The organism is Micromonospora sp. NPDC049230, assembly GCF_040647875.1.
Classification (GTDB): Bacteria; Actinomycetota; Actinomycetes; order Mycobacteriales; family Micromonosporaceae; genus Micromonospora.
In genome coordinates this window covers 156,002-213,290 of sequence record NZ_JBEZCZ010000002.1, presented here as the reverse complement: position 1 = coordinate 213,290, position 57,289 = coordinate 156,002, and the positions used below count along the sequence as shown (strand labels likewise).

At 72.2% G+C, this 57,289-nt stretch carries 52 protein-coding genes and 2 pseudogenes (1 of these 54 only partly in view); 40 read left to right on the top strand and 14 right to left on the bottom strand.

Features of this window, described 5'->3' with window-relative positions; translation table 11 throughout:
• The 6 genes and pseudogenes from AB0A95_RS02670 to AB0A95_RS02645 form a co-directional block, all read left to right on the top strand.
• A protein-coding gene (locus AB0A95_RS02670; RefSeq protein ID WP_110562455.1) for a YceD family protein crosses the window boundary here: on the top strand, positions 1-202 show its end. The gene continues 362 nt to the left of window position 1, outside the view; 202 of the gene's 564 nt are visible here — the last part of the coding sequence; its start codon lies off the left edge, out of view; the stop codon is at positions 200-202.
• A 5-nt stretch (positions 203-207) separates the two neighbouring features.
• A complete protein-coding gene (rpmF, locus tag AB0A95_RS02665; RefSeq protein WP_252416735.1) occupies positions 208-381 on the top strand; it encodes a 50S ribosomal protein L32 in 174 nt (57 codons plus the stop codon).
• A gap of 114 nt (positions 382-495) precedes the next feature.
• The gene (locus AB0A95_RS02660; protein WP_357553826.1) at positions 496-1,482 is read left to right on the top strand and encodes a phosphate acyltransferase PlsX; all 987 of its coding nucleotides are present in this window, start codon (positions 496-498) and stop codon (positions 1,480-1,482) included.
• A pseudogene (gene rnc, locus AB0A95_RS02655) lies at positions 1,479-2,186 on the top strand (ribonuclease III); the annotation flags it as partial. The gene AB0A95_RS02660 and the pseudogene rnc, both read left to right, overlap by 4 nt.
• Positions 2,187-2,466: 280 nt before the next feature.
• The gene (mutM, locus tag AB0A95_RS02650) at positions 2,467-3,324 is read left to right on the top strand and encodes a bifunctional DNA-formamidopyrimidine glycosylase/DNA-(apurinic or apyrimidinic site) lyase (protein WP_357553825.1); all 858 of its coding nucleotides are present in this window, start codon (positions 2,467-2,469) and stop codon (positions 3,322-3,324) included.
• 222 nt (positions 3,325-3,546) lie between these two features.
• Positions 3,547-5,766 carry an MMPL family transporter gene (locus tag AB0A95_RS02645; protein WP_357553824.1) on the top strand — a complete coding sequence of 740 codons (2,220 nt, stop codon included), beginning with the start codon at positions 3,547-3,549 and terminating at the stop codon, positions 5,764-5,766.
• Between the two features lie 323 nt (positions 5,767-6,089).
• On the opposite strand, the gene AB0A95_RS02640 is transcribed toward AB0A95_RS02645, so the two are convergent.
• Together AB0A95_RS02640 and AB0A95_RS02635 are read right to left on the bottom strand one after the other, a co-directional pair.
• The gene (locus AB0A95_RS02640; RefSeq protein WP_357553823.1) at positions 6,090-6,932 is read right to left on the bottom strand and encodes an endo alpha-1,4 polygalactosaminidase; all 843 of its coding nucleotides are present in this window, start codon (positions 6,930-6,932) and stop codon (positions 6,090-6,092) included.
• A 116-nt stretch (positions 6,933-7,048) separates the two neighbouring features.
• Positions 7,049-8,263: a CAP domain-containing protein gene (locus AB0A95_RS02635; protein WP_357553822.1), complete on the bottom strand. Its 1,215-nt coding sequence runs from the start codon at positions 8,261-8,263 to the stop codon at positions 7,049-7,051.
• A gap of 373 nt (positions 8,264-8,636) precedes the next feature.
• On the opposite strand from AB0A95_RS02635, the gene AB0A95_RS02630 reads away from it, so the two are divergent.
• The 3 genes from AB0A95_RS02630 to AB0A95_RS02620 all read left to right on the top strand — a co-directional run bounded on the left by AB0A95_RS02630 (position 8,637) and on the right by AB0A95_RS02620 (position 13,411).
• Complete coding sequence (locus AB0A95_RS02630) at positions 8,637-8,831, top strand: hypothetical protein (RefSeq protein WP_013284566.1); 195 nt, start codon at positions 8,637-8,639, stop codon at positions 8,829-8,831.
• Positions 8,832-9,176: 345 nt separating this feature from the next.
• Positions 9,177-12,791 carry a chromosome segregation protein SMC gene (smc, locus tag AB0A95_RS02625; RefSeq protein WP_357553821.1) on the top strand — a complete coding sequence of 1,205 codons (3,615 nt, stop codon included), beginning with the start codon at positions 9,177-9,179 and terminating at the stop codon, positions 12,789-12,791.
• Positions 12,791-13,411, top strand: coding sequence for an HAD-IA family hydrolase (locus tag AB0A95_RS02620; RefSeq protein WP_357553820.1), 621 nt, complete (start codon positions 12,791-12,793; stop codon positions 13,409-13,411). The genes smc and AB0A95_RS02620 overlap by 1 nt, the downstream gene beginning before the upstream one ends.
• A gap of 7 nt (positions 13,412-13,418) precedes the next feature.
• Here AB0A95_RS02620 and AB0A95_RS02615 read toward each other — a convergent pair whose 3' ends face one another.
• From AB0A95_RS02615 to AB0A95_RS02595, 5 genes are all read right to left on the bottom strand, one after another.
• Positions 13,419-13,949, bottom strand: coding sequence for a DinB family protein (locus AB0A95_RS02615; RefSeq protein ID WP_357553819.1), 531 nt, complete (start codon positions 13,947-13,949; stop codon positions 13,419-13,421).
• A 42-nt stretch (positions 13,950-13,991) separates the two neighbouring features.
• Complete coding sequence (locus tag AB0A95_RS02610) at positions 13,992-14,486, bottom strand: universal stress protein (RefSeq protein ID WP_357553818.1); 495 nt, start codon at positions 14,484-14,486, stop codon at positions 13,992-13,994.
• Between the two features lie 9 nt (positions 14,487-14,495).
• On the bottom strand, positions 14,496-16,115 hold the full coding sequence (locus AB0A95_RS02605; RefSeq protein WP_357553817.1) for an MDR family MFS transporter: 1,620 nt from the start codon (positions 16,113-16,115) through the stop codon (positions 14,496-14,498).
• Between the two features lie 180 nt (positions 16,116-16,295).
• The gene (locus AB0A95_RS02600) at positions 16,296-16,736 is read right to left on the bottom strand and encodes a MarR family transcriptional regulator (RefSeq protein WP_357553816.1); all 441 of its coding nucleotides are present in this window, start codon (positions 16,734-16,736) and stop codon (positions 16,296-16,298) included.
• A 10-nt stretch (positions 16,737-16,746) separates the two neighbouring features.
• Positions 16,747-18,474: an alkaline phosphatase D family protein gene (locus tag AB0A95_RS02595; protein WP_357553815.1), complete on the bottom strand. Its 1,728-nt coding sequence runs from the start codon at positions 18,472-18,474 to the stop codon at positions 16,747-16,749.
• A gap of 149 nt (positions 18,475-18,623) precedes the next feature.
• On the opposite strand from AB0A95_RS02595, the gene ftsY reads away from it, so the two are divergent.
• The 22 genes from ftsY to AB0A95_RS02485 all read left to right on the top strand — a co-directional run bounded on the left by ftsY (position 18,624) and on the right by AB0A95_RS02485 (position 39,156).
• Positions 18,624-19,811: a signal recognition particle-docking protein FtsY gene (gene ftsY, locus AB0A95_RS02590; RefSeq protein WP_357553814.1), complete on the top strand. Its 1,188-nt coding sequence runs from the start codon at positions 18,624-18,626 to the stop codon at positions 19,809-19,811.
• Positions 19,812-19,817: 6 nt separating this feature from the next.
• Positions 19,818-20,681, top strand: coding sequence for an aminoglycoside phosphotransferase family protein (locus tag AB0A95_RS02585; protein WP_357077819.1), 864 nt, complete (start codon positions 19,818-19,820; stop codon positions 20,679-20,681).
• Positions 20,682-20,956: 275 nt separating this feature from the next.
• Positions 20,957-22,369 carry an ammonium transporter gene (locus tag AB0A95_RS02580; protein ID WP_357553813.1) on the top strand — a complete coding sequence of 471 codons (1,413 nt, stop codon included), beginning with the start codon at positions 20,957-20,959 and terminating at the stop codon, positions 22,367-22,369.
• Between the two features lie 25 nt (positions 22,370-22,394).
• Positions 22,395-22,733: a P-II family nitrogen regulator gene (locus AB0A95_RS02575; RefSeq protein ID WP_172862163.1), complete on the top strand. Its 339-nt coding sequence runs from the start codon at positions 22,395-22,397 to the stop codon at positions 22,731-22,733.
• A gap of 19 nt (positions 22,734-22,752) precedes the next feature.
• Complete coding sequence (locus AB0A95_RS02570; protein ID WP_357553812.1) at positions 22,753-25,137, top strand: [protein-PII] uridylyltransferase; 2,385 nt, start codon at positions 22,753-22,755, stop codon at positions 25,135-25,137.
• A gap of 381 nt (positions 25,138-25,518) precedes the next feature.
• Entirely contained in the window at positions 25,519-26,667 is a 1,149-nt protein-coding gene (locus AB0A95_RS02565; RefSeq protein WP_357553811.1) for a sensor histidine kinase, read from the top strand.
• Positions 26,664-27,320 (top strand): response regulator transcription factor, encoded by a 657-nt coding sequence (locus AB0A95_RS02560; RefSeq protein ID WP_357553810.1) that lies wholly within the window; start codon positions 26,664-26,666, stop codon positions 27,318-27,320. The genes AB0A95_RS02565 and AB0A95_RS02560 overlap by 4 nt, the downstream gene beginning before the upstream one ends.
• 123 nt (positions 27,321-27,443) lie before the next feature.
• Positions 27,444-29,018: a signal recognition particle protein gene (gene ffh, locus AB0A95_RS02555; RefSeq protein WP_357553809.1), complete on the top strand. Its 1,575-nt coding sequence runs from the start codon at positions 27,444-27,446 to the stop codon at positions 29,016-29,018.
• A gap of 68 nt (positions 29,019-29,086) precedes the next feature.
• The gene (locus tag AB0A95_RS02550; RefSeq protein ID WP_357553808.1) at positions 29,087-29,665 is read left to right on the top strand and encodes a Uma2 family endonuclease; all 579 of its coding nucleotides are present in this window, start codon (positions 29,087-29,089) and stop codon (positions 29,663-29,665) included.
• Positions 29,666-29,683: 18 nt separating this feature from the next.
• Positions 29,684-30,763 (top strand): amidohydrolase family protein, encoded by a 1,080-nt coding sequence (locus AB0A95_RS02545; RefSeq protein ID WP_357553807.1) that lies wholly within the window; start codon positions 29,684-29,686, stop codon positions 30,761-30,763.
• A gap of 175 nt (positions 30,764-30,938) precedes the next feature.
• Complete coding sequence (proS, locus tag AB0A95_RS02540; protein ID WP_357553806.1) at positions 30,939-32,345, top strand: proline--tRNA ligase; 1,407 nt, start codon at positions 30,939-30,941, stop codon at positions 32,343-32,345.
• 1 nt (position 32,346) lies between these two features.
• Positions 32,347-33,003: a DUF402 domain-containing protein gene (locus AB0A95_RS02535; protein ID WP_357553805.1), complete on the top strand. Its 657-nt coding sequence runs from the start codon at positions 32,347-32,349 to the stop codon at positions 33,001-33,003.
• Positions 33,004-33,232: 229 nt separating this feature from the next.
• On the top strand, positions 33,233-33,718 hold the full coding sequence (rpsP, locus tag AB0A95_RS02530) for a 30S ribosomal protein S16 (protein WP_204943768.1): 486 nt from the start codon (positions 33,233-33,235) through the stop codon (positions 33,716-33,718).
• 1 nt (position 33,719) lies between these two features.
• Positions 33,720-33,953: an RNA-binding protein gene (locus AB0A95_RS02525; RefSeq protein WP_013284588.1), complete on the top strand. Its 234-nt coding sequence runs from the start codon at positions 33,720-33,722 to the stop codon at positions 33,951-33,953.
• Entirely contained in the window at positions 33,953-34,513 is a 561-nt protein-coding gene (gene rimM / locus AB0A95_RS02520) for a ribosome maturation factor RimM (RefSeq protein WP_357553804.1), read from the top strand. The genes AB0A95_RS02525 and rimM overlap by 1 nt, the downstream gene beginning before the upstream one ends.
• Before the next feature lie 11 nt (positions 34,514-34,524).
• On the top strand, positions 34,525-35,298 hold the full coding sequence (trmD, locus tag AB0A95_RS02515; RefSeq protein ID WP_357553803.1) for a tRNA (guanosine(37)-N1)-methyltransferase TrmD: 774 nt from the start codon (positions 34,525-34,527) through the stop codon (positions 35,296-35,298).
• 143 nt (positions 35,299-35,441) lie between these two features.
• Complete coding sequence (gene rplS, locus AB0A95_RS02510) at positions 35,442-35,798, top strand: 50S ribosomal protein L19 (protein ID WP_007456548.1); 357 nt, start codon at positions 35,442-35,444, stop codon at positions 35,796-35,798.
• 182 nt (positions 35,799-35,980) lie between these two features.
• On the top strand, positions 35,981-36,850 hold the full coding sequence (lepB, locus tag AB0A95_RS02505) for a signal peptidase I (protein WP_357553802.1): 870 nt from the start codon (positions 35,981-35,983) through the stop codon (positions 36,848-36,850).
• Positions 36,851-36,860: 10 nt separating this feature from the next.
• Positions 36,861-37,496: a signal peptidase I gene (gene lepB, locus AB0A95_RS02500; RefSeq protein WP_357553801.1), complete on the top strand. Its 636-nt coding sequence runs from the start codon at positions 36,861-36,863 to the stop codon at positions 37,494-37,496.
• A 48-nt stretch (positions 37,497-37,544) separates the two neighbouring features.
• Entirely contained in the window at positions 37,545-38,030 is a 486-nt protein-coding gene (locus AB0A95_RS02495; RefSeq protein ID WP_357553800.1) for an NUDIX domain-containing protein, read from the top strand.
• Positions 38,024-38,836: a ribonuclease HII gene (locus tag AB0A95_RS02490; protein WP_357553799.1), complete on the top strand. Its 813-nt coding sequence runs from the start codon at positions 38,024-38,026 to the stop codon at positions 38,834-38,836. Before AB0A95_RS02495 ends, AB0A95_RS02490 begins: the two co-directional genes overlap by 7 nt.
• On the top strand, positions 38,833-39,156 hold the full coding sequence (locus AB0A95_RS02485; protein ID WP_007075222.1) for a DUF2469 domain-containing protein: 324 nt from the start codon (positions 38,833-38,835) through the stop codon (positions 39,154-39,156). The genes AB0A95_RS02490 and AB0A95_RS02485 overlap by 4 nt, the downstream gene beginning before the upstream one ends.
• 57 nt (positions 39,157-39,213) lie before the next feature.
• Here AB0A95_RS02485 and AB0A95_RS02480 read toward each other — a convergent pair whose 3' ends face one another.
• Complete coding sequence (locus AB0A95_RS02480) at positions 39,214-40,341, bottom strand: sulfite oxidase (RefSeq protein ID WP_357553798.1); 1,128 nt, start codon at positions 40,339-40,341, stop codon at positions 39,214-39,216.
• Positions 40,342-40,603: 262 nt separating this feature from the next.
• On the opposite strand from AB0A95_RS02480, the pseudogene AB0A95_RS02475 reads away from it, so the two are divergent.
• Positions 40,604-41,191: pseudogene (locus tag AB0A95_RS02475) on the top strand (M23 family metallopeptidase); the annotation flags it as partial.
• 7 nt (positions 41,192-41,198) lie between these two features.
• Here the strand turns inward: AB0A95_RS02475 and AB0A95_RS02470 are convergent.
• From AB0A95_RS02470 to AB0A95_RS02450, 5 genes are all read right to left on the bottom strand, one after another.
• Entirely contained in the window at positions 41,199-42,380 is a 1,182-nt protein-coding gene (locus AB0A95_RS02470; protein WP_357553797.1) for an aminotransferase class V-fold PLP-dependent enzyme, read from the bottom strand.
• Between the two features lie 142 nt (positions 42,381-42,522).
• Positions 42,523-43,632, bottom strand: coding sequence for a tyrosine recombinase XerC (locus AB0A95_RS02465; protein WP_357553796.1), 1,110 nt, complete (start codon positions 43,630-43,632; stop codon positions 42,523-42,525).
• Between the two features lie 507 nt (positions 43,633-44,139).
• A complete protein-coding gene (dprA, locus tag AB0A95_RS02460; protein WP_357553795.1) occupies positions 44,140-45,363 on the bottom strand; it encodes a DNA-processing protein DprA in 1,224 nt (407 codons plus the stop codon).
• Complete coding sequence (locus tag AB0A95_RS02455; protein WP_357553794.1) at positions 45,360-46,880, bottom strand: YifB family Mg chelatase-like AAA ATPase; 1,521 nt, start codon at positions 46,878-46,880, stop codon at positions 45,360-45,362. The genes dprA and AB0A95_RS02455 overlap by 4 nt, the downstream gene beginning before the upstream one ends.
• A 30-nt stretch (positions 46,881-46,910) precedes the next feature.
• A complete protein-coding gene (locus tag AB0A95_RS02450; protein ID WP_357553793.1) occupies positions 46,911-47,270 on the bottom strand; it encodes a YraN family protein in 360 nt (119 codons plus the stop codon).
• Between the two features lie 190 nt (positions 47,271-47,460).
• Here AB0A95_RS02450 and AB0A95_RS02445 point away from each other — a divergent pair, with 190 nt between their 5' ends.
• The 5 genes from AB0A95_RS02445 to frr all read left to right on the top strand — a co-directional run bounded on the left by AB0A95_RS02445 (position 47,461) and on the right by frr (position 52,837).
• The gene (locus AB0A95_RS02445; RefSeq protein ID WP_357553792.1) at positions 47,461-48,558 is read left to right on the top strand and encodes a hypothetical protein; all 1,098 of its coding nucleotides are present in this window, start codon (positions 47,461-47,463) and stop codon (positions 48,556-48,558) included.
• Between the two features lie 844 nt (positions 48,559-49,402).
• A complete protein-coding gene (gene rpsB / locus AB0A95_RS02440; protein ID WP_357553791.1) occupies positions 49,403-50,305 on the top strand; it encodes a 30S ribosomal protein S2 in 903 nt (300 codons plus the stop codon).
• Positions 50,306-50,439: 134 nt separating this feature from the next.
• Positions 50,440-51,267, top strand: coding sequence for a translation elongation factor Ts (tsf, locus tag AB0A95_RS02435; protein ID WP_357553790.1), 828 nt, complete (start codon positions 50,440-50,442; stop codon positions 51,265-51,267).
• Positions 51,268-51,428: 161 nt separating this feature from the next.
• Entirely contained in the window at positions 51,429-52,196 is a 768-nt protein-coding gene (gene pyrH / locus AB0A95_RS02430; RefSeq protein WP_110562390.1) for a UMP kinase, read from the top strand.
• An 83-nt stretch (positions 52,197-52,279) separates the two neighbouring features.
• Positions 52,280-52,837, top strand: coding sequence for a ribosome recycling factor (gene frr, locus AB0A95_RS02425; RefSeq protein WP_357553789.1), 558 nt, complete (start codon positions 52,280-52,282; stop codon positions 52,835-52,837).
• 82 nt (positions 52,838-52,919) lie between these two features.
• On the opposite strand, the gene AB0A95_RS02420 is transcribed toward frr, so the two are convergent.
• Positions 52,920-53,363 carry a hypothetical protein gene (locus tag AB0A95_RS02420; RefSeq protein ID WP_357553788.1) on the bottom strand — a complete coding sequence of 148 codons (444 nt, stop codon included), beginning with the start codon at positions 53,361-53,363 and terminating at the stop codon, positions 52,920-52,922.
• Positions 53,364-53,804: 441 nt separating this feature from the next.
• On the opposite strand from AB0A95_RS02420, the gene AB0A95_RS02415 reads away from it, so the two are divergent.
• From AB0A95_RS02415 to AB0A95_RS02405, 3 genes are all read left to right on the top strand, one after another.
• Entirely contained in the window at positions 53,805-55,343 is a 1,539-nt protein-coding gene (locus AB0A95_RS02415; RefSeq protein WP_357553787.1) for a phosphatidate cytidylyltransferase, read from the top strand.
• 104 nt (positions 55,344-55,447) lie between these two features.
• Positions 55,448-56,605 carry a 23S rRNA (adenine(2503)-C(2))-methyltransferase RlmN gene (gene rlmN / locus AB0A95_RS02410; protein ID WP_357553786.1) on the top strand — a complete coding sequence of 386 codons (1,158 nt, stop codon included), beginning with the start codon at positions 55,448-55,450 and terminating at the stop codon, positions 56,603-56,605.
• Between the two features lie 31 nt (positions 56,606-56,636).
• The coding region (locus AB0A95_RS02405) for a DivIVA domain-containing protein (protein WP_357553785.1) at positions 56,637-57,289 on the top strand (653 nt) is incomplete at its 3' end.

The window sequence follows — 57,289 nt, the reverse complement described above, 5'->3', positions numbered from 1 at the left end:
GGGCGATCTGATCGACCTGGAGCCGGCGCTGCGGGACGCGTTGGTGCTCACGCTGCCGACCAACCCGCTCTGCCGGGAGGACTGCCCAGGGTTGTGCCCCGAATGCGGGGCGCACTGGGACGATCTGCCGGCCGACCACAGTCACCAGCAGATCGACCCGCGTTGGGCGGGCCTGTCGCAACTGACCGTTACAGAGGAGTAAGAACCGTGGCCGTCCCGAAGCGCAAGATGTCGCGCAGCAACACCCGGTCCCGCCGGGCGAACTGGAAGGCGACGGTGGTCGCGACCATCGCGTGCCCGCAGTGCAAGTCCCCGAAGCTGCCGCACGCCGCCTGCTCCGTCTGCGGCACCTACAACGGCCGCCAGGTTCTCGAGGTCTGACCTGGACGCCGAGTGACGCCCCCGACCCCAGGTCGGGCGGCGCGCGCACCCTGGCATTCGCCCGGTGCCCCGGCTTCCTCCGACACCGGCCGGCTCACTCCGGCCGGTGTCCCGATGGAGCCGGGCACCGCGCGGATCGCCGTTGACCTCCTCGGCGGGGACGACGCTCCCGCCGTCGTGGTTGACGGCGCTCTGCGGGCCATGCGCGCCGATCCTGACCTGCACCTGCTTCTCGTCGGCCCGGCCGAGGTCGCCGACGAGCTGATCGCTGCCCTCGATCCGCCGCAACGCGCGCGGATCACTGTGCGGCCGGTCCGCGATGTCGTCGGCATGGCCGACCATCCCAGTGCCGCCCGCGCGGAGAGCACGGTCCGGGCAGCGGTGACCGCCATTCGCGACGGGACCGCCGACGCCCTGGTCTCCGCCGGTGCCACCGGCGCCACAGTCACCGCGGCCGTGCTCGGCCTCGGCCGTTGGCCGGAGATCCGCCAACCCGCACTCGCCGCCACCCTGCCCACCGTTGCCGGGCCGGTCGTCCTCCTCGACGTCGGCGGCTCGCTGGAGCCCCGCCCGGCCACCCTCGCCCGGCACGCCGTGCTCGGCGCCGCGTACGCCGCGGTCGCCCACTCGATCGCCGCGCCCCGGGTCGGACTGCTCTCGGTCGGCACCGAGGCCGGCAAGGGCGACCGGGTCCGCCGGGCCACCGACCCGTTGCTCGCCGTCGAGCCACTGCCCGGTGGGGCGCGCTACGTCGGCCTGGTCGAGGGGTACGACGTGACCCTCGGTTCGCGCGTCGATGTGGTCGTCACCGACGGCTTCACCGGTAACGTGCTGCTCAAGGCCATCGAGGGCGCGTACGCGATGGCCGGTGGGCCACCCGCGGAGGGCGGCGCGCCCCGCGCGGCCGCACTGCTGGGCGTCGCGGGGACGGTGGTCGTCTGCCACGGTTCCGCTCGCGCCGACGACGTCGCCTCGGGCATAGCTCTCGCCGCCCACCTGTGGCGGCGGCGCGCCACCGATCTGGTCTCGGCGTTGCTCGACGGCAACGCCGCGATGGACCGCACCGACCGCTCCACCGACACCGAGGTACGCACATCATGAGCAACGACAAGCGGCGGCGGGCGTCCGTCGGTCATCTGGAAGCCGCGTTCGGCGTGAGCCTGGAGCCGGAGTTGCTCCAGCGTGCGTTGACCCACCGCTCGTACGCGTACGAGAACGGGGGGCTGCCCACCAACGAGCGGCTGGAGTTCCTCGGTGACTCGGTGCTCGGCGTGGTGATCACCACCGCGCTCTTCCACAACCATCCGGACCTGCCCGAGGGGCAGTTGGCCAAGCTGCGGGCCAGCGTGGTCAACATGCGGGCGCTCGCCGACGTGGCCCGTGGCCTGGGCCCGGACGGCCTCGGCGCGTACCTGCTGCTCGGTAAGGGCGAGGAGACCACAGGTGGCCGAGACAAGGCGAGCATCCTCGCCGACACGCTCGAAGCGCTGCTCGGCGCGATCTACCTCCAGTACGGGCTGGACACCGCCGCGATCGTCATCCACCGACTCTTCGATCCGTTGATGGCCGAGTCGGCCGGTCGGGGCGCCGCACTGGACTGGAAGACCAGCCTGCAGGAGCTGACGGCGGCGCTCGGGCTCGGTGTCCCGGAATATCGGATCGAGGGCACCGGCCCCGATCACCTCAAGACGTTCACCGCCTGGGTGGTGGTGGCCGGCAACCGGTACGGCGGCGCCGAGGGGCGCAGCAAGAAGGAGGCCGAGCAGCGGGCCGCCGAGGCCGCCTGGCGGACGCTCGCCGAGCAGAACGGCCAGGCCGGCGCCGACGGGCAGAACGGCCGGGCCAGCGCCGACGGCGTAGCCAGCGTTGACGGCCGGGCCAGCGCCGACGGCCGAGCCAGCGCTGACGGGCAGGCCGACGACGACGGCCGGGGGCAGTTCATCGACCCGGACGGCTCGACCGACCGGGACGAGCCGTTCGGACCGCTGGAACGCGCCGGGCGGGCGGCCCAGGCCGAACAGGCCGACCACCTGGCGCAGGCACTGCCGGCCGGGGGTGCCGACGGCCACGAGACGGGGTCACGACGTGCCTGAGCTGCCCGAGGTGGAGACCGTCCGGCAGGGGTTGGCCCAGTGGGTCATCGGCCGTCGGATCGCCTCCGTCGAGGTCCGCCACCCGCGCGCCGTACGCCGGCACGTCCCGGGTGGTGTGCACTTCGCCGACGTACTCGCCGGACGGACCGTGCTGGACGCGCGCCGTCGCGGCAAGTACCTGTGGCTGCCGCTGGACAGCGGCGACGCGATCATCGGGCACCTCGGGATGTCCGGTCAGCTGCTGCTCCAGCCGTCCGGCACCGCGGACGAGTCCCACCTGCGGGTCCGGTTCCGGTTCGCCGACGACGGCCCGGAGCTGCGCTTCGTCGACCAGCGCACGTTCGGCGGGCTCGCGGTGAGCGAGGGCGGCGCCGAACTGCCCGACGAGATCGCCCACATCGCCCGCGACCCGATGGACCCGGAGTTCTCCGACGCGGGGTTCGTCGCCGCGCTGCGCCGCCGGCACACCGAGGTGAAGCGGGCACTGCTCGACCAGACCCTGATCTCCGGAGTGGGCAACATCTACGCCGACGAGGCGCTGTGGCGCGCCGGGCTGCACGGCGGCCGACCCACCGACGCGCTGACCGGCCCGGCCGCGCAGCGCCTGCTCGGCCACGTCCGCGACGTGCTCGCCGAGGCGATCCGGCAGGGCGGCACCAGCTTCGACGCCCTCTACGTCAACGTCAACGGCGAGAGCGGCTACTTCGACCGGGCGCTGAACGCCTACGGTCGCGAGGGCGAGCCCTGCCGGCGGTGTGGAACGCCGATCCGCCGCGAGGCGTTCATGAACCGATCCTCGTACAGCTGCCCGCGCTGTCAGCCACGGCCCCGGGGTTCCCTTCGGGGATGACCCGGAGGCGAGTCCGGGTCGGCACCGGCGGGTCGCGGCCTGACGCTCCGGGCCCCACCCTGGCGTACGCCCGAATCGCGGGTTGATGCCCGGCCGGCGGGCCCGGCGCCCCCGGTGTGCCGGTTCCGGGGCGAGCCGGGGCCGTTCCCCGATGTGACCGCTTCGTCACGCACCTAACGTCAGCACAGTTGACAGGGGGTTGACGTGACAGGGGGACCCGAGATGGGGAGAAGACCGGTGACGGTGCGGCTGGCGCGGTGGAGCGCCGAGCACCCGTGGCGGGCGATCGCACTGTGGGTCGTGTTCGTGGCGGTGTGCTTCGTCGGTGGCAGCGCCGCCGGCCTCAACGAGGCCACAAGCGCCGACGAGGGGATCGGCGAGGTGGGGCGGGCCGGCCTGATCGTGGACGCCGGAAACTTCGACGACCCGGCAGTGGACAACGTGCTCGTCACCGCGCGGGGCGGCGCGCTGGACCAGGCGGCGGCGAAGGCGGCGGCCGACGACGCGGCGGCCCGGCTGCGCACTGTCACCGGGGTCGCCGAGGTGGGTCAGCCGGTCACCGCCCGGGACGGCTCGGCACTGCTGCTGCCGATCACCATGTCCGGTGACCCGGGGACCGCTTCGGATCGGGTCCAGCCGCTGCGCGACGCCACCGCCGCGGTGCAGGCCGCGCACCCACAGGTGCGGGTCGAGCAGGTCGGCGGGCCGTCGATCGAGCAGGCGCTCGACGACACCCTGGGCAAGGACTTCAAGCGCGCCGAACTGCTCAGCCTGCCTGTCACCCTGGCCATCCTGATCATCGCGTTCGGCGCGTTGATCGCGGCCAGCGTCCCGGTGCTGCTGGCGCTCTCCTCGGTCGCCGCCGCGATGGGCCTGTCCACGCTGGCCTCGCACCTGGTGCCGGCCACCGACACCACGGCACCGGTGATCCTGCTGATCGGCATGGCGGTGGGGGTCGACTACTCGCTGTTCTACATCCGCCGGGAGCGGGAGGAACGGGCCAAGGGCCGCTCCGGCCTGGACGCTGTGGAGATCGCCGCGGAGACCTCCGGGCACGCCGTGGTGGTCTCCGGCATTGCCGTGATCATCGCGATGGCCGGGCTGCTGCTCGCCGGTGACGTCGTCTTCTCGTCCCTGGCGATCGGCTCGATCCTGGTGGTCGCCGTCGCCGTGACCGGTTCGCTGACCGTGCTGCCCGCACTGCTGGCCAGGCTCGGCCGCTGGGTCGACAGGCCCCGGGTGCCGCTGCTCTGGCGACTGACCGCCCCGCGCACCGACCGGCACGGCGAGCCCCGCCCGCCCCGGCTCTGGCCGGCGGTGCTCCGGCCGGCGCTGCGCGCTCCGGTGGTGACGCTCGTCATCTCGGTCGGCCTGCTGCTCGCACTGGCCGCGCCGGCGCTCGGCATGAAGCTGAAGTTCCCCGGCTCGGAGGACCTGCCGCGCACCACCCCGGCCATGCAGGCGTACGACCGGCTCACCGCCGCGTTCCCCAGCAACGGCACCAACCACGTGGTGGCCGTCCGGGCACCGGCAGAGCAGGCCGACCGGGTCCGCGCCGCGCTCACCGACCTGGCCACCAGGGCCGCCGGAGATCCGCTGTTCGCCCCGGCCGAGGCGGACGGACCGAAGATCGAGGTATCGGCCGACCGGCGGGTGTCGGTGCTCGACGTCGCCACCCCGTACACCAGTCGGGACGACCGGTCGGTGCAGTCGTTGGAGAAGCTGCGCGGGGACCTGGTCCCAGCCGAGCTGCGGGACATCCCCGGCATCGAGTACGCGGTCGGCGGCGGCGTGGCCGAGAATGTGGACTACGCGGCCCACGTCCGGGAGAAGTTGCCGCTGGTGATGGGCTTCGTGCTGGTGCTCACCTTCCTGGTCATGGTGCTGACCTTCCGGTCGGTGGTGGTCGCGGCCAGCTCGATCGTGTTGAACCTGCTCTCCGCCGGTGCCGCGTACGGGCTGCTGGTGCTCATCTTCCAGGGCGAGTGGGCCGAGGGACTGCTCGGCTTCACCTCGATGGGCGCGATCGTGTCCTGGCTGCCGCTGTTCCTCTTCGTGGTGCTCTTCGGCCTCTCGATGGACTACCACGTGTTCGTGGTCAGTCGGATCCGCGAGGGAGTCCGGGCCGGCATGCCCAACCGGGACGCCGTGTCGTACGGGATCACCTCGTCGGCCGGGGTGGTGACCAGCGCCGCGATCGTGATGGTCGGCGTGTTCTCGATCTTCGCCACGTTGAGCACCATCGACATGAAACAGCTCGGCATCGGCCTGGCGGCGGCGATTCTGTTGGACGCCACGATCATCCGGGGAGTGGTGCTGCCAGCGTTGATGACCATGCTCGGCGATGCCAACTGGTGGGCCCCGCGTTTCCTGCGCCCACGCGCCACGCCCGCGCCGGCCGACCCGCCGGCGGCCACCCCGGAACTGGTGCCGGTCCCCTAACCGCCCTCGCTCGGCCTGCCCTCGCCTGCCCTCGCCCGCCCGCCCTCGCCCGGCCTGCCCTTGCCGCTTGATCGACTCGGCTTCATGAATGTCGCGGTATCCCGGGTCGTTCGATACCGCAACATTCTGAAAGTCGAGTCGATCAAGCGGCGAGGGCGGGCCGGAAGCGGCGGTGCCGGGTGCGGCGGGCGGGAAGCGTCGGGGCGGGGTGCGGCGGGCCGGGAGTGGCGGGGCGCGAGCGGTGAGGCGAGGCGAGGGGCAGGGGCCAGGACGGCTGGGCGGGGCGTGGCCCAGGACACGACCGTGGCTCGGCCACGGCCCGGTCAGGGGAGTGGGCAGGCTTCTCGCCACGCGTCCAGGTCGCGGTCCTTGCGGATCGACGCGAAGCCGTAGCCGACGGTGGTGACACAGAAGTCGTCGGTCGAGGCGGCGTACTCCACGTGGAAGACCGGCTTGCCCGCCTCGGCGAACGGCAGCAGTTTGGCGCACTGGCCCAGCCGGACACACTCCTCGTTGACCGCGAAGTCGAAGTCCGGGGCCAGTGCGGCGAGCTGCGCCACGTCGTTGACCAGCCCGGGGGAGAGGCTCAGCGAGCGGGCCAGCTCGGCGAGTCGACGGTTGAACAGCAGTTGGTCGTCGAAGTCGAGTGGAAAGCCGGTGCGGGACGCGTACCCGTCGGCGTCGGCGAGCGCCACCGCCCCGAAGCCCTTGCCCCGGCACAGTCGGAACCGGTCGGCCAGTATCGGCTTCAGCGCGTCCCAGCTTCGGACGTCCAGCCACCGGCTGTCGGGTCGGCGGGCGGGCGCGCCCCGCACGGCGTCCGGGAACCGGCTGGCATCCGGGTCGGCGGAGCGGACCGAGCCGACCTGCACCTGGCAGATCAGCCGGCGGTCCCGGTCACGCAGCTCGGCGGTCTGCGCGGCGGTGGTGTCCACCGGATCGAGCAGGAAGACGTCCGCTTCCACCGCCGGGTCGAGCGGGCCGCTGAGCTGCCACTGCCACTGCCACTGGCGGGACTGCTCGACCGGCCACCGGGTGGGCGCGCCGGGTGGGGTCAGCTCGGTTCGGCATCCGTACGCCGGCATCACCAGGACCAGCGCGACACCGGCCGACAGGACGCGGCGCAGTGGGCGTACGGCGACGCGTCGCCGCGGCCGGATCCGCATCGGCAGCTCCCGGGTCCCGGACGGCCCCGTCGCCGCCCTCCCGGTACGCCGCACCATGCTCTGGCCCGGCGTACCTCACCGGGTCAAACGAGCGCGGGGGCGCGCACGACGCGCGGTCAGCGCGGCGCCGCGAAGACCTGCGTCCAGTACGGCCCGTTGCTGCTGGCGATGCCGACGCCGATCTCGGTGAACGCGCAGTTCAGGATGTTGGCCCGGTGGCCGGAGCTGTTCATCCAGGCGTCCATCACCGCGGCCGGGGTCTGCTGGTTCCAGGCCACGTTCTCGCCGTACGTGCGCCAGGCGTAGCCGACCCGGTCCAGCCGGGCGCCGGCGTTGCTGCCGTCGCTGCCGGTGTGCGACATGTTCTTGTGGTCGGCCTGGTCCTGGCTGTGCTTCTGCGCGGCGGTCATCAGCTTGTCGTCGATGCTCAGCGCCGCGCAGCCGGCCTTGGCCCGTTCGGCGTTGACCAGGTCCACCACCTCGCGGGCCTGGGCGCTGACCGTGCCGCTGGAGCCGCTCGAACCGTTGGAGCCGTTGCTCGTGCTCGGCGCGCTGGTGCGCGGTGCGCCGCGCCGCGACGCGGCGGTGGTACGCGACGACTCCGGGGTGGGCTTGACGGTCTTGCTCGGTGACGGGCTCGGCCGGGTCGGGCTGGGCGTGCTGCTCGGGGACGGCGCGGCGAGGGTGTCGAGGGTCGACTGCTCGGTCGGCGCCGCCGACGTGGCGAACGTGTCGTCGACGGCCGTCGGCCGGCTGGCCCCGTCGTCATCGCCGGGCAGTCCGAGCGCACCGACGCCGAAACTCACCACGAGGGTGGCCGCCGCGGCTGCGCCACCGATCATCAGCGGCCGTCGCCAGCGGCGGGGGGAGCGGTGCCGCCCTTCGCCGGGCCGACCGACACCGTCGGGCCGGTCACCGCTCGTCTCCGGGTCGGCGTCGGTGTGCCAGCCGCCGGCGGCCGGTGCGGCGGGGCTGCTGGCGTGCCAGCTACCGGTGGCCGACGAGGCGGGGTCGCCAGCCTGCCAGCTACCGGTGGCCGGCGCGGCGGGGCTGCCGCCGTGCCAGTCCTCGGTCGGCTCCTGCTCCCGGCGGTGGGCCGGCCAGGCGGCGGTGTGACCGTCGGCCGAGGCCGGGCGGGTCTGCGGGTCCGACTGCCAGCCGGTGGGCGGCTGCTCCCGGTGCCACTCGTCGTCGGACTGGTCGGGTTCGTCACCGAACAGGTAGGCCGAGCGGGGCTCCGGGCGGTCGTGCAGCCAGGCCGGCTCGTCGGTCGGCCGCTCGGCACGCCGGGGGGCGCCGTTCGGGTCCATCGGGTCGGTCCAGCCGTACACGCCTATGCCTCCACGGGTCGGTTGCGGGCCGGGGTGACGCTACGGCGCGGCCGCGACCTGCGGCAACGTGGCTAAGGAAGAGTTAAGGGGAACTCGGACGTCAGGGTGCGGAATTCCGTGGATCCGGGCGTACAGTAAAGGGGTCCGGACAGAGAGTGTCCGTGCCATTGCGGCAGCCCCCCGACAAGTGGACAGGTCGACGTAGAGATGATCTACGGCCTGCGAGAACTTGACGAAGGAGGGGTTTGCGGCTCAATATATAGGTGTCGCCAGTCGCGCCCGGTCATGCCCAGATACAGCCTGGAATGACAGCCGCGTGCAAAATGGGCGCGCGTTGGCCGGCCTTTCCGGCAGCGCATATCAAGGAGTCAGCATGGCGAAGGCCCTCTACGGCCACGTAAGTGCAGCGCCCGACCGGCGTCTGCTCGACGAGGTCACCAGGTTGCGTGCCAGGGTTCAGGCACTGGAGTTCGAGATCACGCGTCTGCGTGCCGACAATGATCGGCTCGCGGCGGCTGCGGCGGAGGCGGACGATCTGCTCCGTCTGGCCGAGCCGGCGCTGACCTGATCTTCGTGTCTAAAAACTGAATCGCACTCTCGCAAAATGCGCGCCGACACCTGTGTGCCGGCGCGCAACACTGTCCGGCTCCTTTCGGTGCCGACGATTTGTGATCTTGTGGTCGGTCGCGCCCTTGCCGTGCCCTCGGTATCCGAATAGCGCGCCGATCGAAAAGCCGATCATGAACGGTCCTCGTCCCTGTCGTGACCGCCAGAACAACAGCGCGCTCGCGTCTCAGGCGGCCCCGGGGCGGGTCGCGTGCCGACCCGGTCCCACCACCGGGTTAGTCTGCGAGTTCACCCAGGTCCCCACAGCCGGCGACGGTACGGCGGCCACCGGACGAGGATCGAGAAGGTGTATCTCAAGAGCCTGACGGTGAAGGGGTTCAAATCCTTCGCCTCCGCCACGACGTTGAAGCTGGAGCCCGGGATCACCTGCGTGGTGGGCCCGAACGGCTCCGGCAAGTCCAACGTCGTCGACGCCATCGCCTGGGTCCTCGGCGAGCAGGGCGCCAAGGCGCTGCGCGGCGGCAAGATGGAGGACGTCATCTTCGCCGGCACCGCCGGCCGCGCGCCGCTGGGCCGTGCCGAGGTCACCCTCACCATCGACAACACCGACGGCGCCCTGCCGATCGAGTACACAGAGGTGTCCATCACCCGCCGGATGTTCCGCTCCGGCGAGAGCGAGTACGAGATCAACGGCAACACCTGCCGGCTGCTCGACATCCAGGAGCTGCTGTCCGACTCCGGCATCGGCCGGGAGATGCACATCATCGTCGGACAGGGCCGACTCGACGGCATGCTGCACGCCAAGCCGGAGGACCGCCGCTCGTTCATCGAGGAGGCGGCCGGCGTCCTCAAGCACCGCAAGCGCAAGGAAAAGGCGCTGCGCAAGCTCGACGCGATGCAGACCAACCTCAACCGCCTCACCGACCTCACCGCCGAGCTGCGCCGCCAGCTCAAGCCACTGGGTCGGCAGGCCGAGGTGGCCCGCCGCGCCGCCGCCATCCAGGCCAACCTGCGCGACGCCCGGCTGCGCCTGCTCGCCGATGACCTGGCCACCCTGCGCACCACCCTGGACCGGGAGATCGCCGACGAGACCGCGTTGCGGGAGCGGCGTGAGCAGATCGAGGGCGAGCATGTCGAGGTGCAGGGCCGGCTCGGCGAGCTGGAGGCCGCCCTGGCGGAGGACGCTCCGCTGCTCGCCGCCGCCCAGGACACCTGGTACAAGCTGTCCGCCCTGCAGGAACGCTTCCGCTCGATCGAGCAGCTGGCCCGGGAGCGGCTGCGGCACCTCAGCGCCAGTGGCGACGACGAGCGGCCCGGCCGCGACCCGGACCAGCTGGAGGCCGAGGCGGAACGCGTCCGCGAGCAGGAGGAGGAACTGCGCGGGGCGCTCACCGACGACCAGATCCGGCTGGCCGAGGCGGTCGAGCACCGCCAGGAGCTGGAACGGCAGCTCGCCGGTGCCGAGCGGGAGCTGGTCGCCGCGGCCAAGGCCATCGCCGACCGGCGGGAGGGGATGGCCCGGCTCACCGGCCAGGTCAACTCGGCCCGAGCCCGGACGACGAGCGCCGGCGAGGAGATCGAACGCCTCGCGATCGCGCACGCCGACGCGATGGGTCGCGCCGAGCAGGCGCAGGCCGACCTGGACGCGGTGGCCGCCCAGTCCACCGAGGCGGACCGGGACAACGCGGACCTGGACGCCCGGCACGCCGAGGCGGTCGCCGTGCAGGAGCGGGCACAGGCCACCGTGCGATCGCTTGCCGACGCCGAGCGGACGGCCGAGAAGGATGCCGCCACCTGGAAGGCCCGGGAGGAGGCGCTGGCCCTGGGTCTGCGGCGCAAGGACGGCGCCGGGGCGCTGCTCGCCCGCGCCGACGACGTGCCCGGCCTGCTCGGCAGCCTCGCCGGGCTGCTCACCGTCGCGCCGGGCCACGAGGCCGCGCTGGCCGCCGCGCTCGGCGGTCTCGCCGACGCGGTCGCCGTCAGCGGGGTGGACGAGGCCGTCGAGGCGATGCGGCTGTTGAAGATCTCCGACGCCGGCCGGGCCGGTCTGCTCGTCGGCAGCCCGGCGGGGCCCGGCACGACCGGGTCCGCCGACGCGCTGCGCCCGAAGCTGCCCGACGCGGCCAGGTGGGCCCCCGACCTGGTGGAGTGCGGCGAGGAGCTGCGCCCGGCAGTGCACCGGGCACTGCGCGACGTGGCGCTCGTCGACGATCTCGCCGCCGCGGCCGACCTGGTCGCCAGCAACCCGGAGTTGCGGGCGGTCACCCCGGACGGTGACGTGGTCGGGGCGTACGCGGCGGCTGGCGGGTCGGCCAAGGCCGCCAGCTACATCGAGGTGCAGGCGGCCGTCGAGGAGGCACGCGGCAACCGGCTCACCGCCGAGCGCGGTGGCGCGGAGCTGCGGGACCAACTCGTCGAGGCGCGCGCCGAGGTGGCCGCCGCCAAGGAGGCCGTGCAGCACGCCGCCGCCGAGAAGCGCGAGGCGGAGAGCCACCGCAACGCCGCCGCCCGCCGGTTGGCCGAGCTGGGCGCGGCGGCCCGTTCCGCCAAGGCGGAGACCGACCGTCTCGGTGAGTCCCGCGCCCGCGCCGAGGCCGCCCGCCAGCGGGACCTCACCACGCTCGCCGAGTTGGAGGAGCGGCTGCGGCTGGCCGAGGAGACCCCGGTCGACGCCGAGCCGTCCACCGAGGAGCGCGACCAGCTCGCCGCCATGGTGCCGCAGGCACGGCAGAACGAGATGGAGGTCCGGCTCGCGGTGCGTACCGCCGAGGAGCGGGTCTCCTCGATCGCCGGCCGGGCCGACTCGCTCGCCCGGCAGGCCACCGCGGAGCGGGCCGCCCGGGAACGCGCCGCGGCCCGGCGGGCCGCGCGCACCCGGGGCGCGGGCATCGCCCGGGCCGTCGCCGGTGGCGCCCGGGAGGCGCTCACCCGGCTCACCACCTCGATCGCGACGGCCGAGGAGCACCGCGACGAGGTCGCCCGGGAACGCGCCGCGCGCGAGGCGGAGCTTCAGGAGGTACGCGGGGCGGCCAAGCGGCTCGGCGCGGAGCTGGAGCGGCTGACCAGCCAGGTGCACCGCGACGAGGTGGCCCGCGCGGAGCAGCGGCTGCGCATCGAGCAGTTGGAGGCGAAGGCCGCCGAGGACTTCGGGTTGGACGTGGAGACGCTTGTCGCCGAGTACGGCCCGACGCAGCCCGTCCCGCCGACCCCCGTCGACGTCGCGGCGGCCGAGCGCGATGGGCTGCCGGTGCCCGAGCCGGTGCGCTACGAGCGGCCGGTGCAGGAGAAGCGGGCCGCCAAGGCGGAACGCGAGTTGGCTCTGCTCGGCAAGGTCAACCCGCTCGCGCTTGAGGAGTTCGCCGCGCTGGAGGAGCGCTTCAAGTTCCTCTCCGAGCAGTTGGAGGACCTCAAGGCCACCCGGCGGGACCTGCTCACCGTGGTCAAGGACGTGGACGAACGGATCCTGGAGGTCTTCGCCAGCGCCTTCGAGGACACCGCGCGGGAGTTCGAGCAGGTGTTCACAGTGCTCTTCCCCGGCGGCGAGGGCCGGTTGATCCTCACCGAGCCGGACGACCTGCTCACCACGGGCGTCGAGGTGGAGGCCCGCCCGCCGGGCAAGAAGATCAAGCGGCTGTCGTTGCTCTCCGGTGGCGAGCGGTCGCTGACCGCGGTGGCCATGCTGGTGGCAATCTTCCGCGCCCGGCCCAGTCCGTTCTACATCATGGACGAGGTGGAGGCGGCCCTGGACGACGTGAACCTGGGCCGGTTGATCACCCTGCTGGCACAGTTGCGGGAGAAGAGTCAGCTGATCGTCATCACGCACCAGAAGCGGACGATGGAGATCGCCGACGCCCTCTACGGGGTGACAATGCGCAGCGGGGTCACCCAGGTGATCAGCCAACGGCTCAACCGGGCCGACGAGGACGACAGGCGGCACGGCCGCGGCGAGGAGAACGGGTAGTGGCTCGGGAACGCGCGACGGCGCTCCTGCTGGACTTCGACGGCGTACTGCGCCGGTGGGACCCGGCGGTGGCCGCCGTTGTCGAGCGGGAGTACGGCCTCTCCGAGGGGGTGCTCGGTGAGATCGCCATGCAGTGGGGGCGGCTCCAGCCGGTGCTCACCGGCCAGGTCACCCACGCCGAGTGGATGGGCAGCGTGGCGGACGCCCTGACCGAGTCGGTGGGCAGCCCGGAACGGGCCCGTGCCGCCGTCGAGCAGTGGCAGGGCTACCGGGGCGAGGTCGACCAGGAGGTGCTGGCGTTCGTCCGGGAGGTCCGCGCGGCGGGCGTCCGGGTCGGGCTGGGCACCAACGCCACCGACCTGCTCGACGCCGACCTGACCGCGCTCGGCCTGGTCGACGAGTTGGACGTGGTGGTCAACTCCTCCACGATCGGCGTGCACAAGCCGGCTCCGGAATACTTCCAGGCCGCCTGCGTCGCCCTGGCCACCCCGCCGGCCCGGGTCCTCTTCGTCGACGACGAGGACTGGGCCGTGCGGGGCGCCCGCTCCGCCGGGCTGTCGGCGCACCGCTGGGGCGGCCACGCCGACCTGCGTTACCTGCGGGCGGCCCTGGCCTACTGAGCGCCTGTCAGTCGCCGGTGACGCCGTCGATGCGTTCCCGGATCAGGTCGGCGTGGCCGTTGTGCCGGGCGTACTCCTCGATCATGTGCACGTACACCCAGCGCAGGTTGAAGGTGGGGGTGCCGTCGCCGCGGGTCAGCGTGAACGTCTCGTCCAGTGACCGGCCCGCGGTCGCCGCCCGGGCCGCGTCGACCTCGGCGCGGAGGACGGCGAAGGCGGCCTCCGGGTCGGCGTCGGCCGCGGCGTGGAAGTCGGCGTCGTTGTCGGTGTCGAAGTCGTAGAGGTCGGGCAGGTCCTGGCCGGCGAAACGCTGGCGGAACCAGGACCGCTCCACCTCGGTCATGTGCAGGACCAACCCGAGCAGGCTCAAGCCGGACGGCTCGACACTCGCCGTGCGCAGCTGCTCGGCGGTCAGGCCGGCGCACTTGTGCAGCAGGGTGTCGCGGTGGTAGTCGAGCCAGCCCTCCAGCATGGTGCGCTCGTCACCGACGAGGGGCTCGTGGGTGCGGTCGATCTCCGGTGCCGTCCATGTCGTCATCGGGCCATCCTGGGGCTCGGGTACGACAGTGGCGACAGGATTTCAGGGCACCACGACGACGGGCCAGCGGCCGGTGCGGACCAGCCGGGTGGCGACCGAGCCGACCAGCCGGTGACCGGCCTGCTCGGACGCCCCCACCACCACCATGTCGGCCTGGAACTCGTCGGCCGCCGCGCACAGCTCGCCGTACGCGTCGCCACGCCGGGACAGGAAGGTCACCGGAATGCCCCACTGCTCGGCTCCCCGTCGGCACTCGCGGCGCAGCTCGTCGGCCACCTCGTCCTGGGAACGCTGGACCGCGCCGGCGTCCATCCCGGGCACCAGGGAGGTGAACCCGCTCGCCGCGCTGACGAAGACCACCACCAGGGCGGCGCCCTGCCGACGGGCCAGCCCTGCCGCGTAGGCACCGGCCCGCTCGGAGGTACGGGTGCCGTCCACGCCCACCATGATCACCCGCGGGCCGTCGGTGCCGCGTTCGAAGGGCAACGGGCGGGTCCGGGGGCCGTACTCCTCGCGATCCGGTGCTCCCACGCTCATCGTTCTACCTCACCTCTGCTCGCCGGTGCGGACCACGGCTGCGCCAGCGCCGGCGGCGACTGCCGATTCCCGCTCGACCTCGTCGGAAACCGGGTTGCCGTTGTGCTGCCGCAGCGGCACCTCCTTGATGAAGCTCACCGCGATCAGGGCGATCAGCGCGAAGGGGGCGGCGGCCAGGAAGATGTCACCGGCGCCGTGGCCGTACGCGCTCTCCACCACGGCCCGCAGCGGGCCGGGCAGGGTGTGCACGTCGGGCAGGGTGCCGCCGCTGCCCGAGCTGGACGCGGGGATGCCGAGCTGCGCCAGCCCGTCGGCGGTGTAGTCCTTGACCTTGTGGGCGAGCACCGCGCCGAGCGCGGACACCCCGATCGCGCCGCCCAGGCTGCGGAAGAACGCCACCACCGAGCTGGCCGCGCCGAGTTCGTGCGGGCCGACGGTGTTCTGCACGGCGAGGACCAGGTTCTGCATGGTCATGCCCAGGCCGACGCCGATCAGCAGCATGTAGACGCTGAGCAGGGTGAAGCTGGTGTCGGCGCGAAGGGTGCCCATCAGCGCGAAGCCGATGGTGAGCAGCGCCGACCCGATCACCAGGTACCGCTTCCAGCGGCCGGTCTTGCTGATGACCCGCCCGATGACGGTGGACGCGACCAGCAGGCCGAGGATCATCGGCAGCGTCATCAGGCCGGACATGGTCGGGCTCTGACCACGGCTGATCTGGAAGTACTGGCCGAGGAAGATCGACGCGCCGAACATGCCCACGCCGACCGCGATGCTGGCGACGACGGCGAGGGTGATGGTGCGGTTGCGGAACAGCCGCGGCGGGATCATCGGCTCCCCGGCCCGGGTCTCCACCCGGATGGCGAGGGCGCCGAGGACGAGGGCGCCGAGCACCATGGCGGCGGTCTGCCAGGAGGCCCAGGCGAACTGGTCGCCGGCGAGCGAGACCCAGATCAGCAGCACCGAGACGGCTGCGGTGATCAGTGTGGCGCCCCACCAGTCGATCTCGGCCTTCCGCTTGACCACCGGCAGGTGCAGGGTCTTCTGGAGCACGATCAGGGCGACGATCGCGAACGGCACGCCGACGTAGAAGCACCAGCGCCAGCCGAGCCAGGAGGTGTCCACGATCACGCCGCCGATCAGCGGGCCGCCGATGGTGCCGACGGCCATCACGGCGCCGAGGTAGCCGCTGTAGCGACCACGCTCACGCGGCGCGATCATCGTGGCCATGATCACCTGGGCCAGCGCGGTGAGGCCACCGGCGCCGACGCCCTGGAGCACCCGGCAGGCGATCAGCTCGCCGGTGCCCTGGGCGAGACCGGCCAGCACCGAGCCCAGCACGTAGATCAGCAGGGCGATCTGGACCAGGGTCTTCTTGCTGGTCAGGTCGGCCATCTTGCCCCAGATCGGGGTGGTCGCGGTGGTCGCGAGCAGGGCCGAGGTGACGACCCAGGTGTACGCGGACTGGCCGCCGTGCAGTTCGGTGATGATCCGCGGCAGCGCGTTCGAGATGACCGTGGAGGAGAGGATCGCGACGAACAGGCCCAGCAGCAGGCCGGAGAGCGCCTCCAGGATCTGCCGGTGGGTCATGTCGACGGCGGTCGCCTGGGTGGGCGCTGTCGCCTGGCTCATCGTTGGTGCCTCCGAGCGGAGTCGAGGTGGAACGGCGGCGGGCTGGTACGCACGGGCCGCCTGAGAGTTGCCTGAAGCAACCGTATGCCTTGGTTGCCTGAAGCAACAACCTGTCGGACCGACGCCACATTCCCCGTCGCCGCGGGCAGCGGCGCGGCTGCGTTGGCCGCGGGCGGGCGGTTACTGCCAGGAGTCGTTGAACCGGCCGAGTAGCCGCGCGAACTCCTCGACGTCCTGCTCCGGCCAGCCGTCCAGGGCGCGCAGGAACTCGCCCAGCCGGGCCGCACGGGCCACGTCGAACCGGCGCTGCCCCTCCTCGGTGAGGCTGATCTGCGCGGCCCGCCGGTCACTCGGATCCGGGTCGCGGTGGACCAGGCCGAGCACCTCCAGCGCGTTGATCTGCCGGCTCAGCGTGCCCTTGCCCACGCCGAGGCGCGCCGCCAACTCGGTCAACCGGATCGACCCGCTGCGTCGCAACCAGAGCAGCAACCCGTAGGTGTTCGGCTCCAGGTTCGGATGCACCTCGCGGGCGATCTCCCAGGAGACCGCCCGGCCACGGCGCAGCAGAGCGGTCAACTCGTGCTCGACCGCCCGGATCGGCTCCGGCAGGTGCTCGTCCACGGCGTAGAGACTACGGCGCGGCCGGCTCGCCGCCACCGGAGAGTCGACGCCGCATCACCGGGCGTAGGTGACCGTCCTTCGTGGTGCCCTCGATGACCACGTCGGCCGCACGCCCCTGATGGGTAAGCGTGGCGACCGCGTTGCCGAAGTAGGGGCCGGCCAGCTTGCGCCAGCGCACCCCCGGCCGGCGTACGCCCGCCGAACGGGCCAGCGCCCGGGTGGCCCCGGCCGGACCGGGCGACCAGCCCAGCCGCATCAGCGGACGGATGCCCGCCGGCACCTGGTTGTGGATGGGCGAACAGGTGAGCTGGTGCACCGGAGTGACCACCGCCGGGTCGGCGAACCGGGCCCGTGCCACGTACGAGTGGTGCACGTCACCGGAGAGCACGCTTATCGACGCCGGTGGCGCGTACGCCGGGCCGGCGCCGACCCGTGCGCCGGACTGCCGCGGCGTGCCGGTGCCGATGCGGGCGAACGTCTCCGCGAGCGCCTCGAAGGAACGCCAAAACGCCGCCCAGTGCTCCAGGTCCAGGGCGCGGCGCAGCTTCTCCGCCCCGCGGGCCACCCAGGGTCGGCGCGAGTCCGCCAGCTTCTCGTTCCACGCCTCGATGTGGTGGATGCCCTGCGGCAGCAGCCAGGGCAGCGAGGCGCCGACCACCAGGTGGTCGTAGACCCCGTGCGCCTGGTCGAGGAACCAGGACCACTCGCCCGGTGGCAGCATCGCCCGGCTGGAGGGTTCGAGCACCCGGCTGCACCGGTTGTCGAGCATGACCAACCGGGTACGGCCCAGGTCCAGTGCGTAACTCCACTGGTACTGCACCGCGCGCCAGCGCTCGGTGTCGTGCGCCAGGTCGGACTCCTGGTCGACCCGGTGCCCGAACTCGCGCAGCACACCTGTGGCGTCCTCGGCGGCGGCGACCTTCGCGAAGACCGGGTCGGCGGTGATCTCGTCGGGGGACAGGTTGCCCAGGTGCTGGTAGACCCAGTACGAGGCGAGCCCGCTGCCGATCCGTTCCTGCCACCACGGCTGTTCGCGCACCTCCGCTCGCCAGGCCGCCGAGGTGTTCCAGTCGTCGATGATCTCGTGGTCGTCGAAGATCATCACGCTCGGCACAGTGGAGAGCAGCCAACGGATCTCCGGGTCGCGCCACGACTCCAGGTAGAGCTTGGTGTACTCGTCGAAGCTCACCACCTGGTCGGCCGGGGAGCCCTTCGGCCGCCGCCGCCGTCGACGCAGCAGCCGGCGCACAGTGGGCGAGGTGACGTCGGCGTACACCTGGTCGCCGAGCAGCACCAGCAGGTCGGGCAGCGGGTGCGACTCCGGGTCGGCCATCAACCGCCGGGCGTACGCGTCAAGCGCGTCCGGCGGCAGCTTGCGGGTGGTGGCGTGCTGGGTGGTCTCCCGGCACGAGCCGAAGATCAGATTGACCGGTTGGTCCCGGTCGTCGGCGGCCCGGGTGCGGATCACGCTCGGCGGGAAGCCGCTGCTCGGCACCGGCCAGACGATCTCGTCGTCGACGAGCACCTCGTAGGTGGTCTCGCTGTCCGGGTCCAGCCCCTCCACCACCACCAACGCGTAGTGGTGGTCGTACGCCGAGAAGGTGGGGGCGGTGCCGGTCGCGCCGCCCGCGGTGCGGACGGTGACCACGGCGGGCGCCGCCGTCTCCACCCAGATGGTCGCCCGGGTGTCGACAACTCGCCGCAGGAGTGGGCCGATGAGGAGGTGGGCGGCGGACATGCGGCCGAGCCTACCGCCGGTTCCCGGCACCAGCCCGGTGCGGTGGCTGAGAGCGTGAGCACCGCTCGGGGTGCGGTGGCTGAGACTCCGGCACGGCTCGGGGGTGCGGTGGCTGGGACGCCGTCGCCGCCATCTGACAGGATTCCGGCATGGCCGAATATCTCGTCCTCGCTCTGGTCCTGCTCGGTGTGCTGATCGCCGGCACAGTCGGGCTGGTCGTGCCGCGATTGCGCCGGCGGCCCGAGCCCCCGCTTGCGCGCACCGAGGTCGACACCCGCGCCGAGGAGGATCTCGCCGGCCCGCCGGTGGAGGCACCGGAGTCCGATCTGTCCACCGGCGTCCTGGTCGAGCCGCCACCGGTCATCGAGGCGCCCGCACCGGTGGAGGTGCCCGAGCCGACAGCCGGCCGACTGGTCCGGCTCCGCTCGCGGCTGTCCCGCTCGCAGAACGTCTTCGGCAAGGGCCTGCTCGGCCTGCTCGCCCGCGACCACCTCGACGAGGACGTCTGGGAGGAGATCGAGGACAGCCTGATCACCGCCGACGTCGGCGTCGACGCCACCCGCGACATCGTCGACCGGCTCCGCGAGCGCACCCGGGTGCTCGGCACCCGTTCGGCCTCCGAGCTGCGGGCACTGCTCGCCGCCGAGTTGGTCAACGCCCTCGATCCGAGCCTGGACCGGTCGCTGCGGACCGCCCCGAAGGACGGCGTGCCGGCAGTGGTCCTGGTCGTCGGCGTCAACGGCGCCGGCAAGACCACCACCTGCGGCAAGATCGCCCGGGTGCTGGTCGCCGACGGCCGTACCGTGCTGCTCGGCGCCGCGGACACCTTCCGGGCCGCCGCCGCCGACCAACTGGAGACCTGGGGCTCGCGGGTCGGCGCGGAGACCGTCCGGGGGCCCGAGGCCGCCGACCCGGCAAGCGTCGCCTTCGACGCGGTCAAGCGCGGCATCGACACCGGCGTGGACACCGTGCTCATCGACACCGCCGGCCGCCTCCAGAACAAGGTCGGCCTGATGGACGAGCTGGGCAAGGTCAAGCGCGTGGTGGAGAAGCAGGGCCCGATCGACGAGACACTGCTCATCCTGGACGCCACGACCGGCCAGAACGGCCTGGAGCAGGCCCGCGTCTTCACCGACGTGGTCAACGTGACAGGTGTGGTGCTGACCAAGCTCGACGGGACCGCCAAGGGCGGCATCGTGATCGCCGTGCAGCGCAAGCTCGGCATCCCCGTGAAGCTCGTCGGCCTCGGCGAAGGCAAGGACGACCTGGCCCCGTTCGACCCGGCGCAGTTCGTGGACGCGTTGCTGGGGACCGAGGCCACCGGACGGGACGCGTAGTCTCGGGTGACCACCGACGATCGCGCGTACGCGGGCTGGCGCGAGCCCGGCCACCCCTCGCAGCGCCTCGGGAGACCGTACGTGACTTCGCAGGAGATCCCGCTGCACGGCGGCAACGTCAGCACCGTCGTCCGCGTCGGTGACACGGTCCGCCGCAACGCCGGGCCGTGGACACCGTCCGTGCACGCCCTGCTGCGCCACCTGGAGTACGTGGGCTTCACCGGCGCACCCCGGGCGCTCGGCATGGACGAGCGCAACCGTGAGGTTTTGTCGTACCTGGAGGGGGAGTGCGGGGAATACCCGCTCGCCCCGCACTGGGTGACCGACGAGGCGCTGGTCACCGTCGCCACGATGCTGCGGATGTTCCACGACGCGCAGTACGGGTTCACCCCGCCGCCGCAGGCGGTCTGGCGCTCGTTCGGGCCCCCACCTCCGGACACCGAGGTGATCTGCCACCACGACGCCGCGCCACACAACGTGATCTGGCGGCCGGACGGCACCCTCGGGCTGATCGACTTCGACCTCGCCTCGCCCGGCGCACGGATCTACGACGTGGCGTACGCGGCCTGGACCTGGGTGCCGATCTTCGCGGACCGGGACTCGATCACGCTGGGTTGGAAGCACCCGGACCGGCCGCGCCGGCTCCGGCTCTTCGCCGACGCGTACGGGCTGATCCCCCGGGACCGGCACCGGCTGATCCGGACCATCCGCAAGCGGATCGTGGACCACGTGGAGGGCATCCGCCGGATGGCCGCCGCCGGTGAGCCGGCGTTCGTCCGGATCGTGCACAAGGGCCACCTGCGCCGGCCGATGCGCGATCTGCGGCTGCTCGACTACGAGCGGCACGCCCTGGAGAACGCCCTCCGCTGAGCGCGGACCGGGCGATGCTCGGCCGGTCCCGTCAAGCGGACCGGTCGATGCGCCTGACCGGTCAGCCATCGACGTACGCCGTCCGAACGATCCACCATTGTCCATGTCGATGACTGTGCGGACTTCGTGACACGTACGAAACAACCCGTCACGACTTGGAAACCCGCACGGGACCGTGGGTGAAACAGCCGGCCGCGAAGCTTCCGCGCAACCGGCCTACGGGCGACGCTGCCCCGGAAAGCCGCGAAGGAGGACTTCACCTTTAGGAGGCCAGCGTGCCTGAAGCACCGACGATCGACGGCGCCAATACCACGTGGCTGCTGGTTTCGACCGCGCTCGTGCTGCTCATGACCCCCGGACTGGCGCTGTTCTACGGCGGCCTCAACCGGGCCAAGGGCGTACTCAACATGATGATGATGAGCTTCTCCGCCATCGGGCTCATCTCTATTCTGTGGTGGTTCTACGGTTTCAGCGTCGCCTTCGGGACCGACGTGAACGGCTTCTGGGGTGACCCGGGCGCGTACCTCGGCACCAAGACCTTCCTCGCCGAGACCGACCTGTGGGGTGCCACGGCGGAGAACCCCAGCGGCATCGGGGTTCCGCTCTACGTGTTCATGGCCTTCCAGATGGTCTTCGCGGTGATCACCGTCGCGCTGATCAGTGGTGCCATCGCCGACCGGGCCAAGTTCGCCGGCTGGCTGCTGTTCGCCTTCGGTTGGGCCACGCTCGTCTACTTCCCGGTCGCGCACTGGGTGTGGGGCGGCGGCATCATCGGCGGCGACATCCACGCACTGGACTTCGCCGGCGGCACCGCGGTGCACATCAACGCCGGTGCGGCGGCCCTGGCCGTGGCGCTGGTGCTCGGCAAGCGGCTCGGTTGGCCGCGGGAGGGCATGAAGCCGCACAACATCCCGCTCGTCGCGCTCGGTGCGGGTCTGCTGTGGTTCGGCTGGTTCGGGTTCAACGCCGGCTCGGAGCTGACCGTCGACTCCGTCGCCGGCCTCGCCTTCATCAACACCCAGCTCGCCACGGCGGCGGCGGTGCTCGGCTGGATCGCTGTCGAGTGGGTCAAGGACCGCAAGCCGACGATGGTCGGTGCCTCGTCCGGCGCCATCGCCGGTCTGGTCGCCATCACCCCGGCCTGTGGCTTCATCGCACCGTGGGCGTCCGTCCTGCTCGGCCTCGTGGCCGGCGCCGTGTGCGCGCTCGCCGTCAGCCTCAAGTACAAGCTCGGCTACGACGACTCCCTCGACGTGGTCGGCGTGCACTTCGTCGGTGGTTGGATCGGCTCGCTCTGGCTGGGCCTCTTCGCCACCAACTCGGTAAACGCCGCGATCACCGACGTGGTGGGTGCCTCCGACGGTCTCTTCTACGGCGGTGGCGTCACCCAGCTCGGGCGGCAGGCCCTCGCCGGCCTGATCGTGACCGCCTGGTCGTTCGGCATCGCCTGGGTGCTCGCCTTCGTCATCGAGAAGACGATCGGGTTCCGGGTGAAGGCCGAGGCCGAGGTCGAGGGCATCGACATCGGCGAGCACGCCGAGAGCAGCTACGACCTGTCCCCGGCGGGTGGCGGCACGGGCAGCGCGTTCGCGATGGCCGGCATCGGCACCCCCGGTGGCGGCACGACGAGTGGCGCCAAGCCGGAGGCGGAGCCCGCCGAGCCGGTAAGCGAAAAGGTCGCCGGTTAACGTTCCAGGGATGGAGGGGTTGGACATGAAACTGGTGACCGCGGTCATCAAGCCGTACCAGCTGGACGCGGTGAAGGAGGCCCTGCACGCCCTCGGGGTGGCCGGGCTGACCGTCAGCGAGGTTCAGGGGTACGGGCGGCAGAAGGGGCACACCGAGGTCTACCGGGGTGCCGAGTACACGGTCGAGTTCCTGCCCAAGATCCGGGTAGAGGTGCTCACCGACGAGATCGACGTGGACAAGGTGGTGGACGCCATCGTCGGCGCAGCCCGCACGGGCAAGATCGGTGACGGCAAGGTGTGGGTCACCGGTGTCGAAGAGGTCGTCCGGGTGCGTACCGGCGAACGCGGCCTCGACGCACTCTGATCTGGAGACCACGACCGACATGACCTCGTTGATCAAGAAGGACGCGTCAGGCAACACCGGTGACGGCGACGCGACCCTCTTGGTCAACGAGGTCGTCGGCGTCCCAGGGGGGATCGGAGAGGCGGCTCGGCAGGCACGGGCGGCCGCGTACGACACCTTCCTGCGGGGGTTGCTGCCCACACGGGAGGGGGTCGCGCTGCTGGCCGTCGGGGGGCTCGGTCGGCGGCAGTGCGCTCCGTACGGCGACCTCGACCTGGTGCTGGTGCACGCGGGGGTGCCGGGCATTGACGAGTTGGCCGCCTCGATCTGGTATCCGATCTGGGACGCGGGGCTGCGGCTGGACCATTCGGTACGCACCGTCGCCGAGGCGCTGTCCGTCGCCCAGGACGACGTCAAGGTCGCCCTCGGGCTGCTCGACGCCCGGCTGATCGCAGGTGACCAGGCGCTGGCCGACGCGCTGATCCGCACCGCCGCCGATCATTGGCGGCGCACCGCCGTGCGTCACCTGACCGGCCTGCGGGAGGTCACCACCGCGCGCTGGCAGGCCCACGGTGAGTTGGCGTTCCTACTGGAGGGCGACCTCAAGGAGGCCGCCGGCGGCCTGCGCGACGTGGGTCTGCTGCGGGCGATCTCCGCCGCCGGCATCACCGACGCGCTGCGTCCCGCCGTCCGCGCCGCCCACCTCCGCCTACTGGACACCCGGGACGCCCTGCACCAGCAGGTCGGTCGCCGGGTCGACAGGTTGGTCGCCCAGGAACGCGCCGGGGTGGCCGCCCTGCTCGACCTGCGACAACTCCAGCCCGGCGCGTCTGACGCCGCGCGGCGGCCTGGAGCCGTCGTGCGACAACTCCAGCCCGGCGCGTCTGACGCCGCGCGGCGGCCTGGAGCCGTCGTTGACGACGGCGACGCTCTGCTGCGCCGGGTCGCCGGTGACGCCCGCACTGTCAGCCACGCCCTGGATGACGCGTTCCGCGCCGCCGACCGGCTGCGCTCCGGCCGGTCCCGAGGCGGCAACGGCCGCTCGGCCCGCCGCCCGGTGGCCCGTGACGTGGTCGAGCACGACGGCGAGTTGGTGCTGGCGCGGACGGCGATCGGGGCACGCCCCGACCCGAGCCTGTCGCTGCGGATGGCCGCCGCGGCGGCCACGACCCGACTCCCGATCGCCCGGGCCACCTGCGAGTGGCTGGCGGCGTACTGCCCGCCACTGCCCGCGCCCTGGCCGTCCGAGGCCCGGGCCGCACTGATCACCCTGCTGGGCGCCGGGCCGGGTCTGGTGCCCGCCTGGGAGACCTGCGACAGGTACGGCCTGGTCGACGGCTGGCTGCCCGAGTGGACCCGGCTGCGCAGCCTGCCCCAGCACAATCCGGTGCACCGATACACCCTCGACCGGCATCTCGTGCAGGCCGCGCACGAGGCCAGCCGGCACGCCCGCGAGGTGGACCGCCCCGACCTGCTGCTCCTCGGTGCTCTCCTGCACGACATCGGCAAGGGCCTGCCCGGTGACCACAGCACCGTCGGTGTGCCACTGGCCCAGGCGGTGGCGACCCGGATCGGTCTGCCACCCGGTGAGGTCGAGCTGATCGGCACGCTGGTCCGTCTGCACCTGCTGCTGCCCGACGTGGCCACCCGCCGGGACCTGGCCGACCCGGTCACCATCGCCTCGGTGGCCGAAGCGGTCGGCGACACCGGCACCCTCGACCTGCTGCACGCGCTGGTCCGCGCCGACGCGGCGGCGACCGGGCCGGCGGCCTGGTCGGACTGGAAGGGCCGACTCGTCGCCGAACTTGTCGCCCGGGTTCGTACCGCACTGGACACCGGCGTGCTGCCCGAGCCTCCGGCACCGGACCCGGCGCTGCTGGCCGGGCCGCTGCCGGTCGTCCACCTGACCGGCGACCGGGTGTCGGTCGCCGCGGCCGACCGGCGGGGCCTGCTCGCCACTGTCGCCGGCTGTCTGGCCCTGCACCGGCTGGAAGTGATCTCCGCGGACGCGTCGGTGGTCGACGGCCGTGCCCTTGTCGAGTGCCGGGTGCAGCCCCGCTACGGCCTTCCGCCGGATCCGGTGCCACTCCGTGCCGACCTGCGTCGGGCGGTGGGCGGTGACGTGTCGGTCACCCAGCGCCTGCGCGGCCGTGCGCTCGCCGCCCGGGGCAGCGGTGCCGCTCCCCGGGTGGTCTGGCACCGTGAGGCGGCCACCGACGCCGTGCTGCTGGAACTCCGCGCGGCCGACGCGGCGGGCTTGCTCTACCGGGTCACCTGCGCGCTGGACGAGGAGGGCGCCCTGGTCCGCGCGGCACGCATCTCCACCCTCGGCGCCGACGTGGTGGACGCCTTCTACCTGGTCGGCGGCTGGCCGGACGACGAAGCCCGAGCGCGCCTGGAAGCCGCGGTCCTCGCCGCCGTCTGATCCCACCGTCGCCGCGGCGTTGCGGTTGCGGTCCGCTGCGGGTCGTACCGCTTCGGTCCCGTCCGGTCGCTGTCCTTCGGAAGCTCCGACGGCGTGCTGCGCAGTCCGCTTGGCCGGAGCCTGCGCCAGCCCTCTCCAGATGAGCGTGATGACTGTGCGGCATCAAGATGCCGCACAGTCATCACGCTCATGGCGGTATCCGCCTCCGACTGCGCGGTCTCGGAGCCTCGCAACCCCCCCATCGCCAGGGTGAGCGCCGCATCAGAGCGGAGACCGCGACGGGCGGGCCGGGAGGCAGCGAGCGGGTACGTCCGTGGGCGTAGGGACGGTGCCGCTCGTGGACGCACGTCGGGAGGGCTTGGCGCGGGCAGAATGACGGTCATGCGATGGGGCGGGCAGTTCGCGAGGCGGGCGGCGGATGCCGTGCTCGCCCTGGGGTTGCTCGGGTTCGGACAACTCGCCACCGATCTGGCCGGGGACAACCAGCCGGGGTCGAGGCCTGTCGACGGGGTCTGCCGGGTGCTGATCGCTGTCGCCGCGCTCGCCCTGCTGGCCCGGCGGCGCGCCCCGGTCGCCACCCTCGCCCTGGTCACCGCGGCCACCGCGACGTACCTGGTGCTCGGCTATCCGTACGGGCCGATCCTGCTCGCCTTCCTGGTCGCGGTGTACACGGTGGCGGTGCGGCTGCCGGTGCGTCCGGCGGCGCTCGCCGCCGGTGGCGCGTTCGTGGTGCTGCTGACACACGTCTTCTGGTCCCGGGGTCCGGCCCCGGGCTGGACCGGAGTGCTCCCGGCGTCGGCCTGGGTGGCCGTACCGTTCGCGGTGGGGGTCGTGGTGCGGGTCAACCGCGAGGTGGCGGCGCGCGGCCGGGCCGAGGAGGCCCGCGCTCGAGCCGAGGAGACCAGGCGGCGGGCCGACGAGGAGCGGTTGCGTATCGCGCAGGAGGTGCACGACGTGGTGGGGCACGGGCTGGCCGCGATCAGCATGCAGGCGGAGATCGCCCTGCATCTGCTGCCGAAACGGCCCGAGCAGGCGGAGACCGCGTTGACCGCGATCAGCCGGACCAGCCGTGAGGCGTTGGACGAACTCCGGGTCACCCTGGGCGCGGTCCGCAAGGGTGCCGAGCGCGACCCGGTGCCCGGCCTCGCCCGGCTCCCGGCACTGCGCGACCGGCTCGCCGGCGCCGGGCTCGCCGTGCGGGTGCGTGTGGTCGGTGACCCCCGGGAGTTGCCAGCCGCGCTGGACCTGGCCGCGTACCGGGTGGTGCAGGAGGCGTTGACGAACGTGCTGCGCCACGCGGGGGTGGCGAGCGCGGAGGTGACAGTGGACTACCGCGCCGACGAGGTGACCGTCGAGGTCGTCGACCAGGGGACGGGCGGCGGGGCAGCGCCGGCCGCCGACCAGGGCGGGCACGGTCTGGCCGGGATGCGGGAGCGGGTCGCGGCGCTGGGCGGGTGGCTGACCGCCGGGCCGCACGCCGGTGGCGGCTTCCGGGTGTACGCCCGGCTGCCCGTGGAGTCGGTCACGTGATCCGGGTGCTGATCGCCGACGACCAGGACCTGGTCCGCCTCGGCCTGTGCGCACTCGTGGAGAGCGAGGACGATCTGGCGTTGGCGGGCGAGGCCGCCGACGGGCTGCGGGCGGTCGAGCTGGCGCGCCGGGAGCGACCGGACGTGGTGCTGATGGACATCCGGATGCCCGGCATCGACGGCATCGAGGCGACCCGGCGGATCGTCGCGGACCCCGACCTGACCGGTACGCGGGTGGTGGTGCTGACCACCTTCGAGCTGGACGAGTACGTCTTCGACGCGCTGCGGCACGGCGCGAGCGGGTTCCTCACCAAGGACACCCGACCGACCGAACTGCTGCGCGCGATCCGGTTGGTCGCCGAGGGGGAGGCGCTGTTGTCGCCGTCGGTGACCCGTCGGGTGGTGCGGGAGTTCGCCACCCGGCCGTCGCGGGTGCTTCGTCCGCACCCCCGGCTGGACGCGCTGACCGACCGGGAGCGCCAGGTGGTGGGCCTGGTCGGTGACGGGCTGAACAACGAGGAGATCGCCACCCGGCTGGTGGTCAGCCCGGCTACCGCGCGGACCCACGTCAGCCGGGCGATGGGCAAGCTGGGAGCCCGGGACCGGGCCCAACTCGTCGTCTTCGCGTACCAGTCGGGGTTGGTGTCGGAGTGACGGCCCGGCGGGCCGGGCCGGGCGACAGCGGCCCTGGGGCCGGGCGGTTACCCTTGCGGTGGCCGGACTCCGCAGTGCCGGCCGCGTTGTGCCCGCCGGAACACTGACAAACGGGATGTTCGCGTGTTTGACACCTTGAGTGACCGCCTGTCCGGGATCTTCACCAAGCTCCGCGGCAAGGGGCGGCTCACCGACGCCGACATCGACGCCACCGCGCGCGAGATCCGCCTCGCACTGCTGGAGGCGGACGTCGCGCTGCCGGTGGTCAAGGGCTTCATCGCGGCAGTCAAGGAGCGCGCCCGCAGCGCCGAGGTCTCCCAGGCGCTCAACCCGGCACAGCAGATCATCAAGATCGTCAACGAAGAGCTGATCAAGGTGCTCGGCGGCGAGGGGCGACGGCTCCAGTTCGCCAAGCAGCCGCCGACGGTGATCATGCTGGCCGGCCTCCAGGGTTCCGGTAAGACGACACTGGCCGGCAAGCTGGCGCGCTGGCTCAAGGGCCAGGGTCACCAGCCGCTGCTGGTGGCCGCCGACCTCCAGCGCCCCAACGCCGTCGGGCAGCTCCAGGTGCTCGGTGGCCGGGCCGGTGTCGAGGTGTACGCCCCGGAGCCCGGCAACGGCACCGGTGACCCGGTGCAGGTGGCCCGCGCGTCCATCGAGCACGCGAAGCGGGCCGCCCGCGACATCGTCATCGTCGACACCGCCGGCCGGCTCGGCATCGACGCCGAGATGATGCAGCAGGCCGCCGACATCCGTGACGCCGTCTCGCCGGACGAGGTCATCTTCGTCATCGACGCGATGGTCGGTCAGGATGCCGTGCGCACCGCCGAGGCGTTCCGCGACGGCGTCGGCATCACCGGCGTGGTGCTCTCCAAGCTCGACGGCGACGCCCGTGGTGGTGCCGCGCTCTCCGTGCGCGAGGTGACCGGGCAGCCGATCCTGTTCGCCTCCACCGGTGAGAAGTTGGAGGACTTCGACGTCTTCCACCCCGACCGGATGGCCAGCCGGATCCTCGGCATGGGCGACGTCCTCACTCTGATCGAGCAGGCCGAGCAGGCCTTCGACTCCGATCAGAAGGAGAAGATGACCGCCAAGCTGATGGGCGGCGAGCAGTTCACGCTTGACGACTTCCTCGACCAGCTCATCGCGGTGCGGCGGATGGGCCCGATCGCCAACGTGCTGGCCATGATGCCGGGCATGGGGCAGATGAAGGACCAGCTCGCCGAGCTGGACGACAGCCACTTCGACCGGGTCACCGCGATCATCCGGTCGATGACCCCGGGGGAGCGCACCAACCCGAAGATCATCAACGGCTCCCGCCGGGCGCGCATCGCCAACGGCTCCGGGGTCACCGTGATGGACGTCAACCAGCTGCTCAACCGCTTCGCCGACGCGCAGAAGATGATGAAGCAGATGGGCGGCATGATGGGCCTGCCCGGCGGTGGCCGGCGCAAGGCGACCAAGTCGCCGAAGAACAAGCGAAAAAACACGAAGGGCTCGCAGCGTTCGCGGGGTGCGGGGCAGAGTGGTGCCGGTCCGCGCGTCGGTGCCGCCGGCTTCCCGGGCGGCATGCCGCAGCTCCCGCCGGGAATGGACCCGAACGACCTCGCTGGCGGCCAGGGCCTGCCGCCCGGCTTCAAGCTCCCGAAGATCGACTTCAACAAGCTCGGCAAGGGGGGCGACAAGGGCCCGCGCTGAGGCGTGTCGGTGACGGCGGGCGACGCCATCCTTTCTTAGGGTGATGTCGCCCCCTGGAAGGAGATGTCATGACCGCGGCCCCGATCCTGCCCGAACGGCACGAGTGGACGGTCGACGACCTTGGTGATCTGCCGAAGGACCTTCCGTACGAACTGATCAACGGCAGGTTGATCGTGCCGTCCCCCACTGCCCTGCACCAAGAGTTCTGCGTCGAGCTACTGCTCACGCTTCGCGTCAACTGCCCGCCGGAATACCTGGTCAGCTTCGACCTGTCGATGCGTGTCGACCGACACAACGAGCCGCGCCCCGACGTGGTGGTCATCCGCCGCAAGCACGCCGGCCGGTCACCCGTCCCGGTCGAGGACGCCCTGCTCGCCGTGGAGGTCGTCTCGCCGACCTCCAACTTCCGCGACATGTACGACAAGGCGAAGGTCTACGCGCACGCCGGCGTCCGGTCCTACTGGATGGTGGACCCGTCGCAGGAGCGCGTCACGCTCACCGAGTACACCCTCGGTGCCAACCGGGAGTACGAGCAGGTCGCGCACACCGAGGATCTGTTCGTCACCGAGCGGCCGTGGAAGGTCTCCGTGGACCTGCCGGCCCTGACCTCCCGGAAGAACGACCTGCTCGCCCCCGACGAGGAGTGATCGGGTAGGACTGTGCGCATGGCTCTTCACGTGCGCGGTGTCCTGCTCCCCGACGACGAGGTCCGGGATCTCTGGCTGGTCGACGACCGGGTGACCTTCACCCCGGTGCCCGGTGCGGAGACCGTCGTGGACGGCGGTTTCGTGCTGCCGGGGCTCGTCGACGCGCACTGCCACATCGGCATCGCCCGCGGTGGCGCCCCGATCACCTCCCTCGACCAGGCCCGCGAGCTGGCCCACCTCGACCGGGACGCCGGGGTGCTGGCGATCCGCGACGCCGGCTCGCCCTACCCGTACCCCGAACTCGACGACGAGCCGGGCCTGCCGCGACTGGCCCGCGCGGGCCGGCACGTCGCCCCGCCGAAGCGCTACCTGCGTGACATCGGCGTGGAGGTCGACGCGACAGAGGTAGCCGCGACTGTCGCCGCGCAGGCACGGGCCGGCAACGGCTGGGTCAAGCTGGTCGGCGACTGGATCGACCGGGGTGTGGGCGACCTGGCCCCGGCCTGGGACGCGGACACCCTCACCGCCGCCGTGCGAGCGGCGCACGACGCCGGGGTACGTGCCGCGGTGCACACCTTCTCCGAGTCGGCCGTCGAGATCATGGTGCGCGCCGGCGTCGACTCGGTGGAGCACGGCACCGGCCTGAGCCTCGACCTGATCGACGAGATGGCCCGCCAGGGCACCGCGCTGGTCCCCACAATGATCAATATCGCCACGTTCGGGGGCATCGCGGAGCAGGCGCGGGCCAAGTTCCCCGGGTACGCCGAACACATGCTCGCGCTGCGCGACGGCTTCCCCGCTGTGGTGCGCGCCGCGCACGAGGCGGGTGTGCCGATCTACGTGGGCACCGACGCCGGCGGCGGCATCGACCACGGGCTGGCCGCCGAGGAGATGCTGCTGCTGCACCAACGAGCCGGCATGGCACCGATCGACGTACTCGCCGCCGCCTCCTGGGGCGCCCGCGAATGGCTCGGCTTCCCCGGCCTGGTCGAGGGCGGCCTCGCCGACCTGACCGTCTACCCCGAGGACCCCCGTAGTGACCTGCGGGTGGTCCGCGCCCCGTCCCGCACGATCCTGCGCGGCCACGTCATCCGCTGACCCCCGCAGGCGTCGCCCGGTCGCCCGCGCCGCCCCCCGGGGCGGGCCGCGTCCGGGCCGGGAGCCGTCGTCGCAGTCATGATTGTCGAATTCTGCGGGCGTCCGGTGGGCCGGCCCGGCGCACGGCGCCTCCCGGGCGCGGTGTCGTCCCGCGTGGCGCATAGGATATGCGGTCATGGCACGCGTGCTCACTCCCCGTGCGGAGGATTTCCCCCGCTGGTACCAGGATCTGATCGCCAAGGCGAAGCTGGCCGACAACGGCCCGGTCCGTGGCACCATGGTCATCCGCCCGGCCGGCTACGCCATCTGGGAGCGCATGCAGCTCGAGATGGACGCCCGGATCAAGGCGGCGGGTGCGGAGAACGCATACTTCCCGCTCTTCATCCCGGAGAGCTACCTGAAGCGTGAGGCCCAGCACGTCGAGGGCTTCTCGCCGGAGCTTGCGGTCGTCACGCACGGGGGCGGCAAGCCCCTCGCCGAGCCGGTGGTGGTGCGTCCCACCAGCGAGACGGTGATCGGCGAGTTCATGGCCAAGTGGATCGACTCGTACCGGGACCTGCCGCTGCTGCTCAACCAGTGGGCGAACGTGGTCCGGTGGGAGCTGCGTCCGCGGATCTTCCTGCGGACCAGCGAGTTCCTCTGGCAGGAGGGGCACACCGCGCACGCCACCCGCGAGGACGCCCGGGCGTACGCGCGGCGGATCCTGCACGAGGCGTACGAGGACCTGATGGTCAACGTGATCGGCATTCCGGTCGTGGTGGGCCTGAAGACGGCACGCGAGCGGTTCGCGGGCGCGACCGCCACGTACACCTGCGAAGGCATGATGGGCGACGGCAAGGCGCTCCAGTTGGGCACCAGCCACGAGCTGGGGCAGAACTTCGCCAAGGCGTTCGACATCAGCTACTCCTCGAAGGAGGGCGGCCGGGAGCACGCCTGGACCACCTCCTGGGGCACGTCGACCCGGATGCTCGGCGGCCTGATCATGGCGCACGGCGACGACAACGGCCTGCGCGTACCGCCGAGGCTGGCCCCGATCCAGGCGTACGTCATGATCGTCAAGGACGGCGAGGGCGTCGCGGAGGCGGCGGCCAAGCTGCACGACGGCCTGCGCGACGCCGGTGTCCGGGTCGCGCTCGACGACCGGACCGACACTCCGTTCGGCCGCCGGGCCGTCGACGCGGAGCTGCGTGGTTATCCGGTACGCGTCGAGGTCGGTCCCCGTGACCTGGCCGTCGGCAACGCGACTGTGGTGCGCCGCACCGACGGGTCGAAGACCCCGACTCCGGTGGCCGACGTGGTCGCCGCGGTGCTCGCCGCGTTGGAGACCGATCAGCAGGTGCTGCACGACCAGGCGCTGGCCAATCGCGAGTCGCGCACGGTGGAGGTGGCCACTCTCGCCGAGGCGATCGAGGCCGCCGCTACCGGTTGGGCCCGGGTGCCCTGGTCGGCGGTCGGCGTGGCCGGTGAGGCCGAGGCGAACGGCCAGGGCGTCACAGTGCGCTGCCTGCTGCGCGCCGACGGCTCGGTTCCGGACTCCGAGGACGAGCCCGACCTGGTCGCCATCCTCGCCCGCGCCTACTGAGGTGCTCGTCGACCGGTTCCAGCCGGGTCGGCTGATCCTGCACCGCAACGTGCGGCACGGTCGGATCGGTTGGGTCCGACCGGGCCGGGTGGTCAGCGACGACGAGCGGGGTCTGCTGGTGTGGATCGCCCGGGACTCGCCGGTGGCCCACGAGGTGACCGAGGCGGGGCTCGGGATGCGGGCGATGCCGTTCGCCGAGTGGATCTTGTCGTCGTACCGGCTGGCGCACGGGAGCTGGAACGGGCCACCGCTGTTGAAGTTCCTGCCCACCGGGGCGGCGCACTCCGTCTGGTGGTTCCGCGACGCGCGGGGCCGGTTCACCAACTGGTACGTCAACCTGGAGGAGCCCGGTGTCCGCTGGGACGACGGCCCGGTGGCCGGTGTCGACGTGGTGGACCAGGATCTCGACGTGGTGGTGCGTCCGGACCTCAGCTGGGACTGGAAAGACGAGGACGAGTTCGTCGAGCGGTTGGCCTTCGGTGCCGACTACTGGGTGACCGACGAGAAGGCGGTCCGCGCCGAGGGGGAGCGGGTGATCGCGCTCGCCGAGGCCGGCGAGTTCCCGTTCGACGGCACCTGGTGCGACTTCACCCCGCCGGCGGATTGGGACGTACCGGACGAATTGCCACCGGGATGGGACCGTCCGCCGGTGCGCTGAGAGGTGTTCCGGGTCACCGGTGGCGTGGTGTCCGGGTCCGATGCGGGAGATCGGCGTCGGGTCTGGCAGAATAGGTCGCTGGTATCCGGCGCGCGTCCGGCGCCCTCTAACCCGGGCACGTCGCCAGTCCACCGAGTAGTCTCCGGCCCAACCCCACGGGTCCGGTCGGCGCTCACCCATGCACACCGCCCATACGGGCCGGTGAGATCGCAACAGGAGCGAAACAACTGTGGCCGTAAAGATCCGGCTCCTGCGGATGGGCAAGATCCGCAACCCGCAGTACCGCATCGTCATCGCCGACTCGCGCACCAAGCGTGACGGTCGGGCGATCGAGTTCGTCGGGGTTTACCAGCCCAAGGAAGACCCCTCGATCATCGAGGTCAAGTCGGAGCGGGTCCAGTACTGGCTGTCCGTCGGCGCTCAGCCGAGCGAGGCGGTGCAGCGTCTGCTGGAGCTGACCGGTGACTGGCAGAAGTACAAGGGCCTGCCGGCCCCGCCGCCGCTCCTGGTCGCCCCCGAGCGGGCCGACCGCAAGGCGGCGTACGAGGCTGAGGCGAAGGCCGCCGCCGGGCTCGCCCCGGAGACCCCGGCCAAGCCGGCCAAGAAGGCCGCCAAGGCTGCCGAGGCGCCGAAGACCGAGGCTCCGGCCGAGGCGCCGAAGACCGAGGCTCCGGCCGAGGCCCCGGCCGCTGCCGACGCTGGTGAGCAGGCCTGACATGCCTCTGCGTCCGGCGTTGGAGCACCTGGTCAAGGGCATCGTCGACCACCCGGACGACGTCCGGGTGCGGATGGTCGATTCCCGTCGGGGCAAGCGGCTCGAAGTTCGCGTGCACCCGGAGGACCTCGGCACTGTGATCGGTCGGTCCGGTCGGACCGCCAAGGCGCTGCGCCAGGTGATCGGCTCCATCGGCGGGCGCGGGGTACGCGTCGACATCGTCGACTCGTACTGATGCAGCTCGTCGTCGGAAGGATCGGCAAGCCGCACGGTGTCCGCGGTGAGGTCACCGTGGAAGTGCGGACAGACGAGCCCGAAGCACGGTTCGCCCCGGGTTCGGTGCTGCGCACCGAACCCGGGGCGACGCCCCCGGCTCCCGCCACGGCGGACGAGCCCGGGGTGCCGTTCCGGCTTCCCGCGGAGCTGACCATCGAGGAGTCCCGCTTCCACCAGGGGCGGGTGCTCATCGCGTTCGAGGGAATCCTGGACCGCAACACCGCCGAGGCGCTGCGCGGCACCCTGCTCGTGGTCGACAGCGCCGACGTGACGCCGCCGGACGATCCGGAGGAGTTCCACGACCACCAGTTGGTCGGGTTGGCCGTGGTGACCCCGGCGGGCGAACGACTGGGTGAGGTGGCCCGGATCGACCACGCGCCCTCCTCGGACCTGCTGGTGTTGCGGCGGCCCGAGGGTCGTACCGCGCTGATCCCGTTCGTCCGGGCGATCGTTCCGGAGGTCGACATCGCCGGCGGCCGTGTGATCGTCGACCCGCCGGCCGGCCTGCTCGACCTTTAGGACCACCCCCCATGCGCGTCGACGTCGTGTCGATCTTTCCGGAGTACTTCGCCCCACTGGACCTGTCGCTGATCGGGCGGGCGCGGGCCAACGGCGTACTCCAGCTTGCCGTGCACGACCTGCGGACCTGGACCCACGACGTGCACCGCACCGTCGACGACACCCCCTACGGCGGCGGGCCGGGCATGGTGATGCGCCCGGAGCCGTGGGGTGAGGCGCTGGACGCGCTCGCGCCGGCCGAGGCCCCGCCGCCCCGGCTGCTGGTGCCGTCGCCGGCCGGCGCCCCGTTCACGCAGGCCATGGCGTACGAGCTGGCGGCCGAGTCGCATCTGCTCTTCGCCTGCGGCCGGTACGAGGGCATCGACCAGCGGGTGTTGGCGCACGCCGCCACCCGGATGCCGGTCACCGAGGTCTCGCTCGGTGACTACGTGCTCTTCGGCGGTGAGGTCGCGGTCCTGGTGATGCTGGAGGCGGTCACCCGGCTGCTGCCGGGGGTGCTGGGCAACGCGGGCTCGTTGGACGAGGAGTCGCACGCGCACGGGCTGCTGGAGGCCCCGATCTACACCAAGCCGCCGAGCTGGCGTGGGCACGACGTGCCGGAGGTGCTCCGCTCCGGTGACCACGGCAAGATCGCCCGCTGGCGACGCGAGGAAGGGCTGCTGCGGACCGCCGCCCGACGTCCGGACCTGCTCGCCGCGCTGCCCGCGGATCGGCTCGACAAACGGGACATCGCGGCCCTGGACCGGGCCGGGTTTCAGCAGCCACCGGGGGATGTGGCAAAGTAGAGGGGTTGCCGCATCCGTCCGCGCCCGCGGGCGGCTGCGAGGATCACCGACCGGGGTCGGCCCGCCGACCACCACCCGGGGATCAGAATCACCCACCCGCGCACCGAGTGACGGTGCGCCGTGAGCCTTACGAGGACGCAGCGATGAACATCCTGGACGCCCTTGACGCCCAGTCGAAGCGGACCGACCTTCCCGACTTCCGGGCCGGTGACACCGTCAAGGTGCACGCCCGCGTCGTCGAGGGCAACCGGTCCCGTGTCCAGATCTTCCAGGGCGTCGTGATCCGTCGCCAGGGTGACGGTCTGCGCGAGACCTTCTCGGTCCGCAAGGTCAGCTTCGGTGTCGGTGTCGAGCGGACCTACCCGCTCAACGGCCCGGGCATCGACCGGATCGAGATCGTGACCCGCGGTGACGTGCGTCGCGCCAAGCTCTACTACCTGCGCGAGCTGCGCGGCAAGAAGGCCAAGATCAAGGAGAAGCGGGAGAAGCAGCCCAGCTGACTTCCCGCTCGCCACGCCGCCTGAGCTGCGCGTATGCCGTAACGACCAGACCGCACTACCCTGGTCGTCACGGGCGCAGCACGGCGGCGGGCCCGCCCACGTGGGCGGCAGCCGTCCACTACCGCCCGTGGAGCCTCGACGAGGTTCCCGGGCGGTGGTGTTTCTGTGGACCGGGGAGTGGCGTGGTGCAGACACTTGACGAAGACGACACCGTCGATCCGTGGCGTCGGCGCGCCCGCCGTACCCGCCGACAGATGCCGCTCTGGCAGGAGCTTCCGCTGCTGCTGGTGGTGGCCTTCTGCCTCGCGGTGCTGATCCGCACCTTCCTGCTCCAGGCCTTCTACATCCCCTCCGGCTCGATGGAGGACACGCTTCTCGTCGACGACCGGGTGCTTGTCAACAAGGTCGTCTACGACCTCCGTGACCCGATCCGCGGCGAGGTGGTGGTCTTCCGGGGCACCGACCGGTGGGCGCCGCAGGTCGACGAGCAGCCGGAGCCGGGCTTCGTCGGCAAGCTGACCCGGACCGTCGGCGACCTGATCGGGGTGAGTCGACCCGGCGAGAAGGACTTCATCAAGCGGGTGATCGGCGTTCCCGGCGACCGGGTCAAGTGCTGCGACAGCCAGGGGCGGGTCACCGTCAACGGCACGCCGCTCAACGAGCCGTACGTCCTGCGGGACTCTCCCCTGGACCTGCCGCCCAACCCGTCGGAGTGCCGGTCCCGGCGCTTCGACGAGGTCGTCGTACCGCCCGGTCAGATCTTCGTGATGGGCGACCACCGTGAGGTCTCGCAGGATGCGCGCTGCCAGGGCCCGGTGCCGATCGACAACGTGATCGGCCGGGCCTTCATGGTGGTCTGGCCCTCGTCGCGGTGGCACTCGCTGCCGGTGCCGTCGACGTTCGACGACGTGTCCGCGCCGAGCGTGGCATCCTCGGGCCTGCCCCCGGCGCGACCGACACCGCAGGGCGGTGTGGTGCTGATTCTCCCGCTGGCGGTCGCACTGCGTGGTTCCCGCGCGTTCCGGTCGATGACGTCCAGTTCGGCAACGTAGGCTCCTTGGCGTGATTGACGAGCAGACCGACAAGCCGCGCAGCTCCTTCTGGAAGGAGCTGCCGATCCTGCTGGGTGTGGCGATCCTGGTCGCGGTGCTGGTCCGCGCCTTCGTGTTGCAGACCTTCTTCATCCCCTCCCCGTCCATGGAAAACACGCTCAAGATCGATGATCGGGTGCTGGTCAACAAACTGGTCTACGACTTCCGTTCGCCGCACCGCGGTGAGGTGATCGTCTTCAAGGCTCCGATCGAGTGGAGCGGCAACCCCGACGGCGAAGACTTCATCAAGCGGGTCATCGGGGTTCCCGGCGACCACGTGGTCTGCTGCGACCCGCAGGAACGCCTGATGATCAACGGCAAGTCGCTGGACGAGCCGTACATCTTCTCGATGGACGGGGTCCGCGACAAGCCTGCCGACCAGGAGTTCGACATCACCGTGCCGAAGGGTCGGCTGTGGGTGATGGGTGACCACCGCTCCGCCTCCGGTGACTCGTTGGAGCACTGGCAGCAGTCCGGGCAGAACATCACCGAGGCCACGATCCCCGAGGACGACGTGGTCGGGCGGGCGTTCACCGTCTTCTGGCCGGTCAATCGGGCCACCTGGCTGACGGTGCCCGATCAGTTCGACGGCATTCCCAAGCCGTAGGCCCGACGGGGCGTGGGCGATCCGCCGTCGGTCTGGCAGGCTAAGGCGGTGACCGTCTACACCCCTCGACGAGCGGCCCGCGTGCTGCTCGTCGACGCGGCCGGCCGGGTCCTGCTGTTCGAGGGCTTCGACCCGGCTCGACCAGGGCACCGCTACTGGTTCACCCCGGGCGGTGGGCTCAACCCGGGGGAAGCGCCGGCGGTGGGTGCGGCCCGCGAGTTGGCCGAGGAGACCGGGCTGCGGCTCGATCCGGTCGAGCTGGGCGGGCCGGTCTGGTCCGACACGACCGAGTTCCCGTTCGACGGTGTGTGGTATCGGCAGGAGCAGGATTTCTTCCTCCTCCGGGTGGAGTCCTGGCAGGTGGACACGGCAGGCTTCGACGACATCGAGCAGCGCAGCATCACCGGCCACCGCTGGTGGCTGCCCGACGACCTGGCGGCCAGCGGTGAACGGTTCTACCCCGCCGAGCTGCCCGCCCTGCTGAACCGGTTGGGGCATTCGACGGCCACCGACCGGGACGAGGCGTCGTGCTGACCCCACCGCGCACCGTCGTCCGCCGCGAGGCCGGCCTGTACGCCCTGGAACGGGCGCTGCAACGGCGCGGTTTCCGGCACGTCGCCGGTGCCGACGAGGCCGGCCGGGGCGCCTGCGCCGGTCCGCTCGTCGCCGCCGCCGCGGTGTTGCCCGAGGGTCGGCGCGGCGAGATCGAGGGGCTGGCCGACTCGAAGCTGCTCACCCCGGCCAGCCGGGAACGCGTGTACGCCGAGGTGGTGGACCGGGCCCTCGCGTACTCCGTGGTGGTGATCCCCGCCGAGGAGGTCGACGCCCGGGGGCTGCACGTGTGCAATCTGGCCGCGATGCGCCGGGCGCTCGCCTCACTCACCACCCGCCCGGAGTACGTGCTGACCGACGGCTTCGGCGTGGACGGCCTGGGCGTGCCGGGGTTGGCGGTGTGGAAGGGCGACCGGGTGGCGGCGTGCGTGGCGGCGGCCAGCGTCCTCGCCAAGGTCACCCGGGACCGGCTGATGGTGGAGCTGGACGGGGTGTTCCCGGCGTACGGCTTCGCCGAGCACAAGGGCTATATCACCCCGGAGCACTCGGCGGCGCTGCGCGAGCACGGGCCGTGCCGGGAGCACCGGTTCTCGTACGTCAATGTCGCCGCGGTCTCCGGCCGCGACGGACGGCCGCCGCGCGCCCGACGCCCCGGCGGCCACGTCCTGCAAGAGCCGATGGAGCGCTCCGGGGCGTCAGGGGGTACCGTCGGCGTGGCGTTGGGCGAGCAGCCTCGGCCTCCGGCGCCGGTGGGGGAAGATGTGGCCATGGAAGGCGGAGTGCGATGAGCGCGGAAGATCTCGAGAAGTACGAGACCGAGATGGAGCTGCAGCTCTACCGGGAGTACCGCGACATTGTCCGCCAATTCTCCTACGTGGTGGAGACGGAGCGTCGGTTCTACCTGGCCAACCAGGTCGACCTGCACGTGCGCAACTCCGACGGCGAGGTCTACTTCGAGGTCGAGATGCACGACGCCTGGGTGTGGGACATGTATCGTCCGGCCCGCTTCGTGAAGAACGTCCGGGTGATGACCTTCAAGGACGTCAACGTCGAAGAGCTGGAGAAGCCCGACATCTCGCTGCCCGCCGACTCCGGCTTCGGCGGCTGACCGTCCCCGCCGCTCGGCCGCACCGCGGGCCCCCACCCGTGGCGTGACACCTGCCGGTCACTCGGCCGGCACCACGACCTCGACGCGTTGCACCAGGTTGTTGGCGAAGCCGCCACGGTTCCACGGCTGCTCGACCGGCTGGGTGCGCCCCGACGCGTCGGTCGCCCGCGCACCGAGCACGTACCGGCCCGGGGTCGCCGTCCACTCGTACCGCCAGCGCCGCCAGGCGAAATCGCCCGACTCCGCCGGGGCCAGCTCGGCCGGCGCCCAGCTCTGCCCACCGTCGGTGGTGACCTCCACGGAGACCACCGGCGCGTGCCCCGACCAGGCCCGGCCGTCCATCTGGCACGGCCCGGGCCGCAGCACCCGGCGGCGGGACATGAAGTCGGGAAAGCCGGGCGGACGGACCAGCGCGCGGGGTTCGATCCGGGTCACCGGCACACCCGGGTCGTCGGCGTTGGTGCGCAGCCGGTACGCGACCGCGTTCTGGTAGCCGTCGAACGGCTCGGTCCGCAGCTCGATGGAGTGGAGCCACTTCACGTGCGCCATGCCGTACCAACCGGGCACGATCAGCCGCAGCGGCGCACCGTGCTGCGGCAGCAGCGGAGCGCCGTTCATCTCGTACGCCAGCAGCACCTCGTCGCGCAGCGCGTCAGCGACCGGCAACGCCCGCTGGTAGTCCTGCTCGACCCCGCGCTCGACCCCGTGGTCGGCGCCGGTGAACACCACGTCCACCGCGTCCGGCCCGAGGCCCGCCTCCCGCAGCAGCGGTGCCAGGGGGGTGCCGGTCCACTCGGCGTTGCCGACCGCCTCGACCAGCCACGGCTGGCTCACCGGCCGGGGGTGCAGCAGCGCTCGCCCGTTGCCGGCGCACTCCAGCGTCACCTGCCGGGTGACCCGCGGCCGCTCCCGCAGCTCGGCGAGCGTGACAGTCAGCGGCCGGTCCACCGCCCCGCCGACGGTCAGCGTGTGCGTCGCCGGATCCAGCTCCGGAATGTCGTAGTGGATCAGCAGGTAGTGCAGCCCGGCCGGGGTGACGTCGTAGCGCAGCGCCTCCAACGGGATGCCGTGGTTGCGGGCGGCGAGCTGCAACTCCTCGGCGCTGATCGCCTCGTCCGGCTCCGCCAGCCGCGACGGGCCGCTCGCGTCGGCCACCGTCGGCGTCCGGTCATCGACAGTGGTCATGCCTGGGCCTCCCCGGTCCATACGGCGGCACCCGCCGTACGCGACCCAGCCTAGGCCCTGCGCGACGGCCCGAAAACGGCTCAGTTGCTCGGTGGCGGCTTGGTCGGGCGGTGTGGCCTTGCGGTCCGGCGGTAGCCGGCGGGGATGGTCGGGGCATAGCAGATCATCCGCGCCGATGGTGGTTGTCCACAGGGCTTCCGGTTGTCCACAGCTCGGTCGGTCGGGCTGGCAGGCGACCCGGCGGCGGTCGGAAGCTGCTGTCATGCGACCACCGTCCGCCCCGCGCGTCGGCTCGATCCGTCATACCGCGCTGCTCCGCGCCGCGCTCGCACTGACCATCCCGCTCTGCGGGTTGGCCATGCTGGTATTGGCGCTGCCCGGCCGCCCACCGCCCGGCGCCGCGCGGGTGCCCGTCTCGTTGCCAGCCTCGGCGGACGCCGGCCCCGAGCGGTTCCGCTGGCCGGTCGACGGGCCACCTCGCCCGGTGCGCCGGTTCGACCCGCCGGCCCGGCCATGGCTGCCCGGCCACCGGGGTGTCGACCTGGCCGCCCCGGCCGGCGCCGTGGTCCGCAGCGCCGGGGCCGGCACCGTGCTCTTCGCCGGCCCGGTCGCCGGCCGACCGGTGATCACCGTGGGGCACGCCGACGGGCTGCGGACCACCCACGAGCCGGTCCAACCGGCGGTACACCCCGGTCAACCGGTCACCGCCGGCACACCACTGGGAGAGCTGCTGCCTGGGCATCCCGGTTGCCCGGCCGACGCCTGCCTGCACTGGGGCCTGCGCCGGGGCACGGAATACCTGGACCCGCTGACACTGCTCGGCCTCGGCCCCGTGCGACTGCTCCCGGTCCGTCCGGTCAGCGCTGGGCGAGCAGCGCCGGCAGCCGTGCGGCCAGCCTCTCGTACTCGTCGGCGGTGTTGTAGACCTGACCGGCGAGCCGCAGCCAACCCCGGCCGTTCCAGCTCATCACCGCCACCTCGGCGGCGAGCCGTGCACCGATCCGCGCCTGCAACGCCCGCGCCGCGTCGATGCTGAGGGCCGTGCCGGCCGGCAACGGAATGAGGCGCAGAGCCACCCCCGGCCCGCCGGGGGCAGGCAGTTGAGCGGGGGGCACCCCCAGCGCGTCCCCCACCACCCGCTGGCCGTACGCGGCGAGCGCGGCGTTGTGCTCGCGTACCCGGTCGACACCGAGACTGCGCAACGTGAACAGGCCCGCCGGCGCGGCCAGCCAGGACGTGTAGTCCAGAGTCGCCTGCCATTCGATCCGGGCCGGGAAACCTGACTCCTGCTCCCAGGAGACCACGAGTGGTTCGATCCGGTCCCGCCAGTGCGGGGCCACCACCAGCAGGGCGGTGCCGCGCGGGGCGTACGCCCACTTGTGCAGGTTGCCCGCCCAGAAGTCGGCGCCGATACTGCTCACCGTGGTGGCCAGCATCCCGGGGGCGTGTGCGGCGTCCACCAGGACCGGCACGTCCTGCTCGTGGGCCACCTCGACGATGGTGGCGGTCGGGAAGAGCTTGGCGGTGGCCGAGGTGAGCTGGTCGACGACGAGCAGGCGGCTCCGCCCGGGGCGCAGGCCGGCGCGGATGATCTGCACAATCTGCTCGTCGGTGGCGTCCAGCGGGATCGGCAGGACCCGGCTGACCGCCCCGGTGCGGCGGCACTCCCGCTGAATGGCCAGGCTCACCGCCCCGTACCCGTGGTCGGTGCTGAGCACCTCGTCGCCGGGTCGCAGCCCCAGCGACTGGAGCACCACGGCGACACCTGTGGTGGTGTTGCCCACCAGGGCGCTGCCGTCGGGGTCGGCACCCAGGAACCCGGCGAGGTGCCGGCGGGTGTGCCCGATCCGGTCGACGAGCCCCTGCGTGAAGAAGCGCAGAGGGTTGGCCTCCATCTCGTCGCGCAGCCGCTGCTGGGTTCGCTGCACACCGATCGGGACCGCGCCGAACGAGCCGTGGTTGAGATGGCTGACCGCCGGGTCCAGGGAGAAGAGCAGACGGGCGCCCGGGATCGGCTCAGGGGGCTGCGGGACGCTCACCTGATGATCGTAACCGTCGGCTCTGCTCGCCCCCGCTGCGTGATGGGGTGAGCGGATAGGCCTGCCTTGTGCACGGCGCGTTGGCGCTCGACGTCGGGCGCGTGGGTGCGCCTACCGGTACGCGGCGCGTTGGCGCTCGACGTCAGGCGCGTGGGTGCGCCTGCCGGTACGCGGCGCGTAGGCGCTCGACCGAGACGTGCGTGTAGATCTGGGTGCTGGCCAGCGATGAGTGGCCCAGCAGTTCCTGCACGGCGCGCAGATCCGCACCACCTTCGAGGAGGTGGGTTGCCGCCGAGTGGCGAAGGTCGTGCGGGCTGGTCCGGGGCAGGCCGGCGGCCTCGGCGTAACCGCCGACGATCTGACGCGCTGTCGTCGGGTTGAGCCGCCCGCCCCGGGCACCGAGCAACAGCGCGTCGCCGGAGCGGGTGCCCACCAACGCCGGACGGCCCCGGCGCAGCCACTCGTCAAGCGCCCGTTGCGCGGGCACTCCGTACGGCACCGAGCGCTCCCGTCCGCCCTTGCCGAACACCCGGATCACCCGCCGGCCATGGTCGACGTCGCCGACGTCCAACCCGCAGGCCTCGCTGACCCGTACCCCGGTCGCGTAGAGCAGTTCCAGCAGAACCCGGTCGCGCAGCGGCACCGCCGCGGCGGCCGCATCGACAGTGGCGGCGTCCACCGTGGCGGCGGCATCGACAGTGGCGGCGTCCATCGCGGCGGCGGCATCGACAGTGGCGGCCGACGTCGGCCCGATCGTTGGATCCGTGCGTGCTGGGTGTGCGTGCGGCGGGTCAGTGGGTGGCGGGTCGCTGGGCGGTGTCCGCCGGGCCGGTGCCTCGACCAGAGCGACGGCCTGGTCGGCGCGCAGGACGGTGGGCAACTCCCGGTGCGCGCGGGGGCTGGCCAGCGCGGCGCCCACGTCGGCGGGGAGAAGCCCAGCCCGGTGCGCCCAGGCGCTGAACGCCCGCGCCGACGCGGCCCGTCGGGCCAATGACGTGCGGGCCGCGCCGGTCGTGCGCTGCCGCGCCAACCAACTCCGCAGCACCGACAGGTCCAGCTCGGCGAGGTCGACGCAGCCCATCCGCACGGCGTGGTCGAGCAGCGAGACCAGATCGGTGACGTACGCGCGGACGGTATGCGCCGACCGGTTACGCACCCGGGACAGGTGCTCGGCGAAGTCGTCGACCGTGTCGCGCAACGCCGGCGGCAGTGCCTGGTGCAGGGCTCGGGTGCCCCGGTCGGACCGGCTCATCGTCGCCGCGCCCGCGAGTCGGGCGACTCGTCGACCCCGGCACCCTCACTGACAGCTGGCACGACACCAGCCTACGGCCGATTGTCGCCTGTCACCTGCCACGCGACATCGGTGTTCGTCGCCCCTGACTACCGGCGTTTGCCCCTCTTGACCAGGAGCGCCACCAAGCCGCCAATGAGTGCGACGGACGTGACGAGACAGCACAGGACAGCGATATGCCATGGCTTGATAGCACCCATGAGCGCGCACAGTACCGGCGCTCGCGCTTCGCCGAGGCCCCGAGCGGCCCCCGCGTGCTGAACACCTCCGCGTGCGATCGCTCTCGTGCGTGATCGCTTCCGCGTGCCGGCCGCTTCCGCGTGCGACCGGGTTCGTGCGCGACCGTCTCCGTGCGCGACCGTCTCCGTGCGTGACCGCTTCCGCGTGCCGACCGCTTCGGCGTGCGACCGGTTTCGCGCGTCCGGGCGAGCACGCCGACCGCTCTGCCGTGGCGCACCCACCTGCGCGCTAGGTCGGCGCTGACGTCTCCGCCGCCGCTGTTGCCGCCGTCGCACGCTTCGGTTTCGCGGGCGGGGCGAGGGCATAGCCGTTGTCGCGACGGACCACCATGGACAGCTCCTCCAGCAGTGACAGTTTGCGCAACGCCGTCCGTACGTCGACACCGGCGCGGGCAGCGAGCCGATCCACACCCATCGCACCGCGGCGGGGCAGCGCCTCGAACAGTGACCGTGCGTCGTCGTCGAGCGCGTCGGCGGGCCGCTGCTGCCCGCGCGCCAGCGGGGCCAGGTCCGCGCCGATCCGACCCACCTCCTCCAGCACGTGCGCCACCCCGGTGACCAGCCGAGCCTTGGGTTGCTCGCGGAGCAGCTCGTGCGCGCCGACGGACATCGCCGACGTCACCGGCCCCGGCACCACCATCGCCACTCGACCCGTGTAGATGGCCCGCCGAGCGGTCTGCGTCGCACCACTGCGCGCCGACGCCTCCACCACAACGGTGCCCAGGGTGCCTCCGGCGATCACCCGGTTGCGGATCAGGAACCGGGGGCGCAGTGGTTCGGCGCCCGGCGGCCACTCACTGACCAACAGCCCGGTGTCCGCGATCCGGTCGAAGAGCGCGGCGTTGCCCATCGGATACGGCCGGTCCACCCCGCAAGCGAGCACCGCCACGGTCAGCCCGCCAGCGTTGAGGGCACCCCGGTGCGCGGCTGCGTCGATGCCGAACGCGCCACCGGAGACGACAGTCCAGTCGCGTTCGGCCAGGCCGTACCCCAGCTCAGTCGCGACGTGCTGGCCGTAGCTGGTGGCCGCCCGCGCACCTACCACTGCCACCGAGCGATCCAGTGCTTCGCCGAGCGGCCAGCTCCCGCGTACCCAGAAGCAGAGCGGTGGGGCGGTCTCACCGTCCACCCGGCGGCTGACGTCCGGTAGGCGCAGCGCGGCCAAGCCGTCAACCCGGGCCGGCCATTCCTCGTCATCCGGCGTGACCAGTCGGGCACCCAGTCGGGTCGCCCGCTCCAGCGCCTCCGCCGCTACCGCCCGCGCGTCGCCGGCCGCCGAGCGTGCGGCGACCGTGGTGTGCAGCCAACCGTCCGGGCTGCCGCCGTCGAGCAGCAGGTCCAGGGTCGCCACCGGGCCGTGCCGTTTGACCAGTCGGTGCACCGCGCGGGTGCCCGGCTCGGCCAGCCAGGTCAGCGCGACCCGGGCCAGTCTGCGCTCGTCATCGGCGCTCATGTCGCCTCTCCCGTCCGTAGTTGAAGCGCCTCCCGGACGTCGTCCAGATCTGGCCGGTCCCGACCGTCCAGATCAGCGATGGTCCAGGCCATCCGGATCACCCGGTCGAAGCCGCGCGCCGACAGCGAGCCGGAGTCGAGCCGGCCACGCAACTCGACGGTGACGCGGGCGGGCAGCCGCCACGGCGGTCGGCGCAGGTGCGGGCCTTCCACCTCGGCGTTGAGCCGCCGGCCGAGGCCGGCCCAGCGGGCGGCCGCCGCCTGCCGGGCCGCCGACACCCGGGCCGCGACCGTCGCCGAGGACTCGACGCCGTCGGCGGGTGCCAGCAACTCCGCCGCTGTCACCGGCATCAACCGCACCTGTACGTCGATCCGGTCGAGCAGCGGCCCGGAGAGCCGGCCGAGGTAGCGGCGGCGGGCCAGCGGGCTGCACTCACAGTGCGCATCACCGGACGGTTTCGCGCACGGACAGGGGTTGGCAGCCAGCACCAACTGGGTCCGGGCCGGGTAGACCGTGCCGCCCCCGCTGCGGGTGAGCTGGATGCGGCCGTCTTCGAGCGGTTGGCGCAGCGCCTCCAACGCGCCCTTGCTGAACTCGGGGGCCTCGTCGAGGAAGAGCACGCCGCGATGCGCCAACGACACCGCGCCAGGTCGGGCCAGCCCTGAGCCACCACCGACCAGGGACGGCACGGTCGCGGTGTGGTGCGGTGCCTGAAACGGCGGACGACGCAGCAGCCGACCGCCCGGCGCCAGCAACCCGGCGACCGAGTGCAGGGCGGTGACCTCCAGCGCCGCCTCGTCGTCCAACTCGGGGAGGATCGACGGCAATCGTTCGGCGAGCATCGTCTTGCCGGCGCCCGGCGGCCCGAGCAGCGCCACGTGGTGGCCGCCGGCCGCGGCGACCTCCAACGCGCGCCGGCCCACCTGTTGTCCGGCGACCTCGGAGAGATCCGGCCCGTCGACGACCGGTGTCGGGGTGGCCTCCGGCGGCTCGATCAGCGGGGTACCGTCCCGAACGAAGGCGACCAGCCGGTGCAGGGTGTCCACCGCTCGCACGCGTACCCCCGGGATGGCCGCGGCCTCGGCGGCGTTGCCGACCGGGACGATGACCCGCCCGACGCCGGCCTGGGCCGCGGCGGCGACCATCGGGAGTACGCCGCGCACCGGCCGGACCGCGCCGTCCAGCCCCAACTCGCCAAGGACCACCACCCCCTCCAGGGGAAGCAGCGGCAGCTCACCGGAACCGCCCAGGAGAGCCGCGGCGATGGCCAGATCGAACGCCGAGCCGAACTTCGGCAGCGTGGCGGGCAGCAGGTTGAGGGTGATCCGCCGGTTGGGCCAGCGCTGGCCGGAGTTGACCACGGCCGCGCGGACACGGTCGCGGGCCTCGTGCAGGGCGGTGTCCGGCAGACCGGAGATCAACACCGCCGGTAGGCCGGCGGCCAGGTCGGCCTCCACCTCGACCAGATGGCCGGTGACGCCGACCAGCCCAACGCAGAGCACCTTCGCGTAGCTCACGGCCGCGTCACCGATCCTTCCGCGCGCATGTCAGAACGCACCCTTGAGGTGAACCACCTGCGCCGGGCCGGCGTCGGGCAGCCGCACCGACAGCACGTCGAAACGCACCTCGTCGGCGGTCGTGCCGGTCTCGGTCAGCCAGCGCGCGGCGAGCCCACGCAGCCGGCGGGCCTTTGCCGGCACGACCGCCTCGGCCGGCGTGCCGAAGTCGTCGCCCCGGCGGGTCTTCACCTCGCAGAAGGCGAGCACCGGCCCGTCCCACGCGATGATGTCGATCTCCCCGGCCGGGCAGCGCCAGTTTCGGGCGATCGGGCGCAGACCCGCCTCGGTCAGGTGCCGGGCGGCACACCGCTCGCCGTACGCGCCGACCGCCTGGTTCCGCTTCGTCATGGCTGGCACGGTGCCCGCCCGGGTGCCCGCGCGGCCAGCCCGACGACGGCCCAGCTGTGGACAACGGGTGCCCTGTGGACAACCGGACGATCATGCCCGCGCTGTGCTATGGCATCCCTCGCGGGCGACCGGAGCTGGCCGGGCCGGGCTGAAATGGCGCGGGCGAAGCCCGTCGCATACGGTGCCTGCCGTGGACGGACGACGGAGCTTTCCGGAAGATCAGGAGTCGCGCTGGTACCCCGACGAGCGGGGTCGCGACTACGGCGAGTCGGAGTGGCGCGGCACTGGCGAATCGCGGTACCGGGACGGTGAGGTCCCCGAGCAGCGTGGCACCGACGAGGGCCGCTCCGTCGAGGACACCGGCGTCGGCCGACGCCGGGAACCAGACTCCGGCCGCTTCGGCGCGGTGGATGCGGGTCGTTTCGGTGGTACGCCCGAGTCGGACTCGGGTCGCCTGAGCGCGGTGGACGCGGGTCGTTTCGGTGGTACGCCGGAGTCCGGCTCGGGTCGTTTCGGCGCGTCGGAGTCGGACTCGGGGCGCTTTGGGGCGGTGGGTGCTCCACCCGTGCGATTCGGTGCTCCGGAGCCCGACTCGGGGCGGTTTGGCGTGATCGATCCGTTGGGGGACGGGCGGCCGGAGACCGAGGGGTACCGGGCGACCCGCTCCCGGAGGGCGGATCGGGACCCCTCGGAGATCTCCGGTGAGTTGCCCGGCCGTCGGGCCGCCCGGGAGTCGGCCGCTGCCCCGCTGACCACCCCCGCGCCGGAGGTCGCCCACGACACCACGGCCACTGTCGTCCCGCCGACTGCTGTGCCCGCCGAGCAGGCTCGTCCCGCTCCGCTCGGTGGGTACCCGATCGTCGAGCCGACCCGGGCCGGCGACCCGCCGCACCCGCTGGAGATGCCGACCGGCCCCATGCCGGGGATCGGCCCGCGCCCCGACCTGCCCGCTGCGGAGCAGCCGGCGTACGCCCCGGCGACTGACGGCGTCTACCGGACCCGCCGGCCGGTGTTGGCCGTACTCTTCGCCCTGCTGGTGTTGATCTTCGAGATTCCTGCGCTGCGGGTGCTGCTGGCGGGCGTGACCGGCGACCCGGTGGACGCCGGCAACGTGGTGGTGGGTATCGCCCTGGTTGCCGGACTGCCGATCTTCGCGACCGGGCTGTACGGGCTACGAACCGGAGGTCTGGCGCTCGCCGACGGTGGTCGAGGCTGGCTGCGTCCACCCACGGCATACCTGACCGTCGGCCTGGTGCTCTTCCTCGCCGCCGCGCTCGCGGCCGGCTGAACCAGGCACAGCCGACCACCTGTCTCCGCCAACACCGTCGCGGCCAGGCCTTCCGGCGTGTCCCGCCTGGGGTGTCCCGCGCCCGGGTTCCCGCCCTGCGTCCGGTGCGCGGTGCGCGGTGCGCGGTGCGGGGTGCGGGGTGCGCGATGCGGGGTGCGCGATGCGTGGTGCGTCATGCGACGCGGCCGGTGTCCCGGCCTGCGCTGGTGTCCCGCCGCCACGCCCGGGGCGCGATGTCCCATGCCGCGCCTTGATCGACTCGGTTTTCAGAAAATCGCGGTGTCCGGGCCTTGATCGACTCGGTTTTCATGAAGTCGGGGTGTCCTGGTCGGCTTGACGCACCGGTTTTCAGCAAGCCGAGTCGATCATCGCGGGGTGCCGCGCCGATCAGCGCCGCGCGCCGCGCGCCCCGCGCCCCGCGCCCTGCGCCCCGCGCCGCGCCGGACGCCGCGCCGCCCGCCGTGCGCTCCGCGCCGCGCCGGACGCCGCGCCGCCCGCCGTGCGCTCCGCGCCGCGCCGGACGCCGCGCCGCCCGCCGTGCGCTCCGCGCCGCCCGCCGCCCCGCGCCGCCCGCCGCGCGACGCCGCCACGTCGGGTGGACCGTCGCGGCCACCGGACAGACCTGCGCACCCCGGGGCGGGTGGGCGGGTGAGGGGCGTACACTGGCCAACTGGCGACCGCCTTGTGCGGTCGACCTCGCGCGCCCTCTTCACGAATCGTCGTGGAGCGACGGCCTCCCTGGTCCCGATCTTGGTCGGGTCCACCATGGGTCGGCGACCAGGCGCCAGGACGCCCGGCCACCGGCCGGGCGTGACAACCAGGGATCTTGAGGAGTACCCCAACCATGGCCGTCGTGACCATGCGCCAGCTGCTGGAGAGCGGTGTCCACTTCGGGCACCAGACCCGGCGCTGGAACCCGAAGATGAAGCGCTTCATCATGACCGAGCGCAACGGCATCTACATCATCGACCTGCGCCAGACCCTCGAGTACATCGAGAAGGCGTACGAGTTCGTGCGTGGGACCGTCGCCGAGGGTGGCAGCATCCTGTTCGTCGGCACCAAGAAGCAGGCCCAGGAAGCGATCGCCGAGCAGGCGACCCGGGTCGGCCAGCCGTACGTCAACCACCGCTGGCTCGGTGGCATGCTGACCAACTTCCAGACGGTGTACAAGCGGCTCCAGCGGATGAAGGAGCTGGAGGGCCTGGGTGACCTGAGCGGCACCGCCGCCGGTTACACCAAGAAGGAGACCCTGCAGCTCTCCCGCGAGAAGATCAAGCTGACCCGCACCCTCGGTGGTCTGCGGGACATGCAGAAGCTTCCCGCCGCGGTCTGGATCGTCGACACCAAGAAGGAGCACATCGCCGTCGACGAGGCCCGCAAGCTGGGCATCCCGGTGATCGCCGTGCTCGACACCAACTGTGACCCGGACGAGGTCGACTTCCCGATCCCGGGTAACGACGACGCGATCCGGTCGGCCGAGCTGCTGACCAAGGTCGTCGCCGCTGCCGTGGCGGATGGTCTGATCGCGCGTTCCGGCCGTCGCCGGGGCAACGACGAGAAGCCCGAGGGTGTCGCGAGCGACGAGCCGCTGACCGAGTGGGAGCGCGAGCTGCTGGAGCCGAAGAAGGCCGACGAGTCGGCCGCCCCGGCCGAGCAGCCCGCTGCCGCCACCGCCGAGCAGCCCGCCACCCCGGAGCAGCCGGCGCAGGCCACCACCGAGCAGCCGGCGGCCGCCACCGCGGAGTGATCGCACCGTCGCTGCCCCGCCGTCCGTTTTCGCGAACGGCGGGCAGCGACGGTACGCCGGGCACGATCCGCCCGGATCCGGGTAACCGGCACCTCTGACCATCCACACGCCGTCTCAACACCGAAGAGAGAGCCATGTCCCAAATCACCGCCGCGGACGTCAAGAAGCTCCGCGACCTCACCGGCGCCGGCATGATGGACAGCAAGAAGGCGCTGACCGAGGCCGAGGGCGACTTCGACAAGGCCATCGAGATCCTGCGCGTCAAGGGCGCCAAGGACGTCGGCAAGCGGGCCGGCCGTACGGCCGCCAACGGTCTGGTCGCCCACTCCGGCAAGGCGCTGCTGGAGCTCAACTGCGAGACCGACTTCGTCGCCAAGACCGAGTCGTTCATCGCGCTGGCTCAGCAGCTGGTCGAGCACGGCGAGCGCGCCGGCGTGAACACCGCCGAGGAGCTGCTCGCCACCGAGCTCGACGGCAAGGTCGTCGCGGACCTGATCCAGGAGCAGTCCGCCAAGATCGGCGAGAAGCTGGTCCTCAACCGGTTCGCCAAGGTCGAGGGCACCACCGCCGTCTACCTGCACCGCAAGGCCCAGGACCTGCCGCCGGCCGTTGGTGTGCTGGTGTCGTACACCGGCAAGACCGACGAGGCGGGCGACGCCGACGCCCGTGGTGTGGCCATGCAGATCGCCGCGATGCGACCGAAGTACCTCACCCGGGACGAGGTTCCGGCCGAGGTCGTCGAGTCCGAGCGGCGCATCGCCGAGCAGACCGCCCGCGAGGAGAACAAGCCCGAGGCGGCCCTGCCGAAGATCATCGAAGGTCGGGTGAACTCCTTCTTCAAGGACTACGTCCTGATCGAGCAGGCCTCCGTCGCCGACAACAAGAAGTCGGTGAAGCAGCTGCTGGCCGAGGCCGGCATCGAGGTCACCCGCTTCGTGCGGTTCGAGGTCGGCCAGGCCTGAGCCGTCACCGGGCGCCGCGCGCGCCCGTGGGCAGAAGACGTCAACGAGGAGGCCGCCGGTGTACGTGACAGGCACCGCGGCCTCCTCGTCACATAGGGTCGGCAGCGGCAGGTTCGCGGTACGCGCCGCACGGGGCGTACGCGTGGGGAAGGGCGAGGCGGATGACGCAGGTTGTGAGTGACCGGACGCTGGCGATGGACGATCCGACGGCACCACCGCCGGGGCGCGCCCGCCGGGTGGTGCTGAAGCTCTCCGGTGAGGTGTTCGGCGGCGGCGCGATCGGCGTCGACCCGGATGTTGTCCAGGCCATCGCCCGGCAGATCGCCACAGTGGTCCGCCGCGGCGTGCAGGTCTCCGTGGTGGTCGGCGGCGGCAACTTCTTCCGCGGCGCGGAGTTGCAGAAGCGCGGCATGGACCGGGCCCGCGCCGACTACATGGGCATGCTCGGCACCGTGATGAACTGCCTCGCGTTGCAGGACTTCCTGGAGAAGGAAGGCATCGAGACCCGGGTGCAGAGCGCGATCACCATGGCCCAGGTCGCCGAACCGTACATCCCACTGCGGGCGATCCGGCACCTGGAGAAGGGCCGTGTGGTCATCTTCGGTGCGGGCGCGGGCATGCCGTACTTCTCCACCGACACGGTGGCCGCCCAGCGGGCTCTGGAGATCCGGGCTGACGTGGTGCTGATGAGCAAGAACGGCGTGGACGGCGTCTACACCGCCGACCCGCGGATCGACCCCACCGCCAGCAAGCTCGACTCGATCACCTTCTCCGAGGTGCTGCGCCGCAACCTGCGGGTGGCGGACGCGGCGGCGTTCAGCCTCTGCATGGAGAACGGCCTGCCGATGCTGGTCTTCGGCGCGCAGGGTGACGACACCATCATCCGCGCGGTGGGTGGCGACAAGATCGGCACCCTGATCACCGCCTGAGCCCCGCCGACAGCGACGGCAACGGCGGGTCTGACGACTTTCCGCAGAGCCCACCACGAGCACAGAAGGAGGCGAGGAGACCGGTGATCGACGACACCCTCCTCGAGGCCGAGGAAAAGATGGAGCGTGCGGTTGAGCACGCCAAGGAGGAGTTCGGCGCCATCCGTACCGGTCGCGCCAACGCCGCCATGTTCTCCAAGGTCATCATCGACTACTACGGCACGCCCACGCCGCTGACCCAGATGGCGTCGATAGCGGTCCCCGAGCCGCGGATGGCCATCATCAAGCCGTACGACAACTCGCAGATCAATGCGATGGAGAAGGCGATCCGCGACTCGGACCTCGGGGTGAACCCGAACAACGAGGGCAACCAGCTGCGCATCCTGCTCCCGCAGATGACCGAGGAGCGCCGCCGCGACATGATCAAGGTGGCCCGGAACAAGGGCGAGGAGGCCAAGGTGGCCATCCGCAACGTCCGCCGCCGTGGCAAGGAGGAGCTGGACCGGATCGTCAAGGACGGCGAGGCCGGCGAGGACGACGGTCGCCGCGCCGAGAAGGAACTCGACGACCTGACCCAGCGTTACGTGGCCAACGTCGACGACCTGGTGAAGCACAAGGAAACCGAGCTGCTGGAGGTCTGAGGCCCCACCCGGCGTCCGCCGGGACAGCAGCCGACGTGAGGCCCGCCCCCGATTCGGGGACGGGCCTCGTGCTGTTCGGGCGTCAGCGGGGGATCCGGACGGTACGGGTCGTCTCGGTCAGGGTCGTTCCGATGTACGCGTCGTGCAGCTCGAAGCGAACGGTGGCCCGACCCGGGTGCAGCACCGGGTCGGCCCGGTAGAAACCCATCGAGATGCTGGCGGTGCCGCCGTCGCAGACGATCTCGCCAGCGCCGAGGCCGCCGGTGGCCCAGTAGGTCGGCAGGCCGTCCTGGGTCAGCGACGCCGACAGGAAGTACACGCCGGCCGGGCAGTTGCGCACCTCTCCCCGGGCGGTGACGGCCGGGAACGCCGGCCCGGTTCCGTCGGGGCTCCCGTCGTACAGGTAGATCTCGCTGGTGCGGTGGTCGATCCTGATGCTGGCGTTCCGCGTCGCCGCGGTGGCTGGTGTGGCCGCCGTCAGGACGAGGGCGACAATCGTCAACACCGCCAGGCTGATTCTGCGCACTAACGCTCCTTCTCCGCTGTCATGCTGGAAAGCGCCGGCGGACGCCGGCACCGACAGCCGACCATCGATGGGCAGTGCGGGTCATCCCCTGTTCGCCCGGATGCACGGTCGGATAGGCGTCGGTGCGCCGCCGGCGCTCGTCCGGGCGGCTGGCGTGATTCTCGGGACGCCGTCGGGCCACAGCCGCCGTAGCAGCGCGGCGACTCGCCGAATCCCGCCCACCGCGACCCCCGTAGGGGACCCGACGGGCAGGGGGCCATCGTCCGCCTCGCCCCCGCGGCGGGTGCAGTAGGCTCGGCAGGATTCCGGGCCACCGGGCGGTGCGCACCGGGAATCGACCGACCGTCGGGGCGGTCGAGCCGGAGGAACACAGTCGCGCGTGTAGGGGATGCTTGTGGTCTTGCGTCATGTGGTGGTACTCGTGCCGCGTCGCGGTGCGTGATGTCCCACCCCGACCCCTACACCGACGAGCCGCGCGGCTGGGACCGGCCGGAGCGCCAGGTCGCCCTGCCCTGGCCCGAGCAAGAGCTTGAGGCGGGCCAGCGGAGTCGCCGTCCGGCCGTCGGGCCCGAGTTGTACGCCGAGCCACGCACCCGCCCGTACGCGGAGCCGCACCCGGCCGACCCGTACGACGAGCACGGCCGGGCAATCCGCCCGGACGACCGGGACCGCTTCGACGACCGGGACCGGCGCGACCGTTTCGCCGACCGGGACCGCTACGACGACGATCGGAACCAGCCCGACCGCTACGGCGACCGCCCGCCAGCGGGTGACGCCCCGGCGCGTTACGCCGACCCCGGCACTGCCCAGCGTTCCGAGGACTTTGACGCGCCGTCGCGCTTCGACGACCGTGCCGCGCCACGCGGTCTCGACGACCCTGCCGCTGCGCCCCGTTACGACGACCGTGCCGCGCCGCGTTACGACAACGGTGACGCTCCACCTCGCTTCGACGACCGAGACGCGTCGCCGAGCTTCGACGACCGAGACGTTCCGCCGCGCTTCGACGACGACGCCGGTTACCCGACCGCCCAGCTCGCGCCCATCGGGGCCGAGATCCTGCCGGACGATGACCCGGTGACCGAGCCGGAGCCGCCGACCGGACGGCGGCCGAAGGGCCGACGTCGGGCCAGCGCCGACCGACCGGCCACCCAGCAGTTGGGCAACGGACGGGCCGGCCGCAACCTCCCGGCGGCGATCGGGGTCGGGCTCGGCCTCGGCGCGCTGATCGTGGTGCCGCTGATCTTCTACCCGTTGGCGTTCCTGCCGGTGATCGCCGCCGCCGTCGCCGTCGGCAGCTGGGAGATGGCTCGGGCGGTCCGGCGCAGCGGCGCGCATCCGCCGCTGGTGCCGTTGCTCGCCGGTGGTGTGCTGACCGTGGGACTGGCCTGGTTCGCCGGCCCGGACGCGCTCAGTCTGGGGCTGCTTGTCACAGTGCTGGGCACCATGATCTGGCGGCTGGGTGACGGTCCGGCCGGCTTCCAGCGGGATGTCACGGCAGCCACCCTGATCGCCGTCTACGTGCCGTTCCTCGCGGGTTTCGCGGCGCTGCTCGCGGCGGCCCCCGACGACGGTTGGATGCGGATCCTGGCCACCCTGATCGCGGTGGTCCTCTCCGACACCGGCGGGTACGCGGCAGGCGTCTCCTTCGGGCGACACCCGATGGCGCCGTCGATCAGCCCGAAGAAGTCCTGGGAGGGTTTCGCCGGCTCGGTCACCGCGGCGGCCCTGGGCAGCGCGCTGCTGCTGTGGCTGATGTTCGAGGTGGCCCCCTGGTGGGGCGCCTTGTTCGGGGTGGCCGTCTCCTGTGCGGCGGTCCTCGGCGACCTGGCCGAGTCGATGATCAAGCGGGATCTCGGTGTCAAGGACATGAGCAACCTGCTGCCCGGTCACGGCGGCCTGATGGACCGACTGGACTCGATCCTGTTCGCGGTGCCGACCGCCTACCTGTTGCTGGCGATCTTCGTGCCGGTGGTGAGCTGAGGTATGAATCACGGCGTCCTGGTCATCCGACCCCGACGGCCGCGGCCCGTTCGGCACCTCCGGACCGGCAGTTGCCGCCGAGGGCGTGACACACTGGACCAGCCATGACGAGCCTGCCGTTGATCCCCGCCATCTCGGACGCCCCCGCCGCGCGCCGGGCCTCCATGCCGCCACAGCACCTCGCCGACCTGGACCTGGCCGGCCGCCAGGCGCTCGTCACCGAGTTGGGTGAGCCGGCCTTCCGCGCCAAGCAGGTCTCGAACCACTACTTCGGGCGGCTGGTCCGCGACCCGCAGGCCATGACCGACCTGCCTGCGGCGACCCGGCAACGGTTGGCCGAGCGGCTGCTGCCCACGCTGCTCAACCCCGTGCGTGAGTTGGCCTGCGACGACGGCGCGACCCGCAAGGCGCTCTGGAAGTTGCACGATGGTGCGCTCGTGGAGAGCGTGCTGATGGGCTATCCGGACCGGGTGACGGTCTGCATCTCCAGCCAGGCGGGCTGTGGCATGGCCTGTCCGTTCTGCGCGACCGGCCAGGCCGGGCTGACGCGCAATCTGTCCACCGCCGAGATCGTCGACCAGGCGGTCTATCTGGCCGGCGTGGCGGCCTCCGGTGCCGTCGCCGGCTCACCGCCGCGGCTGTCCCACGTCGTGTTCATGGGCATGGGTGAGCCGCTGGCCAACTACTCCCGGGTCATCGCGGCCATCCGTCGCCTGGTCAGCCCGGCTCCGGAGGGGCTCGGCCTGTCCCAGCGGCACATCACCGTCTCCACTGTCGGCCTGGTTCCGGCCATCCGCCGACTGGCCAGCGAAGACCTCTCTGTGACCCTTGCGCTGTCGTTGCACGCCCCCGATGATGATCTGCGCGACGAACTCGTGCCGGTAAACCAGCGCTGGAAGGTAGCTGAGGTGCTGGACGCAGCGTGGGACTACGCCGCCCGGACGGGCCGTCGCGTGTCGATCGAGTACGCGATGATCAAGGACGTGAACGACCAGCCGTGGCGAGCCGACCTGCTCGGGCGGTTGCTGGCCGGCAAGTTGGCCCACGTGAACCTCATCCCGCTCAATCCGACGCCGGGCAGCCGCTGGGACGCGAGCCCGAAGCCGGTTGAGCGGGAGTTCGTCCGGCGGTTGCGCGACGCCGGGGTGTCCACCACCGTACGGGACACCCGAGGTCGCGAGATCGACGGTGCGTGTGGCCAGCTCGCCGCCGCCGAGGACAACGACACCTTCACCGACCGCGCCGGAGAGGCACCGGCGTGACCGGGCGTGGCGAACGAGACCAGGAGACATAGTGGCGAGTCAGGGTCAGCGTTTCCGGCGCAAGGCGCTCCGCCGGGGATACAAGGTCGACGAGGTGGATGCCTTTCTCGACCGGGTCGAGGCGACGCTCGACGGCCGACAGGTCGGCGCGCCGGTGGCTTCCCAGGAGGTTCACGACGTCGTCTTCCGGGTCCGTTTCAACGGCTACGACGAGTGGCAGGTCGACCTGCACCTGGACCGGGTCGAGCGGCAGCTGGCCGAGCTTGAGGAGCGCACCGGCGCCGGCCGCGGTGGCGACCCCCGGATGGGTGACCGGATGGGCCCACCGGAGCGCATGGGCCCGCCGATGCGCGATGACCGGGGCATGATCCCGCAGCCGATGCCGCCGCGGCCGATGCCCGCGCAGGCCGGCCCGCCCGCCGACCGCTACGGCCGCTACGACGAGCCCACCGGTGCCTTCACCGGTGGGTACGAAGCTCCCCGCGGCGGTTACGAGGCGCCGCGCGGCCCGGCCGGTCCCGGCCAGATGGGCCCCGGCGGCCCGATGGGTCCCGGCCCGATGGGTCCCGGTTCGATGGGTCCCGGTTCGATGGGTCCCGGCCCGATGGGTGGCCATGCTGTGCCGCCGCGCAGCCTGCCGGCCGGCCCCAGCGGTTACGGTCCGGACGACCAGCGTGGGCCGGG

What these genes read in the sequence shown, in the direction of transcription:
- AB0A95_RS02645 (WP_357553824.1), top strand. Translation starts at nt 3,547, where the DNA reads ATGGGGAGAAGACCGGTGACGGTGCGGCTGGCGCGGTGGAGCGCCGAG.
- dprA (WP_357553795.1), bottom strand. Translation starts at nt 45,363, where the DNA reads ATGAGCGCCGATGACGAGCGCAGACTGGCCCGGGTCGCGCTGACCTGG.
- AB0A95_RS02485 (WP_007075222.1), top strand. Translation starts at nt 38,833, where the DNA reads ATGAGCGCGGAAGATCTCGAGAAGTACGAGACCGAGATGGAGCTGCAG.
- AB0A95_RS02415 (WP_357553787.1), top strand. Translation starts at nt 53,805, where the DNA reads ATGTCCCACCCCGACCCCTACACCGACGAGCCGCGCGGCTGGGACCGG.
- AB0A95_RS02465 (WP_357553796.1), bottom strand. Translation starts at nt 43,632, where the DNA reads ATGAGCCGGTCCGACCGGGGCACCCGAGCCCTGCACCAGGCACTGCCG.
- rlmN (WP_357553786.1), top strand. Translation starts at nt 55,448, where the DNA reads ATGACGAGCCTGCCGTTGATCCCCGCCATCTCGGACGCCCCCGCCGCG.
- AB0A95_RS02660 (WP_357553826.1), top strand. Translation starts at nt 496, where the DNA reads ATGGAGCCGGGCACCGCGCGGATCGCCGTTGACCTCCTCGGCGGGGAC.
- pyrH (WP_110562390.1), top strand. Translation starts at nt 51,429, where the DNA reads ATGACGCAGGTTGTGAGTGACCGGACGCTGGCGATGGACGATCCGACG.
- AB0A95_RS02595 (WP_357553815.1), bottom strand. Translation starts at nt 18,474, where the DNA reads ATGTCCGCCGCCCACCTCCTCATCGGCCCACTCCTGCGGCGAGTTGTC.
- AB0A95_RS02630 (WP_013284566.1), top strand. Translation starts at nt 8,637, where the DNA reads ATGGCGAAGGCCCTCTACGGCCACGTAAGTGCAGCGCCCGACCGGCGT.
- rimM (WP_357553804.1), top strand. Translation starts at nt 33,953, where the DNA reads ATGCAGCTCGTCGTCGGAAGGATCGGCAAGCCGCACGGTGTCCGCGGT.
- AB0A95_RS02550 (WP_357553808.1), top strand. Translation starts at nt 29,087, where the DNA reads ATGACCGCGGCCCCGATCCTGCCCGAACGGCACGAGTGGACGGTCGAC.
- tsf (WP_357553790.1), top strand. Translation starts at nt 50,440, where the DNA reads ATGTCCCAAATCACCGCCGCGGACGTCAAGAAGCTCCGCGACCTCACC.
- AB0A95_RS02565 (WP_357553811.1), top strand. Translation starts at nt 25,519, where the DNA reads ATGCGATGGGGCGGGCAGTTCGCGAGGCGGGCGGCGGATGCCGTGCTC.
- AB0A95_RS02640 (WP_357553823.1), bottom strand. Translation starts at nt 6,932, where the DNA reads ATGCGGATCCGGCCGCGGCGACGCGTCGCCGTACGCCCACTGCGCCGC.
- AB0A95_RS02450 (WP_357553793.1), bottom strand. Translation starts at nt 47,270, where the DNA reads ATGACGAAGCGGAACCAGGCGGTCGGCGCGTACGGCGAGCGGTGTGCC.
- AB0A95_RS02615 (WP_357553819.1), bottom strand. Translation starts at nt 13,949, where the DNA reads ATGACGACATGGACGGCACCGGAGATCGACCGCACCCACGAGCCCCTC.
- rpsB (WP_357553791.1), top strand. Translation starts at nt 49,403, where the DNA reads ATGGCCGTCGTGACCATGCGCCAGCTGCTGGAGAGCGGTGTCCACTTC.
- AB0A95_RS02545 (WP_357553807.1), top strand. Translation starts at nt 29,684, where the DNA reads ATGGCTCTTCACGTGCGCGGTGTCCTGCTCCCCGACGACGAGGTCCGG.
- rplS (WP_007456548.1), top strand. Translation starts at nt 35,442, where the DNA reads ATGAACATCCTGGACGCCCTTGACGCCCAGTCGAAGCGGACCGACCTT.
- ftsY (WP_357553814.1), top strand. Translation starts at nt 18,624, where the DNA reads ATGGCCGAATATCTCGTCCTCGCTCTGGTCCTGCTCGGTGTGCTGATC.
- AB0A95_RS02480 (WP_357553798.1), bottom strand. Translation starts at nt 40,341, where the DNA reads ATGACCACTGTCGATGACCGGACGCCGACGGTGGCCGACGCGAGCGGC.
- AB0A95_RS02610 (WP_357553818.1), bottom strand. Translation starts at nt 14,486, where the DNA reads ATGAGCGTGGGAGCACCGGATCGCGAGGAGTACGGCCCCCGGACCCGC.
- trmD (WP_357553803.1), top strand. Translation starts at nt 34,525, where the DNA reads ATGCGCGTCGACGTCGTGTCGATCTTTCCGGAGTACTTCGCCCCACTG.
- AB0A95_RS02605 (WP_357553817.1), bottom strand. Translation starts at nt 16,115, where the DNA reads ATGAGCCAGGCGACAGCGCCCACCCAGGCGACCGCCGTCGACATGACC.
- AB0A95_RS02525 (WP_013284588.1), top strand. Translation starts at nt 33,720, where the DNA reads ATGCCTCTGCGTCCGGCGTTGGAGCACCTGGTCAAGGGCATCGTCGAC.
- proS (WP_357553806.1), top strand. Translation starts at nt 30,939, where the DNA reads ATGGCACGCGTGCTCACTCCCCGTGCGGAGGATTTCCCCCGCTGGTAC.
- AB0A95_RS02575 (WP_172862163.1), top strand. Translation starts at nt 22,395, where the DNA reads ATGAAACTGGTGACCGCGGTCATCAAGCCGTACCAGCTGGACGCGGTG.
- AB0A95_RS02570 (WP_357553812.1), top strand. Translation starts at nt 22,753, where the DNA reads ATGACCTCGTTGATCAAGAAGGACGCGTCAGGCAACACCGGTGACGGC.